Annotated in this window: 55 protein-coding genes and 1 pseudogene (1 of these 56 running past the window's edge); 28 read left to right on the top strand and 28 right to left on the bottom strand. The window is 72.5% G+C overall.

The features are described from left to right. From IH25_RS0113040 to IH25_RS0113015, 6 genes and pseudogenes are all read left to right on the top strand, one after another. Positions 1–62, top strand: the 3' end of a protein-coding gene (locus IH25_RS0113040) for an O-antigen ligase family protein (RefSeq protein ID WP_030607928.1). It extends 1,327 nt beyond the left edge of the window; 62 of the gene's 1,389 nt are visible here — the last part of the coding sequence; the start codon falls outside the window, past its left edge; the stop codon is at positions 60–62. Next, positions 59–1,849 (top strand): lipid II flippase MurJ, encoded by a 1,791-nt coding sequence (locus IH25_RS0113035; protein WP_037654882.1) that lies wholly within the window; start codon positions 59–61, stop codon positions 1,847–1,849. Before IH25_RS0113040 ends, IH25_RS0113035 begins: the two co-directional genes overlap by 4 nt. Beyond that, positions 1,830–2,576, top strand: coding sequence for a polysaccharide deacetylase family protein (locus IH25_RS0113030; protein WP_245172778.1), 747 nt, complete (start codon positions 1,830–1,832; stop codon positions 2,574–2,576). The genes IH25_RS0113035 and IH25_RS0113030 overlap by 20 nt, the downstream gene beginning before the upstream one ends. Next, positions 2,573–3,731 (top strand): annotated as a pseudogene (locus IH25_RS37510) (glycosyltransferase). Before IH25_RS0113030 ends, IH25_RS37510 begins: the two are co-directional and overlap by 4 nt. Further along, positions 3,728–4,384, top strand: coding sequence for a hypothetical protein (locus IH25_RS0113020; RefSeq protein WP_030607919.1), 657 nt, complete (start codon positions 3,728–3,730; stop codon positions 4,382–4,384). Before IH25_RS37510 ends, IH25_RS0113020 begins: the two are co-directional and overlap by 4 nt. After that, on the top strand, positions 4,381–5,505 hold the full coding sequence (locus IH25_RS0113015) for a GNAT family N-acetyltransferase (RefSeq protein WP_030607916.1): 1,125 nt from the start codon (positions 4,381–4,383) through the stop codon (positions 5,503–5,505). Before IH25_RS0113020 ends, IH25_RS0113015 begins: the two co-directional genes overlap by 4 nt. A 91-nt stretch (positions 5,506–5,596) precedes the next feature. On the opposite strand, the gene IH25_RS37505 is transcribed toward IH25_RS0113015, so the two are convergent. Continuing rightward, a complete protein-coding gene (locus IH25_RS37505) occupies positions 5,597–6,721 on the bottom strand; it encodes a glycoside hydrolase family 26 protein (protein WP_030607913.1) in 1,125 nt (374 codons plus the stop codon). Between the two features lie 144 nt (positions 6,722–6,865). On the opposite strand from IH25_RS37505, the gene IH25_RS0113005 reads away from it, so the two are divergent. Continuing rightward, complete coding sequence (locus IH25_RS0113005) at positions 6,866–8,083, top strand: NAD(P)-binding domain-containing protein (RefSeq protein WP_051753908.1); 1,218 nt, start codon at positions 6,866–6,868, stop codon at positions 8,081–8,083. A 57-nt stretch (positions 8,084–8,140) separates the two neighbouring features. Here the strand turns inward: IH25_RS0113005 and IH25_RS0113000 are convergent, their stop codons facing one another. From IH25_RS0113000 to IH25_RS0112990, 3 genes are all read right to left on the bottom strand, one after another. Next, positions 8,141–8,896: a chaplin gene (locus tag IH25_RS0113000; RefSeq protein ID WP_037654858.1), complete on the bottom strand. Its 756-nt coding sequence runs from the start codon at positions 8,894–8,896 to the stop codon at positions 8,141–8,143. Positions 8,897–9,010: 114 nt separating this feature from the next. Continuing rightward, complete coding sequence (locus tag IH25_RS0112995; RefSeq protein ID WP_030607904.1) at positions 9,011–9,238, bottom strand: chaplin; 228 nt, start codon at positions 9,236–9,238, stop codon at positions 9,011–9,013. A gap of 238 nt (positions 9,239–9,476) precedes the next feature. Continuing rightward, positions 9,477–9,869: a rodlin gene (locus tag IH25_RS0112990; RefSeq protein ID WP_030607901.1), complete on the bottom strand. Its 393-nt coding sequence runs from the start codon at positions 9,867–9,869 to the stop codon at positions 9,477–9,479. Between the two features lie 246 nt (positions 9,870–10,115). On the opposite strand from IH25_RS0112990, the gene IH25_RS0112985 reads away from it, so the two are divergent. Beyond that, entirely contained in the window at positions 10,116–10,505 is a 390-nt protein-coding gene (locus tag IH25_RS0112985) for a rodlin (protein WP_030607898.1), read from the top strand. An 80-nt stretch (positions 10,506–10,585) separates the two neighbouring features. On the opposite strand, the gene IH25_RS0112980 is transcribed toward IH25_RS0112985, so the two are convergent. The 8 genes from IH25_RS0112980 to iolC all read right to left on the bottom strand — a co-directional run bounded on the left by IH25_RS0112980 (position 10,586) and on the right by iolC (position 22,428). Continuing rightward, positions 10,586–11,440, bottom strand: a complete 855-nt coding sequence (locus IH25_RS0112980) for an ABC transporter permease (RefSeq protein WP_030607895.1) — start codon at positions 11,438–11,440, stop codon at positions 10,586–10,588. Continuing rightward, entirely contained in the window at positions 11,437–14,088 is a 2,652-nt protein-coding gene (locus IH25_RS0112975) for an alpha/beta fold hydrolase (protein WP_030607892.1), read from the bottom strand. Before IH25_RS0112975 ends, IH25_RS0112980 begins: the two co-directional genes overlap by 4 nt. A gap of 196 nt (positions 14,089–14,284) precedes the next feature. Beyond that, the gene (locus IH25_RS0112970; protein WP_245172777.1) at positions 14,285–15,760 is read right to left on the bottom strand and encodes an APC family permease; all 1,476 of its coding nucleotides are present in this window, start codon (positions 15,758–15,760) and stop codon (positions 14,285–14,287) included. 423 nt (positions 15,761–16,183) lie between these two features. Further along, entirely contained in the window at positions 16,184–17,686 is a 1,503-nt protein-coding gene (gene mmsA, locus IH25_RS0112965) for a CoA-acylating methylmalonate-semialdehyde dehydrogenase (protein WP_030607887.1), read from the bottom strand. Positions 17,687–17,704: 18 nt separating this feature from the next. Beyond that, entirely contained in the window at positions 17,705–19,585 is a 1,881-nt protein-coding gene (gene iolD, locus IH25_RS0112960; RefSeq protein WP_030607884.1) for a 3D-(3,5/4)-trihydroxycyclohexane-1,2-dione acylhydrolase (decyclizing), read from the bottom strand. Next, on the bottom strand, positions 19,582–20,400 hold the full coding sequence (gene iolB, locus IH25_RS0112955) for a 5-deoxy-glucuronate isomerase (protein WP_030607881.1): 819 nt from the start codon (positions 20,398–20,400) through the stop codon (positions 19,582–19,584). Before iolB ends, iolD begins: the two co-directional genes overlap by 4 nt. A 7-nt stretch (positions 20,401–20,407) precedes the next feature. Continuing rightward, positions 20,408–21,286, bottom strand: a complete 879-nt coding sequence (locus IH25_RS0112950) for a Cgl0159 family (beta/alpha)8-fold protein (protein WP_030607879.1) — start codon at positions 21,284–21,286, stop codon at positions 20,408–20,410. Positions 21,287–21,477: 191 nt separating this feature from the next. Beyond that, a complete protein-coding gene (gene iolC / locus IH25_RS0112945; protein ID WP_030607876.1) occupies positions 21,478–22,428 on the bottom strand; it encodes a 5-dehydro-2-deoxygluconokinase in 951 nt (316 codons plus the stop codon). A 280-nt stretch (positions 22,429–22,708) separates the two neighbouring features. Here iolC and IH25_RS0112940 point away from each other — a divergent pair, with 280 nt between their 5' ends. Continuing rightward, entirely contained in the window at positions 22,709–22,909 is a 201-nt protein-coding gene (locus IH25_RS0112940; protein ID WP_030607873.1) for a helix-turn-helix transcriptional regulator, read from the top strand. 82 nt (positions 22,910–22,991) lie between these two features. Here the strand turns inward: IH25_RS0112940 and IH25_RS0112935 are convergent, their stop codons facing one another. After that, positions 22,992–24,041: a zinc-dependent alcohol dehydrogenase family protein gene (locus tag IH25_RS0112935; RefSeq protein WP_030607869.1), complete on the bottom strand. Its 1,050-nt coding sequence runs from the start codon at positions 24,039–24,041 to the stop codon at positions 22,992–22,994. A 146-nt stretch (positions 24,042–24,187) separates the two neighbouring features. Here IH25_RS0112935 and IH25_RS0112930 point away from each other — a divergent pair, with 146 nt between their 5' ends. Both IH25_RS0112930 and IH25_RS0112925 read left to right on the top strand, forming a co-directional pair. Beyond that, positions 24,188–24,406 (top strand): heavy-metal-associated domain-containing protein, encoded by a 219-nt coding sequence (locus IH25_RS0112930; protein WP_030607866.1) that lies wholly within the window; start codon positions 24,188–24,190, stop codon positions 24,404–24,406. An 85-nt stretch (positions 24,407–24,491) separates the two neighbouring features. After that, the gene (locus tag IH25_RS0112925) at positions 24,492–26,744 is read left to right on the top strand and encodes a heavy metal translocating P-type ATPase (protein ID WP_030607863.1); all 2,253 of its coding nucleotides are present in this window, start codon (positions 24,492–24,494) and stop codon (positions 26,742–26,744) included. 656 nt (positions 26,745–27,400) lie between these two features. On the opposite strand, the gene IH25_RS0112920 is transcribed toward IH25_RS0112925, so the two are convergent. From IH25_RS0112920 to IH25_RS0112910, 3 genes are all read right to left on the bottom strand, one after another. Further along, complete coding sequence (locus IH25_RS0112920; RefSeq protein ID WP_030607859.1) at positions 27,401–28,690, bottom strand: citrate synthase; 1,290 nt, start codon at positions 28,688–28,690, stop codon at positions 27,401–27,403. Between the two features lie 197 nt (positions 28,691–28,887). Continuing rightward, on the bottom strand, positions 28,888–31,143 hold the full coding sequence (recD2, locus tag IH25_RS0112915) for an SF1B family DNA helicase RecD2 (RefSeq protein ID WP_030607856.1): 2,256 nt from the start codon (positions 31,141–31,143) through the stop codon (positions 28,888–28,890). 55 nt (positions 31,144–31,198) lie between these two features. After that, on the bottom strand, positions 31,199–31,438 hold the full coding sequence (locus IH25_RS0112910) for a hypothetical protein (protein WP_157846968.1): 240 nt from the start codon (positions 31,436–31,438) through the stop codon (positions 31,199–31,201). A 345-nt stretch (positions 31,439–31,783) separates the two neighbouring features. Between IH25_RS0112910 and IH25_RS0112905 the strand changes: the two genes are divergently transcribed. The 3 genes from IH25_RS0112905 to IH25_RS43200 all read left to right on the top strand — a co-directional run bounded on the left by IH25_RS0112905 (position 31,784) and on the right by IH25_RS43200 (position 33,840). Beyond that, the gene (locus IH25_RS0112905; protein WP_107058375.1) at positions 31,784–32,530 is read left to right on the top strand and encodes a GAF domain-containing protein; all 747 of its coding nucleotides are present in this window, start codon (positions 31,784–31,786) and stop codon (positions 32,528–32,530) included. Positions 32,531–32,624: 94 nt separating this feature from the next. Next, positions 32,625–33,497, top strand: a complete 873-nt coding sequence (locus tag IH25_RS0112900) for an RpnC/YadD family protein (RefSeq protein ID WP_030607846.1) — start codon at positions 32,625–32,627, stop codon at positions 33,495–33,497. 190 nt (positions 33,498–33,687) lie between these two features. Next, positions 33,688–33,840, top strand: coding sequence for a hypothetical protein (locus IH25_RS43200; protein WP_394298429.1), 153 nt, complete (start codon positions 33,688–33,690; stop codon positions 33,838–33,840). Positions 33,841–34,358: 518 nt separating this feature from the next. On the opposite strand, the gene IH25_RS0112890 is transcribed toward IH25_RS43200, so the two are convergent. Together IH25_RS0112890 and IH25_RS41170 are read right to left on the bottom strand one after the other, a co-directional pair. Beyond that, complete coding sequence (locus IH25_RS0112890; RefSeq protein WP_030607839.1) at positions 34,359–35,090, bottom strand: hypothetical protein; 732 nt, start codon at positions 35,088–35,090, stop codon at positions 34,359–34,361. Positions 35,091–35,103: 13 nt separating this feature from the next. Then, positions 35,104–35,247, bottom strand: coding sequence for a hypothetical protein (locus IH25_RS41170; protein WP_157846967.1), 144 nt, complete (start codon positions 35,245–35,247; stop codon positions 35,104–35,106). 421 nt (positions 35,248–35,668) lie between these two features. On the opposite strand from IH25_RS41170, the gene IH25_RS0112880 reads away from it, so the two are divergent. The 5 genes from IH25_RS0112880 to rbsD all read left to right on the top strand — a co-directional run bounded on the left by IH25_RS0112880 (position 35,669) and on the right by rbsD (position 41,559). Beyond that, positions 35,669–36,694 (top strand): LacI family DNA-binding transcriptional regulator, encoded by a 1,026-nt coding sequence (locus tag IH25_RS0112880; protein ID WP_030607832.1) that lies wholly within the window; start codon positions 35,669–35,671, stop codon positions 36,692–36,694. Then, positions 36,691–38,229 carry a sugar ABC transporter ATP-binding protein gene (locus IH25_RS0112875; RefSeq protein WP_030607829.1) on the top strand — a complete coding sequence of 513 codons (1,539 nt, stop codon included), beginning with the start codon at positions 36,691–36,693 and terminating at the stop codon, positions 38,227–38,229. The genes IH25_RS0112880 and IH25_RS0112875 overlap by 4 nt, the downstream gene beginning before the upstream one ends. Continuing rightward, a complete protein-coding gene (locus IH25_RS0112870) occupies positions 38,219–40,168 on the top strand; it encodes an ABC transporter permease/substrate-binding protein (protein WP_030607826.1) in 1,950 nt (649 codons plus the stop codon). The genes IH25_RS0112875 and IH25_RS0112870 overlap by 11 nt, the downstream gene beginning before the upstream one ends. A gap of 87 nt (positions 40,169–40,255) precedes the next feature. Beyond that, a complete protein-coding gene (locus IH25_RS0112865; protein WP_030607823.1) occupies positions 40,256–41,173 on the top strand; it encodes a ribokinase in 918 nt (305 codons plus the stop codon). Next, entirely contained in the window at positions 41,170–41,559 is a 390-nt protein-coding gene (gene rbsD, locus IH25_RS0112860) for a D-ribose pyranase (protein WP_030607820.1), read from the top strand. Before IH25_RS0112865 ends, rbsD begins: the two co-directional genes overlap by 4 nt. 43 nt (positions 41,560–41,602) lie before the next feature. On the opposite strand, the gene IH25_RS0112855 is transcribed toward rbsD, so the two are convergent. Continuing rightward, positions 41,603–42,511, bottom strand: coding sequence for a LysR family transcriptional regulator (locus IH25_RS0112855; RefSeq protein WP_030607817.1), 909 nt, complete (start codon positions 42,509–42,511; stop codon positions 41,603–41,605). A 116-nt stretch (positions 42,512–42,627) separates the two neighbouring features. Here IH25_RS0112855 and IH25_RS0112850 point away from each other — a divergent pair, with 116 nt between their 5' ends. After that, entirely contained in the window at positions 42,628–42,978 is a 351-nt protein-coding gene (locus tag IH25_RS0112850; RefSeq protein WP_030607815.1) for a DoxX family protein, read from the top strand. 20 nt (positions 42,979–42,998) lie between these two features. On the opposite strand, the gene IH25_RS0112845 is transcribed toward IH25_RS0112850, so the two are convergent. Genes IH25_RS0112845 through IH25_RS42815 form a run of 3 tightly spaced genes read right to left on the bottom strand, consistent with a single transcriptional unit; the run spans position 42,999 to position 44,005 of the window. Beyond that, positions 42,999–43,538 (bottom strand): GNAT family N-acetyltransferase, encoded by a 540-nt coding sequence (locus tag IH25_RS0112845; RefSeq protein WP_030607812.1) that lies wholly within the window; start codon positions 43,536–43,538, stop codon positions 42,999–43,001. Positions 43,539–43,577: 39 nt separating this feature from the next. After that, complete coding sequence (locus IH25_RS0112840; protein ID WP_051753907.1) at positions 43,578–43,883, bottom strand: hypothetical protein; 306 nt, start codon at positions 43,881–43,883, stop codon at positions 43,578–43,580. Beyond that, on the bottom strand, positions 43,880–44,005 hold the full coding sequence (locus IH25_RS42815) for a hypothetical protein (protein ID WP_280842479.1): 126 nt from the start codon (positions 44,003–44,005) through the stop codon (positions 43,880–43,882). The genes IH25_RS0112840 and IH25_RS42815 overlap by 4 nt, the downstream gene beginning before the upstream one ends. 206 nt (positions 44,006–44,211) lie before the next feature. On the opposite strand from IH25_RS42815, the gene IH25_RS0112830 reads away from it, so the two are divergent. The 3 genes from IH25_RS0112830 to IH25_RS0112820 are packed head-to-tail and all read left to right on the top strand — an operon-like array spanning position 44,212 to position 46,179. Next, positions 44,212–45,039, top strand: a complete 828-nt coding sequence (locus tag IH25_RS0112830; RefSeq protein ID WP_030607803.1) for a helix-turn-helix domain-containing protein — start codon at positions 44,212–44,214, stop codon at positions 45,037–45,039. Further along, positions 45,026–45,256 (top strand): DUF397 domain-containing protein, encoded by a 231-nt coding sequence (locus tag IH25_RS0112825; RefSeq protein WP_030607799.1) that lies wholly within the window; start codon positions 45,026–45,028, stop codon positions 45,254–45,256. The genes IH25_RS0112830 and IH25_RS0112825 overlap by 14 nt, the downstream gene beginning before the upstream one ends. Further along, entirely contained in the window at positions 45,256–46,179 is a 924-nt protein-coding gene (locus IH25_RS0112820) for a fructosamine kinase family protein (RefSeq protein WP_030607796.1), read from the top strand. Before IH25_RS0112825 ends, IH25_RS0112820 begins: the two co-directional genes overlap by 1 nt. Here IH25_RS0112820 and IH25_RS0112815 read toward each other — a convergent pair. Further along, a complete protein-coding gene (locus IH25_RS0112815; RefSeq protein ID WP_030607793.1) occupies positions 46,176–46,610 on the bottom strand; it encodes an Rrf2 family transcriptional regulator in 435 nt (144 codons plus the stop codon). The two genes, IH25_RS0112820 and IH25_RS0112815, sit on opposite strands and share 4 nt — an antisense overlap. 130 nt (positions 46,611–46,740) lie before the next feature. Between IH25_RS0112815 and IH25_RS0112810 the strand changes: the two genes are divergently transcribed. Continuing rightward, positions 46,741–47,496, top strand: a complete 756-nt coding sequence (locus IH25_RS0112810) for an SDR family NAD(P)-dependent oxidoreductase (RefSeq protein WP_030607790.1) — start codon at positions 46,741–46,743, stop codon at positions 47,494–47,496. Between the two features lie 3 nt (positions 47,497–47,499). On the opposite strand, the gene IH25_RS0112805 is transcribed toward IH25_RS0112810, so the two are convergent. Next, positions 47,500–47,928 carry an ArsI/CadI family heavy metal resistance metalloenzyme gene (locus tag IH25_RS0112805; protein WP_037654854.1) on the bottom strand — a complete coding sequence of 143 codons (429 nt, stop codon included), beginning with the start codon at positions 47,926–47,928 and terminating at the stop codon, positions 47,500–47,502. A gap of 79 nt (positions 47,929–48,007) precedes the next feature. Here IH25_RS0112805 and IH25_RS0112800 point away from each other — a divergent pair, with 79 nt between their 5' ends. Genes IH25_RS0112800 through IH25_RS0112790 form a run of 3 tightly spaced genes read left to right on the top strand, consistent with a single transcriptional unit; the run spans position 48,008 to position 49,924 of the window. Then, a complete protein-coding gene (locus IH25_RS0112800; protein WP_030607783.1) occupies positions 48,008–48,415 on the top strand; it encodes an ArsR/SmtB family transcription factor in 408 nt (135 codons plus the stop codon). After that, complete coding sequence (gene arsB, locus IH25_RS0112795; protein WP_030607781.1) at positions 48,412–49,509, top strand: ACR3 family arsenite efflux transporter; 1,098 nt, start codon at positions 48,412–48,414, stop codon at positions 49,507–49,509. The genes IH25_RS0112800 and arsB overlap by 4 nt, the downstream gene beginning before the upstream one ends. Next, positions 49,502–49,924 (top strand): arsenate reductase ArsC, encoded by a 423-nt coding sequence (locus IH25_RS0112790; RefSeq protein ID WP_030607778.1) that lies wholly within the window; start codon positions 49,502–49,504, stop codon positions 49,922–49,924. Before arsB ends, IH25_RS0112790 begins: the two co-directional genes overlap by 8 nt. Positions 49,925–49,948: 24 nt before the next feature. On the opposite strand, the gene IH25_RS0112785 is transcribed toward IH25_RS0112790, so the two are convergent. The 4 genes from IH25_RS0112785 to IH25_RS0112770 are packed head-to-tail and all read right to left on the bottom strand — an operon-like array spanning position 49,949 to position 53,605. Continuing rightward, positions 49,949–50,467, bottom strand: a complete 519-nt coding sequence (locus IH25_RS0112785) for a hypothetical protein (protein ID WP_245172776.1) — start codon at positions 50,465–50,467, stop codon at positions 49,949–49,951. Between the two features lie 8 nt (positions 50,468–50,475). Next, complete coding sequence (locus IH25_RS0112780; RefSeq protein WP_030607772.1) at positions 50,476–51,309, bottom strand: sugar phosphate isomerase/epimerase family protein; 834 nt, start codon at positions 51,307–51,309, stop codon at positions 50,476–50,478. Beyond that, on the bottom strand, positions 51,306–52,457 hold the full coding sequence (locus IH25_RS0112775; protein WP_030607769.1) for a dihydrodipicolinate synthase family protein: 1,152 nt from the start codon (positions 52,455–52,457) through the stop codon (positions 51,306–51,308). The genes IH25_RS0112780 and IH25_RS0112775 overlap by 4 nt, the downstream gene beginning before the upstream one ends. Continuing rightward, the gene (locus tag IH25_RS0112770) at positions 52,454–53,605 is read right to left on the bottom strand and encodes a Gfo/Idh/MocA family protein (RefSeq protein ID WP_030607765.1); all 1,152 of its coding nucleotides are present in this window, start codon (positions 53,603–53,605) and stop codon (positions 52,454–52,456) included. Before IH25_RS0112770 ends, IH25_RS0112775 begins: the two co-directional genes overlap by 4 nt. Positions 53,606–53,819: 214 nt before the next feature. On the opposite strand from IH25_RS0112770, the gene IH25_RS0112765 reads away from it, so the two are divergent. After that, the gene (locus tag IH25_RS0112765) at positions 53,820–54,869 is read left to right on the top strand and encodes a LacI family DNA-binding transcriptional regulator (protein ID WP_030607762.1); all 1,050 of its coding nucleotides are present in this window, start codon (positions 53,820–53,822) and stop codon (positions 54,867–54,869) included. Positions 54,870–54,911 lie beyond the last annotated feature (42 nt).

Below are 54,911 nucleotides of genomic sequence, written 5' to 3'. Positions count from 1 at the left end.
CGGACCCCCGCGCCGCCCCGCCCCCGCGTACGGCGGTACGGGGAGAGGCGGCGGCGCGATGACCCGCACGACCGACGGCCCCCCGGGACCGGAATCCGCCACCGGCCCGTCCGCCGTGGCCGCCGTGGCCGGGGCACCGGCACCACAGGCCGGCCCAGGCGCAGCCGTCGTACCCCAGGCCCCGGGCCCGGACGCCGGCGCCGGCCCGTCCGCCGTAGCAGCCGTACCCCCCGCTCCCGGTGCGCTCCTCGGTCCCGAGGGCCGTCCGTCGGAGTCCCCTGCCCCCACCTCCCGTCTCCTGGCGCGGGCCGCGCTTCTCACCGCCGGTCTGTCCGTCGCGGCGGCGCTGCTCGGGCTGGTGCGGGACCAGTCGCTGGCGCGGTTGTTCGGGGCCGGGCGGGACACGGACGCCTTTCTGGTCGCCTGGACCGTGCCGGAGTTCGCGGCCACGCTGCTCATCGAGGACGGGCTGGCCTTCGCGCTGATCCCGGCGTTCAGCGCGGCCCTGGCCCGCCGGGCGCGGGGCGCCGCCGGGGATCCGGTGCGCTCGCTGGTGGCCGGCACCCTGCCCCGGCTGGCGTCGGCGTTCGCGGCGGCCGGGGTGCTGCTCGCGCTGGCCGCGCCCTGGCTCGTCGCGGTGCTCGCGCCGGGTCTGCCGGACCCGGCCCTGGCCGTGGACTGCACCCGGCTGACGGCGAGTTGCGTGCTGAGCTTCGGCCTCGCCGGGTACTGCAGCGCGGCGCTGCGGGCGCACCGCCGCTTCCTGGCGCCGGCCGCCATCTACATCGTCCACAACGTCGCGATCATCACGGCGATGTACGCGTGCGGCGGCCGGTGGGGCGTACGGTCGGCCGCGTTCGGGGTCGCGGCGGGCGGCTGTCTGATGGTGGCGGCACAACTTCCGTCCCTCGTACGCGAGTTGCGGCGCGGCAGAAGTGGCCGTACGGACCTGCGGCCCGCCGCCCCGGCGCCCCCGCTGGACATACCGCTGCTGGCCGCCGTGCTGCTGTTCGCGCTGTGCCGGCAGTCGCAGGTGCTCATCGAGCGGTTCCTGGCCTCGGGGCTGCCCGCCGGGGCCATCTCCCACCTGAACTACGCGCAGAAGGTCGCCCAGATCCCGATGACGCTGTCCATGATGCTGTCCACGGTCACCTTCCCGGTGGTGGCGCGGGCGCTGGCCGACGGCGACACCGAGCGGGCCCGGGGCCGGGTCGAGGGGGACGTGGCGGTGGCCGCCCGCCTGGTGCTGCTCGGTACGGCCGCCGTCGTGGCCTTGGCCCCGCAGCTGATCGGGCTGCTGTTCCAGCGGGGCGCGTTCACGGCCCAGGACACCGCGGCGACCGCCGGTGTCATGCGCGTCTACGCGCTCGGGCTGCTCGCCCAGACCCTGACCGGGGTCCTGGTCCGCTCGTACTTCTCGGCGGGCCGCGCCACCTGGTACCCGGTGGCCGCGATGGCCGCGGGGATCGCCGCGACCTGGGGGATCGGCGCGTGCACGGCCGGTTCCCGGGGCGCCGTCGGGATCGCCGCCGCCAACGCGGCCGGCATCACTCTGACCGCCGCGCTGCTGCTCGCGGGCACCGGCCGCCGCGGGGTGCCGCTGCGGGCCGGGGCCGTGCTGCGCGGGCTGGGCCGTCCCCTGGGGGCGGCCGGCGGGGCCACCGTGGCGGGCGGGCTGGTGGCGGCGGTGCCGTCGGCCGCCCCGGCCGGGCTCGCCGCCGGCGCGGCCACGGTGGCCGCCGTCTTCCTCCTGCTCGGCGGCGCCCCGGGCGTCCGCGCCCTGGCCCCCGCCCTCCGTCCCGTCCGCTCCCTCCCGCAAAGGCTCGCCCATGCCCTCACCACCCGCTGAGTCCCCGGCGCCCGGCCCGGCGCCGTGGATCGCCATGTACCACTCGGTCGGCGACTGCTTTGACGACCCGTACCGCGTCACCGTCTCCCCCGCCCGGCTGGAGCGGCAGCTGCGCTGGCTGGTGCGGCGGGGGCTGCGCGGGGTGTCGGTGGCCGAGCTGCTGGCCGCCCGGGACCGGGGCGAGGGGCGGGACCTGGTGGGTCTCACCTTCGACGACGGGTACGCCGACTTCCTCGGCAACGCCCTGCCGCTGCTGGCCCGCTGGCAGTGCACGGCCACCCTGTTCGTGCTGCCCGGCCGGCTCGGCGGCGACAACGCCTGGGATCCGCTGGGCCCGCGCAGGCCGCTGCTGACCGCCGACGGCATCCGGCGGGCCGCGGAAGAGGGAGTGGAGATCGGCTCGCACGGCCTCACCCACGTCGATCTCACCCGGGCCGCCGACACCCGGCTGAAGGCGGAGACGGTCGAGAGCCGGGCCGCGCTGGAGGAGTTGACGGGCGCCCCGGTGGCCGGCTTCTGCTACCCGTACGGCACGGTCGACCGGCGCGCGGTGGCGGCCGTGCGGGAGGCCGGGTACGGCTACGCGTGCGCCATCGACCCCGGGGAGCTGACCGGCCGGCACGCCCTGCCGCGGGTGCACGTCGGGCAGGGCGACACCGCCGTGCGCCTGTTTTTGAAACGCCGGCTGCACCGGTGGCGCCGACGGCCGGTGGAGGGACTGCGGTGAGGGTCCTGCACATCATCACCGGACTCAACGTGGGCGGCGCCGAGCAGCAACTGCGGCTGCTGCTGCGGCACCTGCCCGTCGAGTGCGAGGTGGTGACGCTGACCGATCCGGGGCCGGTGGCCGACGGGCTCGCGGCCGACGGGGTGCGGGTGATCCACCTCGGCATGACCGGCAACCGCGACCTGAGCGCGCTGCCGCGGCTGACCGGGCTCATCCGGCGCGGCCGGTACGACGTGGTGCACACCCACCTGTACCGGGCCTGCCTGTACGGCCGGATCGCCGCCCGGCTGGCCGGGGTGCGCGCCGTCGTCGCCACCGAGCACTCGCTCGGGGACACCCAGACGGAGGGCCGGCCGCTCACGGCGGGGGTCCGCGCGCTGTATCTGCTGGGCGAGCGGCTGGGCCGGACCACCGTCGCGGTCTCCCCGGCGGTCGCCGCCCGGCTGGCCCGCTGGGGCGTGCCCGAGCCGCGCATCACGGTCGTGCCCAACGGCGTCGACCTCGCCCGGTTCGCGTTCGACCCGGCGGCCCGCCACCGCGCCCGGGCGGAACTGGGCCTGGAGGAGGACGCGTTCGTGATCGGCGGCATCGGCCGACTGGTCCCCGGCAAACGCTTCGACGTGCTGGTGCACGCCCTGGCCGGGCTGCCCGCCGACTGCCGGCTGCTGCTGGTGGGCGGCGGCCCGCAGGAAGGCGCGCTGCGGCGGGCCGCGCACCGGGCCGGCGTCGCGGACCGGGTGGTGTTCGCCGGGGAACGGCCGTATCTGCCCGACGGCTCGCCCGGGCCCGGACTGCCCGCGCTGGCCTCGGCGATGGACGTGCTGGCCGCGCCCTGTCCCGAGGAGGCTTTCGGGCTGGCGGTGGTGGAGGCGCTCGCGGCCGGGCTGCCGGTGCGCTACACCTCCTGCCCGGCCCTGGAGGACCTGCCGCCCGAGGCCGCCCCGGACGCGGTACGCATCCCGTGCGAGCCGGGCGCGTACGCCCGCGCGCTCGCCGGGGTGCGCGCCGCCGGGCGGCGGTCCGCGCGCCGCCGCCGGGGCGGCCCGCCACTACTGCGTCACCCGCACCGCCGCCCGGCTCCTGAACGTCTACGCGGCGGCGCTCGCCCACCCGGCCCCGACCCCCGGACCCCCGCAGAAAGCCGTCCTGTCATGACCGAGAACCACACCCGGCGCCACCGCGGCCCCCGCCTCACCCCGCCCCGCGCCCTCCCGCCCTGGTCGCTGGTGGCGGCCGGGGTCCTCGCGGGCGGGCTGCTGGGCGGCGGCTACGGCGTGCTGCGGCCCGCCGAGTACACGGCCACCAGCTATCTGGTCGCCGTGCCCGGTGAGCGCTCCGACGCCGCCGGCGCGCTGGGCTTCGCGCAGGCCTACGGCCGTATCGCCACCCAGCCCGCGGTGCTCGCCGACGCCCAGGGGGCCGCCGGGGTGCCGGTGGCCGCGCTGCGCGCCGGGGTGCGCACCGCGACCTCGCCGGACGCGCCGATGGTCGCCGTCTCCGCCACCTCGCCCCGCCCGGCCGAGGCCGCCGCCATGGCCAACGCGGTCGCCGGAGCGCTGACCCGGCGCGCCGACGCCGCCCGGGCCGGCACCCGGGTGACCCTGGTCCCGTTCACCCGCGCGGTACGGCCCACCGAGCCGTCCTCCGCGTCCGCCGGGGTGACCGGGCTGGTCGGGGCGGCCGGGGGCGGGCTGCTCGGCGCCCTCGCGCTGCTGGTACGGCCGCGCCGCGGACCCGAGGCGGAAGGCCCGCGCCCGGCCCCGGTGCCCGGACCGGCCGTCGCCGACGGCGCGCGCGGCCGGCGATGACCGCCACCGTCACGGCGCGCGCCCGGGCCGTCCGCCTCACCGCCGAACTCGTCACCGACCCGGACGTCTTCGCTTCGCTGGCCCCGGCCTGGGGGCGGCTGGCCGGGCGGTGCGCCGCCGCGACCCCGTTCCAGAGCCACGCCTGGCTGCACTCGTGGTGGCTGTCGTACGGCCGGCCCGGACGGCTGCGGCTGCTGCTGGTCCGGGCCGGCCGCGACCTGGTGGCCGCCGCACCGCTGACACTGGTGTGCCGGCCGCTGCCCGCGCTGCTGCCGCTCGGCACCGGGATCTCCGACTACGCGGACGTACTGCTGGACGACGCCGACGACGGGCGGGTGGCGGACGCGCTCACCGCGCTGCTCGCGGACGCGGCCCGCACCGCGCTGGTCGACTTCCGCGAGGTGCGCCCGGGCGGGGCGGTCGAACGGGTCTACGACCGCTGGCGCGGGCCGCGCCGCACGGTCCCCGACTCACCGTGCCTGGAGCTGCCCGCGCTGCCCATGGACGGGCTGATCGCCCGCCTGCCGTCGGGCAAGTCCGGCCAGCGGGTGCGGGCCAAGCTGCGCCGGCTGGACGCGCTGGGCGTGCGACGGCGGACGGTGGGCCCGCAGGAGGTGGAGACGGCGCTGGTCCGGCTGCTGGCGCTGCACCGGTTGCAGTGGCAGGGCCGGGGGGTGACGAGCGAGCATCTGCGGCCCCGGTTCCGGGCGCACCTGCTGCGCGCGGTGGGCCCGATGGTGCGTTCGGGCAACGCGGTGGTCACCGAGTTCCGGATCGGCGAGGAGGTGGTGGCCGTGGACCTGACGCTGCTCTCGGGCGGCATGGCCGGCGGCTACCTCTACGGCGCCCATCCGGGCCTGCGGGAACGCCGGGCGGACGTGGCGGTGATGCTGCTGGACGCCTGCGCCGGACTGGCGGGCGGCGGGCACGGCACGCTGAGCCTGCTGCGCGGCGACGAGCCGTACAAGCACCACTGGCGGCCCGAACGCGTCGTCAACCAGCGGCTGCTGATGGCCCGCCGGCACACCGCCCCGCTGTTGACGGCCGCGCTGTGCGGGGCGGGCGCCCGGCAGCGGGGCAGGGAGGTGCGGCACCGGTGGCGGGCACGCGGCCAGGACTGAACGCCCGCCTAGGCCCTGTCGTCAAACTCCCGCCTGCCTGACGCCGCCAGGCCCGCCCTCCGGGCGAACGACGGGAGTTTGACGACAGGGCCTAGCGGCCGGCGGGCCACCGGTCGAAGGGGAAGCACGGCCGGCGGCCGAACCAGTACGCGGCCCAGTCGCCGAGGACCGTCGGGGTGCAGGCGGGCGGGAGCGGGGCGGGCTGCCCGGTGCCGCCGTACAGGGCGGCCTGGTAGACCCGTGCCGAGCGCGGGTTGGCCGGGCACTGCCACACGCCGTGCGGGCAGTAGTCGGTCAGCGTGTGGTACACCGGCCGGTGTGCGCCGATCCAGTCGAGCATGCGCCGCATGTACTCGGCGTTGTCGCCGTTGCGGAACAGGCCCCATTCCGGGTACGACACGGGCTTGCCGTGGGCCTGGGCGAAGTCCACGTGCCACTGGAGGCCGTAGGGCTCGCTCACCTGCTCGTCGAAGGTCACCCCGGCCGGCTGGTCGTAGGAGTCCATGCCGAGGATGTCGACCGTGTCGTCCCCGGGGTAGCACGCGGTCCAGGGCACGGCGTCCCGGCCGCGGCTCGGCGCGAAGTCGAACCGGAACCGCTGGCCCGGCACCGCGCGCATGGCGGTGACGATCCGGTTCCAGTACGCCTTCCAGGCCGCGGGGTCGGGTGCGCAGCGATGGGTGTAGGTGGTGCCGTTCATCTCCCAGCCCAGGACGATCACCGTGTCCGGCACCCCCAGCGTCACCAGCCGCTCGGCCAGGGTCCGGAAGTGCCCGTCGAACGCGCCGTCCGCGCCCTGCCGCAGCAGTGCGCGCACCTCCTCGTCCGGGACGTCCTCCTCGTTGCGTTCCTGCATCGGCACGTTGAGGACGAGGGTCCGGCCGGCCCGTTCGCGCCGCCAGCCGGCCCAGGGCTCCAGGAAGCCGGGCGGGCCCTCGATGTCCTCCCACAGGCCGCCGGGCAGATAGGTGTGGGCGACCGTCAGCTCCGCCCCGCCGAGCCAGTGGCTCAGCCCGGTCATCCGGGCGACCCCGTCCGGACCGGAGTCGAGGAACGCCCCGAAGGGCGCGGCGGCCCGCGCGGGCGCGGCCGGGGCCGGGCCGTCCACGGCGAGCCCGGGACCGGCCGCCGCCAGGACCGAGGCGACGAGCGCGGCGAACAAGGCGATGACCGAGGCCGCGCGCACGGCCGGCCTCCCACGCCGGTGTGAGGCCATCGGCCCCTCCTCTCCGTATGTCACCACGCGTCATACATCTCTGACACTCAGTCATACCTGTACGAAAAACGCCAGTGCGGTCGCCGCGTCCGGCCCCGGATCCCCCCGCACGGGCCAACGCGACCGAAAGCGAGCACATCGCCGATGTACGACCTGCTGGTGGTGGGTGCCGGACCGTACGGCCTGTCCATCGCGGCGCATGCCGTGGCGGCCGGGCTGCGCGTCCGCGTCTTCGGGCGGCCCATGGCGTTCTGGCGCGACCACATGCCCCGCGGCATGCTCCTGGCGTCACCGCCGTGGGCGTCCGACCTGTCCGACCCGCAGGGCCGCTGGCGGCTCGATGTCTTCCGCGCCTTCCGCGGCCTGCCCGGCGGGGACGCCGAGCCGGTCCCGCTGGAGGTGTTCACCGGGTACGGCCTGTGGTTCGCCCGCAACGCCGTACCCGGGACCGACGAGCGGACCGTGACCCGGGTGGCGCCGCGCACCGGCGGCTTCGAGGCCGTCACCGAGGACGGGGAGACGTACACCGCGAGGACGGTCGCGCTGGCCGTGGGCCTGCTGCCGTTCGCCGAGCTGCCGGCCGCCCTGCGCGGACTGCCCCCGGCCCTGGTCTCGCACAGCAGCCGGCACGCCCGGCTCGACCGGTTCCGCGACCGGGACGTCACCGTGCTCGGCGGCGGCCAGGGCGCCCTGGAGACGGCCGCGCTCCTCGCCGAACAGGGCACCCGGGTGCGGCTGCTGGTCCGCGCCGACCGGCTGCGCTGGGAGCGTCCCCGGCGGCGCCCGCCCTGGCCCCCCGGCCGGCGCGGCCGGTGGTACGCCGAGCGGCCCGGGCTGTACCGGCGGCTGCCGGAGCGGGCCCGGTCCCGGATCGCGGCGCGGGCACTCGGCCCGGCCGGCTCCTGGTGGGTGCGCGAGCGGGTGGAGCACCGGGTGGAGGTGCTGTACGGGCGGGAGGTGGCGGGCGCCCGGGAGGTGCCGGGCGGGCTGCGCCTGGAGACGGCGGTGCGGCGGGGCGGGTCCGCGGTGCTGGAGACGGGGCACGTCATCGCGGCGACCGGCTTCCGGCCCGCTCTCGGCCGGCTGCGGCCACTCTCCCCGGAGCTGCGCGCGCTGCTGGCGACGGGGGCCGGCGGGGCGCCGGAGGTGGGGCCGGAGTTCGAGTCGTCGTACCCGGGCCTGTTCCTGGCCGGTCCGGTCACGGCCGCGTGCTTCGGCCCGGCGGCGCGGTTCCTGCACGGCGTGCCCTTCACGGCGGACACGCTGGTGCGCGGCGTACGGCGGCGCCTGCGCACGGGCCCGGCGGGCTGGCCCCTCCCGCCCGCCCACGACGACGGGGCACCGGAGGCACTCCCCCGCTGAGGGAGCCTCGCGGCCGGCGGCGCGGGGTGCCGGGCGCTCGGTCCGGCACCCGGTGCGCTAGCGACGGCAGGCGGACCGGCCGCGCCGGTAGAGGATCGTCCCGGCCCCGATCAGCACGGCACCGGCACCCGAGGCCGCGATCATGGTCCGGGTGTTCCCACCGGTCTGCGCGAGCACGGGCGGCTGCCCGGGCCGCTCCTGGTCCCCGGGAGGCGTGGTGCGCCCGGTGTCCGGAGGCGTGCTGTGCTCGTCACGCGGCGGAGTCGTCTCCTCGCCGCCATAGGGGGGTGGCGTGGTCTCCTCGCCGCCATAGGGAGGCGGAGTCGTCTCCTCACCGCCGTACGGAGGTGGAGTCGTCTCCTCACCGCCATAGGGAGGCGGGGTCGTCTCCTCGCCACCGTACGGGGGTGGCGTGGTCTCTCCTCCGCCGTAGGGAGGCGACGTCGGCTTGTCGTTGCCGTACGGCGGTGTGGTGTGGGTGTCGGGGCTCGGCCGGGTGCCGTGGCCGGAGTCGTCGGAGTCGCCGTACCCGTCGGGGTGCCGGGTGCTCTCCTGTGGCCGCGGGGTGTGACCCACGTTGGCGCAGGAGTTGCCGAAGGCCGGGTTCAACGCGGCGGCCGCGTCGACGGAGTTGCCGCAGACGTTGACCGGGATGTTCACCGGGACCTGGACGTTGTTCCCGGACAGCACCCCGGGAGAGCCCTGCGTGGTGCCGTGCGCGCTGCTGTCGGCGAGCGCCGTGCCGCCGTACCAGGACAGCACGCCGGTCGCGGCGGCGGCCACGGCCATGCCCTTGCTGAATGTCTGTCGCAATCTCGTGGTCTTCCTGCTCGGAGAAGTGGGAAGGCCGGCCCCGGAACGGAGAATCGTCGGTCCGGGGCCGGCCAGTACACAGCCGGGGAAGCTGGTGAATCGCGCGGGCGAACGTCAGTGGTTGACGCAGGCGTTGCCGAACGCCGGGTTCAGCAGCGCGATGATGTCGATGGTGTTGCCGCAGACGTTGATCGGCACGTGGACCGGCACCTGGATGACGTTGCCGGAGATGACGCCCGGGCTGCCCACGGCGGCTCCGTGGGCTCCGGAGTCCGCGAAAGCGGGCCCGGCCATACCCAGGGCCAGCACCGCGCCCGTGACGGCGACGACGGTCTTCTTCATGAATGTTCCCTTCTCTGGGGCCACGCCCCGATGACGGCCAGAACCGTGCGAGCCCGACGTGAACGGTCGCGGCACGGAACGAGGAATTGACACAACACGAATCCGTGGAACACGGATGGCGCGATAATCACTCGATCGCACCGCTTCCTCGTGCGTTCTTCCCTCACCTGAGGTAGGCGGAAAAGGCCCGGGCAGCCCGCAGACGACGCCGCGGACGACCCGGGCCCTGCCGGTCCGGTCAGCCCTCGCCGTTGGCCGAGAGGACCGAGAGGTCCTCCAGGATGTGCGAGAGCGCACCGTCGCGCTTGATGTTCGACGACTGGTCGCTGCACTGCTGGTCCAGGTCGTCCGACAGGATCGGAACATCGTTGATCGGAACGATGTTGATGATCGGGATCTGGATGTCCTCCAGGGCGAGGCACGGCTTGTTCAGCGAGCCCTGGACCAGCGACAGCTGCGGGCTCATGGCGCCCTCGGTGGACGAGTTACCCCAGTCCGCACGGGCGCCATTGCCGTTCGCGACGGTCGGGCCGTCGTCGTTGCCGATGGCAAGCGCCTGCGGCGCGGCCGCCACCGCCATTCCCACGACCGAAGCGGCGGTCGCGGCGGCGACCATTGCCTTCTTGAGCACTTCGCGTTCCTTTCCTCGTAGCGACGCATGCCCTACGGCCTCATCAACCCGGCGCGACGGGAATGGTTCCGCCTATTCACTCGGTTGGCTCCCGGCCGTTTGGAAGGTGACGGCAGCCGCCAATCGGAAAAACGCACCAGCAGCCCGGGGTATCGGCCGACGGGGTGAACGGCAGAAACCATGCGGGGAAGAGGGAGTTGACCAATGCGCTCCGGTGGACGGGGTTTTCTCAGAAAGGACTGGCCAGTGATCAAGAAGATTGTTGCCACCGCGGCCGTCGCCGCCTCGGCCGTGGGCGCCTCGGCTGCCGTGGCACCGCAGGCGCTGGCGATCGGCAACGACAGCGGCCCGACCGCCGCCAACGGCAACGGCGCCTGGCAGAGCTACGGCAACTCGGCCACGTACGGGAACATGAGCCCGCAGATCGCCCTGATCCAGGGCTCCTTCAACAAGCCGTGCATCGGTCTGAGCGACATCAGCGTCCCGGTTCTCAACATCGTGCCGATCAACGACCTGCCGATCCTGTCGGACGACATGACGCAGCAGTGCACCGAGAACTCCTCGAACGTCAAGCGTGACGGCGCGCTGGCGCACCTGCTGGAGGACGTATCGATCCTGTCCCTGAACGGGGAGTGAGGCAGCCGGTCCCGCGCTGGGGCCAGGAGCGGGCCACCGGGGATTCCCGGCGGCCCGCTCCGGCGTGTCCGGGGCGGGCGCTAGGAGACGACGTCCTTGCGGGAGAAGGTCCGGAACGCCAGGGCGAACAGCACCAGGGCGTACGTCACGGACAGCGCGGCGCCCTGGATCATGCCGGACCACTCGGGGGTCGGCTGGACGGCGTCCGCCCAGGCGAACTGCCAGTGCGCGGGCAGGAAGTCGCGCCAGTGGCCGAGGGCGGTGACCGCGTCCAGGACGTTGCCGACGATGGTCAGGCCGACCGCGCCGCCGACCGCGCCCAGCGGGGCGTCCGTCACCGTGGACAGCCAGAACGCCAGTGCCGCGGTGACCAGCTGGGACACGAAGATGTAGGCCACGGCCACCAGGAGCCGCTGGGCCGCCGTCCCGGTGTCCAGCGCGCCGCCGGTGGGGATCCGCAGCGGGCCCCAGCCGTAGGCGGCCGTGCCGGCGGCGAGCGCCACGAGCGGCAGCAGCACCATCGCGGCGAGGGACAGCCCGAGCGCCACGACGAGCTTGGACCACAGCAGCCGGGCGCGGGGCACGGGCGCGGCGAGCAGATAGCGCAGCGAGGACCAGCTCGCCTCCGAGGCGACCGTGTCCCCGCAGAACAGGGCGACCGGGATGACCAGCAGGAAGCCGGCCGACACGAAGAGGCTGACGGCGGCGAAGTTGGCGCCGGAGGCGGTGGCCGTGTCCATCAGGGTGACCCGGTCGCCGCGGCCGCCCGGGTCGCCGCCGACCGCGAAGGCGATCAGCAGCACGAACGGCAGCACGGCCAGGACCGCGCCCATGACCAGGGTGCGGCGCCGCTTGAGCTGACGGACCAGCTCGACCCGCAGCGGCAGGGTGCGCCCCGCCTGATAGCCGGAGGCGACCTCGGTGAGGGTGCTCATGCGGAACCTCCGATCAGGGTGAGGAAGGCGTCTTCGAGGCGGCGGTGCGGGCCGACGGAGGCGACCGGCAGCTCCAGCCGCACCAGCTCGGCGACCAGCCGTTCGGCGGTGCCGCCGGGGGCGAGCCGGACCAGCAGCCCGTCGTCGGTGCGCACGGCGGAGGCGACGCCGGGCAGCGCGGCCACCTTCTCCACCACCGGCTCCTCCACGGGCCGGGCGGTGCCGACCAGCAGGGTGTCGCCGGAGCCGACGATGTCCCGTACCTCGCCGGCCCGTACCAGCCGGCCGCGGTCCATCACGACCAGGTGGGTGCAGGTCTGCTCGACCTCGGCGAGCAGATGGCTGGAGACGATCACCGTGCGGCCGCCGGCCGCGTAGCGGATCATCACCTCGCGCATCTCGCGGATCTGGGGCGGGTCCAGGCCGTTGGTGGGCTCGTCCAGGATGAGCAGGTCGGGCAGGCCGAGCATGGCCTGGGCGATGGCCAGGCGCTGGCGCATGCCCTGGGAGTAGGTGCGCACCGCGCGGGCCAGGGCGTCGCCGAGCCCGGCGATCTCCAGGGCCTCGTCGAGGTGGGCGTCCTCGGGCGGGCGGCCGGTGGCCCGCCAGTACAGCTCCAGGTTCTCCCGGCCGGACAGGTGGGGCAGGAAACCGGCGCCCTCCACGAAGGCGCCGACCCGGGAGAGCACCGACGCGCCGGGCCGGATGGCGTGCCCGAAGACCCGGATCCCGCCGTCGTCGGGGCGGATCAGGCCCATCAGCATGCGCAGGGTGGTGGTCTTGCCCGCGCCGTTGGGCCCGAGCAGTCCGAGGATCTGGCCCTTCTCCACCCGGAAGGACAGGTCCCGGACGGCGTACCGGTCGGTGGATTTGGCGTAGCGCTTGCTCAGGCCCTCGATGACGAGGGGGACCTCGGCCAGGTCCGGGTCGGGGGCGGGGGCGGCCGTGCGGCGGCGGGCGGTGAGCAGCAGGGCGAGGGCGGCGGCGGCACCGGCCGCGGGCAGCCACCACACCCAGGCGGGCAGGGGCGCGGCGGCGGTGGTGACCTCGGGCGCCGTCGGCACGCTCAGGTCCGACTTCAGGGAGACGGTGTAGGTGGCCGGGGCGGCCGGTGAGGCGTAGCCGAGGTCGGTGGAGGCGAGAACCAGGCGGAGCCGGTGGCCCTTGCGCACCTCGTGGTCGATCGCCGGGAGGGTGACGGTGACGTCCTTGCCCGTCTTCGCGCCGGTCACCCGGAACGGGGTGACGAGCTGGGCGGGCAGGACCGGGCCGCCGCCGTCGGGGCCGATGTCGTAGACCTTGCCGAACAGGACGGCGTCGTCGCGGGTGGAGGTGAGGTGCACGGTGGCCGTCGGGGTGCCGGTGATCCGCAGGTCGCGGGTGAGCGGTGCCGAGTCGAAGCGCGCGTACTGGCCGGGGAAGTCCACGGAGAGGCCGACGCCGAGCGCGGACAGCCGGGCCAGGCCGGCGGAGGCGCCGAGGCCGGGCAGCGCGGAGACGCCGGGCGGGGTGGCGCCGGCCGGGTTGGCGACACGCTGGGCGGGGCCGGTGAGGGCGAGGGCGCGCGGGTGGTCGCGCAGGCCGGGGTAGTCGTCGGCGCTCGCACCGCGCAGCCGGGCCGTGCCGTCGGTGGAGTCGACGCCTCCGGTGCGGCTGATCCGGAAGGCCGGTCCGGTGTCGGCGTCCTTGTCGCCCTTCAGGTAGCGGTCGAACCAGGCACGCGTGCGTGCCTCGATCCGGGCGCTCTCCATGTCGCCGCCGTCGTGTCCGCCGGCGATCCAGTCGACGGCGACGGGGGCGCCGTTCGCGCGGATGGCCCGGGCGGCGGCGTCGGCCTGGTCGAGGGGGAACAGGGAGTCCGTCTGCCCCTGGACGAGCAGGGTGGGCACCTTGACGCGGTCGCCGACGGCGGACGGCGAGCGCTGTGCCAGCAGGGCGCGGGCGGCCGGGTCGGGGGTGCCGGAGGCGGCGACCCGCTCGTACATCCGGCACAGTTCGGGCTGGAACCTGGCGCAGCCGCCGCCGGTGTTGACGAAGACGCCGGCCCACAGCTTCTTGAACACGCCGTTGGGGAGCAGGGCGTCGGCGAGGTTCCAGTAGGTGATGGCCGGGGCGATGGCGTCGATCCGGCGGTCGTGTCCGGCGGCGAGCAGGGCGACCGCGCCGCCGTAGGAGCCGCCGGCCACGCCCACGCGCGGGTCGCCGGGCCGGTCGAGCCGTACCTCGGGCCGCTTCGCCAGCCAGTCGAGGAGCCGGGAGACGTCGGCGACCTCGGCCTTGGGGTCGTTCAGGCCGATCTTCCCGGTGGAGCGGCCGAAGCCGCGCGCGGACCAGGTCAGGACCGCGTACCCGGAGCGGGCCAGGTCCTCGGCCTGCCGGCGCATGTCGTCCTTGCTGCCGCCGAAGCCGTGCGCGAGCAGTACGGCGGGGTGGCGGCCGGTGTCGGCCGGGGTGACGTAGGAGGTGTCCAGGCGTGCTCCGTCGACCGCGAGGACCTGGTCGCTGCGGCGCACGGCACGGGTGTCGTCGGAGGCGACGGCCGCCGTCCACGTCCCGGCACCGGCGAGCACCAGGGCGGCGGCCACGGCGGCGACGAGCCGGCGCGGCCGCCGCCGGGGCGTCCGGGGCGCGCGAGGTCGAAGATCCATGCGTCAACGGTACGGGGCGGCACCGACAAGCGCCGCTGCCGCCGGGGGGAGGGGTGCACCCTCCCTGCGGCGTACGGAGGCGTGTGCGCGTACCGCGCCCGCGGTACGGGCGCGGTACGGGTGGCGGGCCGGCGCGGTACGGGTGGGGGTCCTCGTGGCCCGGTGCGCGGTTTCCCGCGCGCCTACGGGGCGCTGCTCAGGCCCGCGCCTCTCCCGGGACCGGGGCCGGCTCGGCCGGGCCGGCCTGGGCCGGGATGGTGGCCAGGGTGTCCGCCGGGTCCGTGATCCGCGCGTCCTCGGGGATGGACACCAGCCAGCGGGTGTCGCGGCGGGGCCGCAGGTACAGGGCCCAGTACAGGGTGGCGACGGCGGTGATGCCGCCGGTCCACAGCAGGTAGCTCGCCTCCTGCTGGGTCAGGATGTAGGCCAGGACGGCGATGAGCAGGACCGGCACCGCGGGCCACAACGGCATCCGCCAGGCGGGCGTGTGCCGGTGGGAGCCGCGGCGGGCGAGCAGCGCGGCGACCGCGACCAGCAGGTACATGCCGGTCACCGAGACGCCGGTGACGCCGTAGAGGGTGTCGAGGTTGACGAAGCAGAGCACCGCGCCGGGGACGCCGACGGCGAGGGTGGCCACCCAGGGGGAGCCGAAGCGGCCGAGCCGGGAGAAGACGGTGTTGACCGGGCCGGGCCAGGCCTTGTCGCGGGCGGAGGCGAACAGCACGCGGGAGTTCTGGATCACCATGACGATGCCCGCGTTGATGATGGCGAGGGCCACGCAGAGGCTGACGAAGGTGCCGACCGCGGAGTTGGACCAGGCGGTGACCATGGAGCTGATGTCGCCGCCGGTCAGCTCGGAGAGGTCGGAGGCGCCGAGGGTGATGGCGGCGACCGGCACCAGGATGACCACGGTGGAGATGGCGAGGGTGGCGAGGACCGTGCGGGCGACGTTGCGGCGCGGGTTCTCCAGTTCCTCGGAGAGGTAGACGGCGGTGGAGAAGCCCTGGGTGATGAACAGGGCGATGGCGAGACCGGAGACCACCAGCATGGCCGTCACGGTGTCCGTGTGGCCGTGTTCGCCGGCCACCTGCATCGAGACCAGGCTGCCCATCCCGCGGTGGCCGTGCGAGAAGCCGAGCACGGCGACGACACCGGCGGCGATGACCTCCAGGACCAGGAAGATGCCGGTGATCCAGGCGTTGGCGCGCAGGTCGAGCAGGCCGGCGAGGGTGGCGAGCAGCATCACGCCGGCGCCGGTCATGGACGGGTCGAGGTGGACGATCGGGGCGAGGTAGTCCGCCGTGCCCATCGCGATCACCGGCGGCACGATCATGACGACCAGCAGGGAGAGCACGAAGACCAGCCAGCCCGCGAGCCGTCCGGCCATCGTGGACACCATGGCGTACTCGCCGCCCGCGCTCGGGATGAGCGTGCCCAGTTCCGAGTAGCAGAACGCCACGGCGATGCACAGCAGGGAGCCGATGGCGATGGTCAGGGCGGTGGCGGTGCCGAGGGAGCCGAACAGGTCGGGAACCACGACGAAGAGCGTGGAGGCGGGCGTGACGCAGGACAGTGTCAGCAGGGTGCCGCCCACGACACCGATGGAGCGCTTCAGCCCGGGGGCGGGGGCTGTCGCGGCGTCGGCCACGGTCTTGTGGTGGGTGTCGGTCATGTGGCGGTTCCGATCGACTGGTGCGAGTGCGGGTGGGCTCGGGAGCGCTATCGCCTCCGGCGGATCGTCGAATGTTCGGTCTCGTCCGCTCCCGGCGCTGCATAGAACCCCGACGAAAACCCCCACGTCAATGGCCGTTTACCTTCGGAATCCGCACGTCCGCTTTTCCGTGGGCGGCATCGCTTTCCCAGGCCGTTACGCCCTACAGGTGCATCCATCAAGCCCGAACCCGATGTGACCTTGCTTTCAAAGGCGCTATCGCGGCAACCCCTTCGTCGCCCGTTTCGTCCGCACTGCACGGGAACCGCAGCGAACGTTTCAAAAAAATGTCAGGCGTCCGCTATCCGGACGGGCTCGCCGGAGGGCCCCGGACACACCGGTGCCCCGCCCGCCGCCATGCGGAGGACGGGGCACCGGGCCGGCTCAGTGGTTGCGCGGGAAGCCCAGGTCCACGCCCGCCGGGGCGTCGGCCGGGTCCGGCCAGCGGGTGGTGACGACCTTGCCGCGGGTGTAGAAGTGCGTGCCGTCGTTGCCGTAGATGTGGTGGTCGCCGAAGAGCGAGTCCTTCCAGCCGCCGAAGGAGTGGTAGCCCACCGGCACCGGGATCGGCACGTTCACGCCGACCATGCCCGCCTCGACCTCCAGCTGGAAGCGCCGGGCCGCGCCGCCGTCCCGGGTGAAGATCGCGGTGCCGTTGCCGAACGGCGAGGCGTTGATCAGCGCCAGGCCCTCCTCGTAGGTGCCGGCGCGCAGCACGCACAGCACCGGGCCGAAGATCTCGTCCTGGTACGCCTTGGCGGTGGTCGGCACCCGGTCCAGCAGCGAGATGCCGATCCAGTGGCCGTCCTCGAAGCCCTCCACCGTGTACCCGGTGCCGTCGAGCACGACCTCGCAGCCCTCGGCGGCGGCACCGGCGACGTAGGAGGCCACCTTGTCCCGGTGCGCCTTGGTGATCAGCGGGCCCATCTCGGACGCCGGGTCGTTGCCGGGGCCGATCTTGATCTTCTCGGCGCGCTCGCGGATCTTCTCCACCAGCGTGTCGCCGATGGAGCCGACCGCCACGACCGCCGAGATGGCCATGCAGCGCTCGCCGGCCGAGCCGTAGGCCGCGCTCACCGCCGCGTCGGCCGCCGCGTCCAGGTCGGCGTCCGGCAGCACCAGCATGTGGTTCTTGGCGCCGCCGAGGGCCTGCACCCGCTTGCCGTGCGCGGAGGCGGTGGCGTGGATGTGCCGGGCGATCGGGGTGGAGCCGACGAAGGAGACGGCCTTCACGTCCGGGTGCTCCAGGAGCCGGTCGACGGCCACCTTGTCCCCGTGGACGACGTTGAAGACACCGTCGGGCAGACCGGCCTCGGACAGCAGCTCGGCGATCCGCACGGACGCGGACGGGTCCTTCTCGCTGGGCTTGAGCACGAAGGTGTTGCCGCAGGCGATGGCGATCGGGAACATCCACATCGGGACCATCGCCGGGAAGTTGAACGGCGTGATGCCCGCGACGACGCCGAGCGGCTGGCGGATCGCGGCCACGTCGACCCGGCTGGCGACCTGCGTGGACAGCTCGCCCTTGAGCTGGACGTTGATCCCGCAGGCCAGGTCCACGATCTCCAGGCCGCGCGCGACCTCGCCGAGCGCGTCGGAGTGCACCTTGCCGTGCTCGGCGGTGATCAGCTCGGCGATCTCGTCGCGGTGGGCGTCCAGCAGCGCCCGGAACCGGAACAGGATGGTGGTGCGCTGGGCCAGCGAGGACTGGCCCCAGGCGGCGAAGGCGTCCTTGGCCGACGCGACCGCCGCGTCCACCTCCTCGGCCGACGCGAACGCGACCTTCGTCGTCACCGCGCCGGTCGCCGGGTCGGTGACCGGCCCGTACGCACCCGACGCGCCCTCGACGGACTTGCCGCCGATCCAGTGGTTGACGATCTTCGTCATGTCCGGGGACTCCTTACTTCACAGATGGCGGCGTCGGGTGGAGACGTGCCGTTCGTACAGCTCGCGTGCCTTGACCGCGGACGGGCGGGTCGCGGTCGCGGCCACGGGAACATCCCACCAGGCCTGGGCGGGCGGCGCGCCCGACACAGTGTCGGACGTTTCGGTCTCCACGTAGACACATGTGGGGACGTCCGCGGCGCGCGCCTCGCCGAGCGCCGCCCGCAGCTCCCCCACGGTTCCCGCGCGCAGCACCCGCATGCCCAGGCTGGCCGCGTTGGCGGCGAGGTCCACGGGCAGCGGGGCGCCGGTGTAGGTGCCGTCCCCGGCCGGATAGCGGTAGGCGGTGCCGAACCGCTCGGCGCCCACCGCCTGGGACAGCCCGCCGATGGAGGCGTAGCCGTGGTTCTGCAGCAGGACGAGCTTGATCGCCACCCCTTCCTGCACGGCCGTCACGATCTCCGTCGGCAGCATCAGATACGTGCCGTCGCCGACCAGCGCCCACACGTTCCGCTCCGGCGCGGCGAGCTTCACCCCGAGCGCGGCCGGGATCTCGTAGCCCATGCAGGAGTAGCCGTACTCCAGGTGGTACTGGTCCGCCGACCGGGCCCGCCACAGCTTGTGCAGGTCGCCGGGGAGCGAGCCGGCCGCGTTGACGATGATGTCCGACTCGTCCACCAGCGCGTCCAGCGCGCCGAGGACCTGCGGCTGGGTCGGGCGGGCGGCGGGGTCGGGGGCCGCGAAGCAGGCGTCGACGGTCCGCTCCCAGCGGTCCTTGGCCTCGGTGTACTCCGCGACGTACTCCCCCGCCACCCGGTGGCCGTGCATCCGCACCCGCTCGGTCAGTTCCTCCAGGCCGCTCCGCGCGTCCGCGACCAGCGGGAGCCCGGCGAGCTTGTGGCCGTCGAAGGGGGCGATGTTGAGGTTGAGGAAGCGGACGTCCGGGTTCTCGAAGAGGGTGCCGGAGGCGGTGGTGAAGTCGGTGTAGCGGGTGCCGACGCCGATCACCAGGTCCGCGGTGCGGGCCAGGCCGTCGGCGGTCGCGGTGCCGGTGTGCCCGATCCCGCCGACGTCCTGCGGGTGGTCGTACCGCAGCGATCCCTTGCCGGCCTGGGTGGAGGCGACCGGGATGCCGGTGGCCCCGGCGAACTCGGCGAGGGCTCTCTCGGCGCGGCTGTGGTGCACCCCGCCGCCGGCGACGATCAGCGGCCGGCGTGCCGCGCGGACCGCCTGGACCGCCTCGGTCAGCTCGGCCGCGTCCGCGCCGGGCCGCCGTACGGTCCACACCCGCTCGGCGAAGAACCGCTCCGGCCAGTCGTAGGCTTCCGCCTGCACGTCCTGCGGCAGGGCGAGGGTGACCGCGCCGGTGTCCACCGGGTCGGTGAGCACCCGCACCGCCTGGAGGGCGGACGGGATCAGGGCCTCGGGGCGGGTGATCCGGTCGAAGTACTTCGACACCGGGCGCAGGGTGTCGTTGACCGACACATCGCCCGCGTACGGCACCTCCAGCTGTTGCAGGACCGGGTCGGCGGGGCGGGCGGCGAAGACGTCGCCGGGCAGCAGCAGCACCGGAAGGTGGTTGATGGTGGCGAGGGCGGCGCCGGTGACCAGGTTGGTCGCGCCGGGGCCGATGGAGGTGGTCACCGCGTGGGCGGACAGCCGGCCCGACTGGCGGGCGTAGCCGACGGCCGCGTGCACCATCGCCTGCTCGTTGCGGCCCTGGTGGTACGGCATGAGCTCCGGGTACTCGACCAGCGCCTGGCCGATCCCGGCGACGTTGCCGTGCCCGAAGATGCCCCACATGGCGCCGATCAGCCGCCGCCGGGTGCCGTCCCGCTCGGTGTACTGGGCGGCCAGGAAGCGGACCAGCGCCTGGGCGACGGTGAGCCGGATCGTCGTCATCGGTACCCCCCGGTGGTGTGGTCGGGGTGGAAGCGGATGAGCCACTCCCGGCCGTCCCCCGGACCCGCCATGACGTTCAGGTAGTACATGTCGTGCCCGGGCTGGGCGATGGACGGGCCGTGCCAGCCGTCGGGGACGAGGACGGCGTCGCCGGAGCGGACCTCGGCGAGCACGTCCGCGCCGCCCTCGCGGGAGGGGGACACCCGTTGGTAGCCCAGGCCGCCGGGGCCGTCGATCTCGAAGTAGTAGATCTCCTCCAGCTCCGACTCCTCGCCCGGCCGGTGCTCGTCGTGCTTGTGCGGCGGGTACGAGGACCAGTTGCCGCCGGGGGTGATCACCTCCACGGCGATCAGCCGGTCGCACGCGAAGGCGTCGGCGGCGGCGAAGTTGCGCACCCGGCGGGCGCAGGTGCCGCTGCCGCGCTCCTCGACGGGGACCTCCGGCGCGGGGCCGTAGCGGGCGGGGAGTCGTCGCTCGCACTTCGCTCCTGCCAGGGCGAAGCGGCCTCCCGCGCCGGAGGCGATCTGGACCCGGGCATCCCGGGGGGCGTACGCGAAGTCGGTGACGTCCGCGAACACGCCCTTCCGGCCCAGGAGTTGGAACTCTTCCTGCTCCGTTTGTACGGTACATCCGCCTTCCAGCGGAAGCACGATCCACTCACTGTCGCCGGTGGCGAAGGCATGGCTGCCGCCGGGCGGCAGCTCCACGACCCGCAGACTGCTGTACGTCCAGCCGGCCGCCTCGGGGCCGATGTCGACGGCGTACCGGGCGTTCGCGGCCGTGCCGCTGGGCAGATGCAGACCGGTGCTTCTCATGCGCCCCTCACAGCAGTCCCGCGGCGGTGTCCACGGCGGCGGCCACGTCGCCGTCCGCCGGGTACAGCAGCGAGCGGCCCGCCACCAGGCCGCGCACGGTGGGCAGGCGCAGCGCGCCGCGCCACCTGTCGTAGGCGGCGGCCCTCTCCGCCGGGGAGTCGCCGATGTCCCCGCCGAGCAGCACGGCGGGCAGCGTGGAGGTCCGCATCACCCGGGCCATGGCGTCGGGGTCCTCGGTGACCGGCACCTTCAGCCAGGTGTAGGCGGAGGTGCCGCCGAGGCCGGAGGCGATGGCGATGGCCCGGGTGACCGCCTCGGCGGAGAGGTCGTTCACCAGCGCGCCGCCGGGGCCGCGCCGGCTGATGAACGGCTCCACGAACACCGGCAGCCGGCGGGCCGCCATGGCGTCGATGACCCGGGCGGCGGTCTCCAGGGTGGCCAGGGAGCCCGGGTCGGTGTAGTCGACGCGCAGCAGCAGCTTGCCCGCGTCGAAGCCGAGCCGCTCGATGTCCTCGGGGCGGTGGCCGGTGAACCGGTCGTCCAGCTCGAAGCTGGCCCCGTGCAACCCGCCGCGGTTCATGGAGCCCAGGACGACCTTGTGCTCCAGGGCGCCGAGCAGCAGCAGGTCGTCCAGGATGTCGGCGGTGGCCAGCACCCCGTCGACACCGGGCCGGGACAGCGCGAGGCACAGGCGGCCCAGCAGGTCGGCCCGGTCGGCCATGGCCAGCCGCCGGCCGCCGACGTCGAGGGAGCCGCGGGCCGGGTGGTCGGCGGCGACGATCATCAGCCGCCCGCCGTCGTCCAGCAGGGGGCGGCGGGCCCGCCGCGCGGCGGCCTCGGCGACGGCCTCGGGGTGCCGGGCCCGGATCCGGGCCAGCTCGGCCACGTCGACCCGGGACCCCGGAGGGCCTGCGTCCGCGACGGCCGGGGCACGAGCCGCGCGCCGGCCGAGGGTGCTTGCGCGGGGAGCGGTCTCACCGGGGCCGGCCTGGCGCTCGGGCGTCTCCTCGGGCGCCGTGGCCCCGGGCCCCGTGCCCGCGCCGCCCTCGGCGTGGGTGCCCGTGACCCGGCCGGCCCTCACCGGACCGCTCCGGCGTCGAGCGCGGCGGCCACCTCGGCGGGGGTCGGCATCGCGGAGGAGCACTCCAGGCGGGAGGCGACGATGGCACCGGCCGCGTTGGCGTGCCGCATCACCGTCTCCAGGTCGTGCCCGGCCAGCAGGCCGTGGCAGAGCGAGCCGCCGAAGGCGTCGCCGGCGCCGAGCCCGTTCAGGACGGTGACGGGCAGCGGCGGGACCTCGGCCGTCTCGCCCGCGCGGCTGACGGCGAGGACGCCCTTGGGTCCCTGTTTGACGACGGCCAGCTCCACCCCGGCGTCCAGCAGGGCGCGGGCGGCGGCGTGCGGTTCGCGCGTCCCGGTGGCGATCTCCACCTCGTCCAGGTTGCCGACGGCGACGGTGGCGTGGCGCAGGACCTCGGCGTAGTGGGGGCGGGCGGTGCCGGGGTCCGCCCAGAACACGGGGCGCCAGTCCAGGTCGAAGACGGTGATGCCGGTCCTGGCCCGGTGGGCGAGGGCCGCGAGGGTCGCCGTACGGCTCGGCTCCTCGCTCAGCCCGGTGCCGGTGACCCAGAAGATCCGGGCCGCCGCGATGGCGTCCAGGTCCAGTTCGTGGGGGTGGATCTCCAGGTCGGGGGCCTTGGGCCGGCGGTAGAAGTACAGCGGGAAGTCGTCCGGCGGGAAGATCTCGCAAAAGGTGACGGGGGTGGGCAGGCCGGGGACGGGGGTGACCCAGCGGTCGTCGACGCCGAAGCCGCGCAGGGCCTCGTGGAGATAGGTGCCGAACGGGTCGTCGCCGGTGCGGGTGATCACGGCGGTGCGGCGGCCGAGCCGGGCCGCGGCGACCGCGACGTTGGCCGCGGATCCGCCGAGGAACTTGCCGAAGGTCGTGACCTGGGCGAGCGGGACGCCGGCCTGGAGCGGGTAGAGGTCCACCCCGATCCGCCCCATGGTGATCAGGTCGTAGGCCATCGGCTTCCCTTCGTCATGGCTCTCCCGGCTTTCTAGCCCGCACACGGAACCCTGTCAACGTTTTGTCCGGACATACGGACGACCCCGCTCCGGTACGCGACCGCCCGCCTTCGCATGGATGCCCTGTGTGGCGGGTTCGTCACAAACACCGCCCTCCTGTCACAGATGTCACGCCTGTATGGGTTCTCGGTCACAACCCGTCGACAGTCGCCCCCGGTCGTCACTCACCGTCGCCCCCGCGCCCAGGCTGGGTGACCACATCACAGGGAGGTAACGGCTCATGACCGACCGGAGACTCTGGTCCTACAAGGAGATCGCGGCGCACATCCGGGTGCGGCCGGACACCGTGCGGTCCTACCGCAAGCACGGGCACCTGCCCCCGCCCGACCACGTCGAGGGCGGCAGGCCCTACTGGTACGCCGACACCGTCCGCGCCTGGGTCGCCGCGCGCCCCGGCAACCGCCGGCGCGGAGCCGGCTGACCACCCGGGCGCGCCGGCCGCGGGCCCGGCCGGCACCGGGTACGTGAGCCGCGGCTCCGGGGCCCGTCCGGCACCGGGCACCTCAGCCGCGGCTCCAGGGCTCGACCACCGTCACGCCCGCCCCCGTCGCCGTACCCATCGCCGCGAGCGCCGCCGGGGCCGCGTGAAGCGGGATGGTCCGGGTCACCAGGAGGTCGGGGCGCAGGACGCCGGTGCGGACCAGGTGGAGCATGCCGGGGTAGGCGTGGGCGGCCATGCCGTGGCTGCCCAGCAGTTCGAGTTCCAGGGCGATCGCGCGGGCCAGCGGGACCGGGGTGGTGCCGTCGGCCGAGGGCAGCAGGCCGACCTGGACGTGCCGGCCGCGGCGGCGCAGTCCGTTCACGGAGGCGGCGCAGGTGGCGGGCGAGCCGAGGGCGTCGAGCGAGAGGTGCGCGCCGCCGCCGGTCAGCTCCCGGACGGCGGCGGCCGGGTCGGGCACGCCGGTCGCGTCCAGGCACGCGGCGGCGCCGAAGGCGCGGGCCAGTTCCAGGGCCCCGGGCGAGATGTCGACCGCCACCACCCGGGCGCCCGAGGCCGCCGCGATCATCACCGCCGACAGGCCGACCCCGCCGCAGCCGTGCACCGCGACCCACTCCCCGGCCGCCACCCGGCCCTGCTGGACCACGGCCCGGAAGGCGGTGGCGAAGCGGCAGCCGAGGGCGGCCGCGGTGGTGTACGCCATGTCGTCCGGGAGGGCGACGAGGTTGACGTCGGCGTGGTCGAGGGCGACGTACTCGGCGAAGGAGCCCCAGTGGCTGAAGCCGGGCTGGGTCTGCCGTTCGCACACCTGCTGGTCGCCCGCCGCGCAGGGCCCGCAGGTGCCGCAGGCGCAGACGAACGGCACGGTGACCCGGTCGCCGGGCCGCCACCGGGTCACCCGGGCGCCCACCGCCTCGACCACCCCGGCGAGTTCGTGCCCCGGCACGTGCGGCAGCGTGATGTCCGGGTCGTGCCCCGCCCAGCCGTGCCAGTCGCTGCGGCACAGGCCGGTGGCCTCCACCCGGACGACCACGCCGTGCGCCGCCGGCTCCGGGTCGGGCACCTCCCGTATCCCGGCCGGCTTTCCGTACTCCTCGAAGACCACGGCTCGCATACCCGCTCCTTTCGGGAACCCGAAGGAAGGCTAGACGCTCCGGGGAGTCGCTTGGCTTCATACCCCCTAGGGGTATACAGTACGGGTATCGGGGTTCCTCCGGGCACCCCACAGGCCCCACCCGCGCCTCGACGAGGAGTAACGACATGACCACCGTCACCACCGTCTACAAGGTCACCGGCATGAGCTGTGGCCACTGCGAGGGCTCCGTCTCCGAGGAGATCTCCCGCATCGCGGGCGTCAGCTCGGTGAAGGCGGTCGCGTCGAGCGGCGAGGTGACCGTCGTGTCCGCCGCCCCGCTCGACGAGGAGGCCGTGCGCGCCGCCGTCGACGAGGCCGGCTTCGAGCTGGCCGGCCAGGCCTGAGCACCACCCCCCGATCCCCGACCGGGCCGTGCCGACCAGCTGATACTGGATCCGTACGGCCCGGTCCGATGTCTGGAGTCCGGACATGACCAGCACCACCGCCAAGCCGCCGGCCACGGAACCCGGCACCGAACAGGTCGAGCTGCTCATCGGCGGCATGACCTGCGCGTCCTGTGCCGCCCGGGTGGAGAAGAAGCTCAACCGGATGGACGGCGTGAGCGCCACCGTCAACTTCGCCACCGAGAAGGCCAAGGTCACCTTCGCCGACGGCATCGAGGTCGCCGACCTGATCGCCACCGTCGAGAAGACCGGCTACACCGCCGAGGAACCCCGGCCGCCGGAGCCCGAGCCCGAGACCACGTCGACGGACTCCGGGCGGGACGCCGAACTCGGCGAGCTCGGGCACCGCCTGCTCGTCTCCGCGCTGCTCGCCGCGCCCGTGGTCCTGCTCGCGATGATCCCCGCGCTCCAGTTCGACAACTGGCAGTGGCTCTCGCTCACCCTGGCCGCGCCGGTCGTCGTCTGGGGCGGCGCCCCCTTCCACCGGGCCGCCTGGACCAACCTCCGGCACGGCGCCGCCACCATGGACACCCTCGTCTCGGTCGGCACGCTGGCCGCGTTCGGCTGGTCGCTGTGGGCGCTGTTCTTCGGCGACGCGGGCACGCACGGCATGCACGACGAGTTCCGGCTCACCGTCTCCCGGATGGACGGCTCCTCCACCATCTACCTGGAGGTCGCCTCCGGGGTCGTCGCGCTGATCCTGCTCGGCCGCTATCTGGAGGCCCGCTCCAAGCGCCGCGCCGGAGCCGCCCTGAAGGCCCTGATGGAGCTGGGCGCCAAGGACGTGGCGGTGCTGCGGGACGGGCGCGAGGTGCGGGTGCCGGTGTCCGGCCTGGCCGTGGGCGACCGGTTCGTCGTACGGCCCGGCGAGAAGATCGCCACCGACGGCACGGTGGTCGAGGGCATCTCCGCGGTGGACGCGTCCATGCTGACCGGCGAGTCGGTGCCGGTGGACGTCGGCCCCGGCGACCGGGTCACCGGCGCCACGGTCAACGCCGGCGGCCGGCTGGTCGTGGAGGCGACCCGGGTCGGCGCGGACACCCAGCTCGCCCGGATGGCCCGGCTGGTGGAGGACGCGCAGAACGGCAAGGCCGAGGTGCAGCGGCTCGCCGACCGGATCTCCGCCGTCTTCGTCCCGGTGGTCATCCTGATCGCGCTCGGCACCTTCGGCGTCTGGCTGGCGGTCACCGGGGACACGGTCGCCGCGTTCACGGCCGCCGTCGCCGTCCTGATCATCGCCTGCCCCTGCGCGCTGGGCCTGGCCACGCCGACCGCGCTGATGGTGGGCACCGGGCGCGGCGCCCAGCTGGGCATCCTGATCAAGGGCCCCGAGGTGCTGGAGTCCACGCGCCGGGTGGACACGGTCGTCCTGGACAAGACCGGCACGGTCACCACGGGCCGGATGAGCCTGCAGGACGTGTACGTCGCCGAGGGCGAGGACGAGAAGGAGCTGCTGCGCCTCGCGGGCGCCCTGGAGCACGCCTCCGAGCACCCGGTGGCCCGCGCCATCGCGTCCGGAGCCGAGGAACGCGCCGGGGCCCTGCCGCCGGTCGGGCACTTCGAGAACGTGCCCGGGCGGGGCGTGCGCGGGCGCGTGGACGGCCGCGAGGTGGCCGTGGGGCGGCTCTACGACGAGCTGCCGCCGGAGTTGGCGCGCGCGGCCCGGGAGGCCGAGCAGCAGGGCCGTACGGCCGTCGTGGCCGGCTGGGACGGACGGGCCCGCGGGGTCCTCGCCGTCGCCGACGCGGTCAAGGAGACCAGCGCCGAGGCCATCCGCGAGCTGCGCGGGCTGGGCCTGACGCCGGTACTGCTCACCGGGGACAACCGCACGGTCGCCGAGGCGGTCGCCGGAGCCGTCGGCATCGACCCGGGGAACGTGTACGCCGAGGTGCTGCCCGAGGACAAGGTGGACGTCGTACGGCGGCTCCAGCGCGAGGGCCGGGCCGTGGCCATGGTCGGCGACGGCGTGAACGACGCCGCCGCGCTGGCCACCGCGGACCTGGGCCTGGCCATGGGCACGGGGACGGACGCGGCGATCGAGGCCGGCGATCTGACGCTGGTGCGCGGGGACCTGCGGGTGGCCGCGGACGCCATCCGGCTGTCCCGCCGGACGCTGGCCACCATCAAGGGCAATCTGGTGTGGGCCTTCGGCTACAACGTGGCCGCGCTGCCGCTGGCCGCCGCCGGGCTGCTCAACCCGATGATCGCCGGGGCCGCGATGGCCTTCTCCTCGGTCTTCGTGGTGACCAACAGCCTGAGGCTGCGCGCCTTCCGGTGAACGGAAGCCGAATTTCGGAATCGATCCTCCGATCCCCCTGGAGTCCTGCGCGAGCCTCACATAAGCTCTTCACAAGCCTCGCGCATCTTCCTTACGCTTGGGCCTCGATTGCCATATCGGGGCTCTTGTGTACGTAAGGGACATATGCAAGAGACGCACATCACAGTGATGCGAACGTAACCATCGAAGGGGTTCGAAGGTCTAAGTTGGCGATTGTCAGGCCGACGTCTTGGGGGGCGTCGACTGGCGTCTGGGGATGTCTTGGGGGACTTTCCCAGAAGGGGGTACCTCCCGGCTCGCACGATGTTGAGAGCTTGGGGGAGCGTTGCCGGGGCACGTACACCGGGAAGCTTTGAGCGGCCCTCCCAGCGTGCGCTGTCCCGGCAGACCGCACCGCATCACTGGAGTACGGCGGGTTCGCCCGCGCGTGCTCAGACAGCGAATTCAGGCGCTGTCCTCTCCGAGCGCCCGGCCGGATCCCGTGGGGGGAATCCGCACCGGGACATGGGAAGGCGCCCTGGTCGTCGGCCCGTGGGGGGACCGGCGACTCGGGGCGCCTTCCACCTTTTCTGACGCTTCTTCGCCTCGCGCGGGCGATCACTTCCGAGCGCCGGACCGGGACCCGTCCGCCTGGACGGGCCCCGCGCCCGATGCGCTCAGCGCTCCTCGACCGGGACGAAGTCGCGCTCGACCACGCCGGTGTAGATCTGGCGCGGACGGCCGATGCGGGAGCCCGGCTCCTTGATCATCTCGGTCCACTGGGCGATCCAGCCCGGCAGCCGGCCGAGGGCGAACAGGACCGTGAACATCTCGGTCGGGAAGCCCATGGCCCGGTAGATCAGACCGGTGTAGAAGTCCACGTTCGGGTAGAGCTTGCGCTCGGTGAAGTAGTCGTCGGAGAGCGCGTGCTCCTCCAGCTTCAGGGCGATGTCGAGGAGCTCGTCCTCCTTGCCCAGCGCGGAGAGGACATCGTGCGCGGCGGCCTTGATGATCTTGGCGCGCGGGTCGAAGTTCTTGTAGACCCGGTGGCCGAAGCCCATCAGGCGGACGCCGTCCTCCTTGTTCTTCACCTTGCGGATGAAGGTGTCGACGTCGCCGCCGGAGTCGCGGATGCCCTCCAGCATCTCCAGCACCGACTGGTTGGCGCCGCCGTGCAGCGGGCCCCACAGCGCGTTGATGCCGGCCGAGATCGACGCGAACATGTTGGCCTGCGAGGAACCGACCAGGCGGACCGTGGAGGTCGAACAGTTCTGCTCGTGGTCGGCGTGCAGGATCAGCAGCTTGTCCAGCGCCGAGACCACGACCGGGTCCAGGTCGTACTCCTGCGCCGGGACCGAGAAGGTCATGCGCAGGAAGTTCTCGACGTAGCCGAGGTCGTTGCGCGGGTAGACGAACGGGTGGCCGATCGACTTCTTGTACGCGTACGCGGCGATGGTCGGGAGCTTGGCGAGCAGCCGGATCGTGGAGAGGTCGCGCTGCTTCTCGTCGAACGGGTTGTGACTGTCCTGGTAGAAGGTGGACAGCGCCGAGACGACCGAGGACAGCATCGCCATCGGGTGGGCGTCGCGCGGGAAGCCCCGGTAGAAGTTCTTGACGTCCTCGTGCAGCAGCGTGTGCCGCGTGATGTCGTTCTTGAACGCCGTCAGCTGGTCGACGGTGGGGAGCTCGCCGTTGATGAGCAGGTACGCCACCTCGAGGAAGGTGGAGCGCTCGGCCAGCTGCTCGATGGGGTAGCCGCGGTAGCGGAGGATGCCCGCCTCGCCGTCGAGGTAGGTGATCGCGGATTTATAGGCGGCCGTGTTGCCGTACCCGCTGTCCAGGGTCACCAGACCGGTCTGGGCGCGCAGCTTCCCGATGTCGAAGCCCTTGTCGCCGACGGTGCTGTCGACCACCGGGTAGGTGTACTCGCCGTCGCCGTACCGCAGTACTACATAGTTGTCGCTCACGTCTTCCCTCACCGACGTAGTGCCTCATCTTCGAGGTGCCCTGACTGTCTCTACCATCCCCCATTTGGCTCAGGAGAGTGCACTCGGGGTCGACCATTGGGCCTATTGACGGCACTCAGTGCCGCCAGCCTGCCCATCCTGCCCCCTTCGCGGGGGTTGCGGAAGTGCTCTGTGACCTTCACGACTCGTTTGATCGATCATTTTGTGCCGAGCCGGAAGTCCAGGGCCGTACAGCGCCGTCCGGCCGACACCGTGCGCACCGCCTGGCCGATCGCCTTGCGCGATCCGACGAGCACGACCAGCCGCCGGGCCCGGGTGACCGCCGTGTACAGCAGGTTGCGCTGGAGCATCATCCATGCCCCCGTCGTGACGGGAATCACCACGGCGGGATACTCGCTGCCCTGCGAACGGTGGATGGTCACCGCGTACGCGTGGGCCAGTTCGTCCAGTTCGTCGAATTCGTACGGCACCTCCTCGTCCTCGTCGGTCAGTACCGTCAGACGCTGGTCGACCGGGTCGAGCGAGGTCACGACGCCCACGGTGCCGTTGAAGACACCGTTCTTCCCTTTTTCATAATTGTTGCGGATCTGGGTGACCTTGTCGCCGACGCGGAAGACCCGGCCGCCGAACCGCTTCTCCGGCAGATCCGGGCGGCCGGGCGTGATGGCCTGCTGGAGCAGGCCGTTGAGCGCGCCGGCGCCGGCCGGGCCACGGTGCATCGGCGCGAGCACCTGCACGTCCCGGCGCGGGTCCAGCCCGAATTTGGCGGGAATTCGCCGGGCGGCGACGTCCACGGTGAGCCGTCCGGCGGCCTCGGTGTCGTCCTCCACGAACAGGAAGAAGTCCTTCATCCCGTCGGTGAGCGGGTGCTGCCCGGCGTTGATGCGGTGCGCGTTGGTGACCACCCCGGACTGCTGGGCCTGCCGGAAGACCCGGGTGAGCCGGACGGCGGGGACGGGGCCGCCGTCGGCGAGCAGGTCCCGCAGCACCTCTCCGGCGCCGACGCTGGGCAGCTGGTCCACGTCCCCGACGAACAGCAGATGGGCGCCCGGGGGGACGGCCTTGACCAGCTTGTTGGCGAGCAGCAGGTCCAGCATGGAGGCCTCGTCCACCACCACCAGGTCGGCGTCCAGCGGGCGGTCGCGGTCATAGGCCGCGTCGCCGCCGGGCTTCAGCTCCAGCAGGCGGTGCACGGTGGACGCCTCGGCGCCGGTCAGCTCCGCCAGCCGCTTGGCCGCGCGCCCGGTCGGGGCGGCCAGCAGCACCTTGGCGCGCCGGGCCCGGGCCAGCTCCACGATCGAGCGGACGGTGAACGACTTGCCGCAGCCCGGCCCGCCGGTGAGGACGGCGACCTTCTCCGTCAGCGCCAGCTTGACCGCCGCCTCCTGCTCGGACGCGAGGTCGGCGCCGGTACGGGACTTCAGCCAGCCGAGCGCCTTCGCCCAGTCGACGTCCCGGAAGCCCGGCATCCGGTCCTCGTCGGTGCGCAGCAGCCGCAGCAACTGGCCGGACAGGGAGAGTTCGGCGCGGTGAAAGGGCACCAGGTAGACGGCGCTGACCGGCTCGTCGTCGCCGTCGGGGCCGGGCACCTTCTCCCGTACGACGCCGGGGTCGGCGCCGTCCTCGGGCGGCTCGGCCAGCTCGGCCAGGCACTCGATGACCAGTCCCGTGTCGACCTGGAGCAGCTTGACGGCGTCGGCGATCAGCCGCTCCTCCGGCAGGAAGCAGTGCCCCTGGTCGGCGGACTGCGACAGCGCGTACTGCAGGCCGGCCTTCACGCGCGCGGGGCTGTCGTGCGGGATGCCGACCGACTGGGCGATCTTGTCGGCGGTGAGGAAGCCGATGCCCCAGACATCGGCGGCGAGCCGGTACGGCTGCTCCTTGACGACGGAGATGGACTCGTCCCCGTACTTCTTGTAGATCCGCACGGCGATGGAGGTGGACACTTCGACGGTCTGGAGGAAGAGCATGACCTCCTTGATCGCCTTCTGTTCCTCCCAGGCGTCGGCGATCTTCTTCGTGCGCTTCGGGCCGAGTCCGGGCACCTCGATCAGGCGCTTCGGCTCCTCCTCGATGATCCGCAGGGTGTCGAGGCCGAAGTGCTGGGTGATGCGGTCGGCGAAGACCGGGCCGATGCCCTTGACCAGCCCGGATCCCAGATAGCGGCGGATGCCCTGGACGGTGGCCGGCAGGACGGTCGTGTAGTTCTCCACGTGGAACTGCTTGCCGTACTGGGGGTGCGAGCCCCAGCGGCCCTCCATGCGCAGGGACTCCCCCACCTGGGCACCGAGCAGCGCGCCGACCACCGTGAGAAGGTCGCCGGCGCCCCTGCCCGTGTCGACCCGGGCGACGGTGTAGCCGTTCTCCTCATTGGCGTATGTGATGCGCTCCAGCACGCCTTCGAGGACGGCGAGACGCCGTTCACCGCTGGAGTTCCCCGCCTGTCGGTCCATGATCCGACGGTACCGGCGGGGTCTGACAGGCCGCCTCCGAGGCTGGGCCCGTGCTTCAGCCGGCCTTCTTCTCGTCTCTGTCGCCGGGTGACAGAAGCGTCTTCAGACGCATGAAGAGCGAGGTGCGCGGCTCACTGGATCCGCTCAGGCTCGCTCGTACGCTCTCGAAGTCCATGGAGCGCAGCGCCGTGGCTTTCCGCTTCATGTACTCGGCCGGGTCTCTCTCGAACTCGCGGACCGCGGGGTCCGTGTCTAAGACGACCCCGCTCCATACCTCACTGTGCGCAGTGCTCATGCTCGCGCTCCCCCCCGGGTTCGACTCGGAGGACGGGTGGCTCCCGCCGTTCTGGGTCGGCATGCGCCCTCCAAGCGTTGACGGTACAGTCTCGGCTGATGGCTTGTCAGCGTCAATCCGACGGTATGGCTTACGAATTGACAATCGGCCCGGTTCAAGAGGCCGACATCGTCCCTGAACGAACCGTCCGCCTCCTGGTCACGGCCCGGACACCTTCCGTCACCGTATTGATACCCAGAGACACGCCCACCGAAACGACAGAACCACCCACTTGGCCTAACTCTGCGTGTAGGCTCCGTCGCTATGTCCTTGAGTGGATTACGGGTGGGCTGGGGTACCACGACGATGGGGACGCTGAGCGTCGTCACCTACGTGGCACCGATCGTCCTCGGTCTTGGCCTGAAACTGCCGATATGGCTCGCCATGACCATCATGGGTGTCGGCGTCGTCGCCACGGTGGCCACGGTCATCGTGTCCCGGCGGGAGGCGGTCGCCGCCCGGCGCGACCTGGTCACCGCCGAACAGGCCGCGAAGGTCGCCGCGGAGCGGGCCCGCGGAGCCATGGAAGACGTGCTCACGGTGCTGGTCCACCACATCGGGGAGATCGTCAGCGCGAACAGCAAGAGCACGCGCAGCCAGCTGCAGCAGCAGATGAAGCAGGCCATCGTCTCCCTCACCGCCCAGCTCATCGGACCGCAGAACGCGCGCGCCTGCGTCCTGGAGGTCGACCCGGCGTCCCTGCCAACCGGCGTCCGGGAGATGAAGTGCCTGAACGGCCTGTGGATGGGGCGGGCGGAGGCACCGCGGACGGTGTTCCGCGAGGACCAGGCGCGCGGGGCGTCCCTTTTGAAGCTGATGGACGACCGCAAGAGCACGTTCGTCGAGAACGTCGACGCGCTCGATCCGGCGCTCCGGCCCGAGACGGACTCGTACAAGACCTACATCACCGCCACCATCACGGCCGCCGGCAAGGACGCGTTCGGCGTCCTGTGCGTGGACGCCCCATGCCCCGGAAACCTCCGCAAGGAGGACATCCGCCTGGTGGAGGTCTTGGCCCGCCTGCTGGGCGCGGCGCTGGCGGTACGCCGCTGAAGGCCGCCCGCGCCTCGTGACGGCCCCGCTTCGTGACGGTGCGCGACCTCTCGGACGCCTGGCTCGTTGAGCAGGTCGTACGAAAGGAGAGCTGATGGTCGGCTCGTCACATGAGGCGCTGCACCGGATCTTCCAGAAGGATCCGGAGCTGCTGACGCGGGCGTTGCAGCGGGTGTTGCACGTGCCGTTTCCCCGGCCTACGGAGATCGCGGCGCTGAACGTGGACCTGACGGAGATCGAGCCGGTCGAGCGCCGGGTGGACACGTTGCTGCGGGCGGAGACGGACGAGGGTACGTACCTGCTGGTCGTGGAGTCGCAGGGGAAGGCGGACGAGCGGAAGCGGGGCAGCTGGCCGTACTACTTGTCGTACCTGTACGAGAAGTACCGCTGCGAGCCGGTGCTGATCGTCATCACGCAGAGCAGTTCCACGGCGAAGTGGGCCTCGCGTCCGATCCGGCTGGGTTTCCCGGGCTGGCACTCGCTGTCGGTGCGGCCGTTGGTGCTGGGGCCGGACAACGTGCCGGTGATCGCGGACGAGAAGCAGGCGGAGGCGGATCCCACTCTCGCGGTGCTGTCGGCGATGACACACGGGCGTGGGCCGGGGGCGATGGCCATACTGGAATCCCTGGCATCCGCCCTGCGGACCATCGACTCCGACAGTGCCGCGGTCTTCGCGCAGTTCGTCGACTCATGCCTGGTCGATCCCCAGGCGAAGCAGATGTGGAGGGATCTGATGACGGCCGTCCAGTACTTCTGGCGACACCCGTTGGCTGAACAGGTGCGGGAGGAAGGTCGTATTCAGGACCGGCAGGAGATGACGCTCCGCGTCCTGGAGTGGCGCGGCATCCCGGTGCCCGACGCCGTCCGTGAGCGCGTACTTGCCTGCGCGGACCTCGGCCGACTGGAGGTCTTGGCCCAGCGAGCCGTTCATGCCACGGACGCGGCGGAGTTGTTCGCCGACGAGTGAGCACGTGGGCGTTGGCCACTGTCTCGCCCGGTTCGGACTTGTGGTTCGGCGAATCACGGCTGACCGGCCTTCAAGCGATGCAGAGGGGAAAGACCTGACGGTGGCGATCCGGTACTTCTGGCGACACCCGTTGGCTGAACAGGTGCGGGAGGAAGGTAGGGAGCAGGGGCGCATCCAAAAACAGCAGGAAATGACCCTACGCGTCCTGGAGTGGCGCGGTATCCCGGTGCCCGACGCCGTCCGTGAGCGGGTTATGGCCTGCGAGGATCTCGATCAGCTGGAGCTCTGGGCGCAGCGAGCCGTTCATGCCACGGACGCGGCGGAGTTGTTCGCCGACGAGTGAGCACGTGGCCGTGGGGCCGCTCGCTTCTGGTCAGTGTCGGGCTTCCGCGAGGTGAGTCAAGGGCGCGTTCCGCGTCGGCTTCGCCGATGGGCCTCCGGCCCACCCTTGACACACCTCGCTCCAGCCCGGGGTAGAAGCGAGCGAGCGGCCCGGAGATGCGGTGGGCCCGGCCGGTACCGGGCCCTCGGGTGGGCTACGTGGTGCTGTCGGTGGGGTGGCGCGGTCGCGTCTCGCCTGCACGCCGGGGGCGTTTGGCGGCTACCGGGGCGGTGGATGGTGCGCGGTCGCGTCTCGCCTGCACGCCGGGTTTGCCAAGCGGCTTTCGGGTGGTGGGTGGGGCGCGGTCGCGTGTTGTCGGCGTGCCGGGGTGTTTGGCGGCTTGCGGTGGTGGGGGCTGGTGACCGGCTTGGCCTCTCGTGCGGGTTCCGGTCCCTGCTTTTGGAATGGGTGGTCCAGAAGGCGGGGGTGGGGAGGGCAACCTGGACTGGACGGGGTGTGGCCGGTGGAACGGTTCCGCGTTATCTGCCGTGGCGGGGTTTTTCCTGGCTCTGGGGCAGCGTCAGGGTGATCTGGCGGATCAGTTGCTGGAAACAGGCCAGGGACGCGAACGCGGGAAGCGCGGCGCCGGCGATGCCGGTGACGGTTCGGTCCGCCTGGGCCACGCACAGGATCATCGCGACCGAGGAGAACAGCACGACGATGCACCACGAGTGCACGGCCCTGCGCTGGTGCAGGGCATTGCGCAGGATGGAGAGAGACGCCGCCATCCACGGGCCGTACACGAGAAGGGGCCACCAGGCGATCATTCCGCCGTTCACGCCCGGGGTCGCGTTCCGCAGCGGGCCGTAGGCCGCCATTCCGCCGAATACGCTGACCATCGCCACGAGGACGGACACGAACGCGGCGATCACAAAGCTGCCGGCCCGCATCCACTTGATGTGATTTCTCTGGACGCGCCTCTTCCGGTGTGCCGCTCCGGCAGGGGAATTCCGGCCCGGGGAGAACTGCCCGGCGATCCGCGCCAGTTTCTCCTTCGGGTCCGCGAAGTGGGCGCCGGGTGCGGTCTCGGCGCGGGGCGGCGGGACCGTGACCGTCTGCTCGGTGGGAGCAGCGCCCAAAAGGCTGGCCAGTTCTGCCGCCGGGTCCCAGTAGGCGTCCGGCGGTACCAGCACGTCGTCCGTCGGGTACGGGGCCGCGTCCGCGTACCATTCGCGGCGCACGAAAGAGGAACCCGCGTATTCGTGATTCATAGGAAACCCCCCGTCAGACGCGGTCCAAGTGGCAGTCCGTTTTCTCCTGAGCGCTCCATCTCTCGTCGAGTTCCCTCTGGACCGCCTCCAGCAGCACGAGGAATTCGCCGAGCAGTGCCTCGACCTCCTGCGGGACGGCTCCGCCGGATGGGTGCAATGTTGGACTGAATGTCAGCAAACCGCCCGTCGACCGGCTATCCTTGCCCGTGTCCCGGTGAAGCAGGCCGTGGAACCTCGTCGTCGTCATATTCGGGCTAACGGCACCCCCTCTCCTCCAGATGCGCGGCAAATGAGTGAACGCGGCTCCTGGAAAACGTTACGTAGAGCGTTTTTTCATTTCTGTCATTTCGTCCGTGTGTGCGTCCACCCCTCCGCCCGCGTGCGCGTCCACTCCCCCTGCGTGCCCGCCGGCGGTCCCCGGCGGGGCCCGCCGGTGCCGGTCGGCCCCCGCCGCGCCGGCCTCCACGGTCACGATTGGGTTTCGGCCACCCTCGGCCTCTTGCTCCCGCCCCATGTAATCGATTCCAATCCTCCTACCGCAGGGATGTAATCGATTCCACGAGGAGGTGGAGCCGGCGATGGCGAGCATCAAGGATGTGGCCGCTTCGGCGGGGGTCTCCGTGGCCACCGTGTCACGCGTGCTGAACGGCCATCCGTCCGTCAGCGCCGACGCCCGGGAACGGGTGCTGGCCGCCGTGGCCGCCCTCGGGTACCGGCCGAACGCCGTCGCGCGGTCCTTGCGGACCGACCAGACCCACACGCTCGGGCTCGTCATCAGTGACGTGCTGAATCCTTACTTCACCGAGCTGGCGCGGTCCGTCGAGGAAGAGGCCCGGGCGCTCGGGTACAGCGTCATCATCGGGAACGCCGACGAGCGGCCCGAACTTCAGGACCATCACGTGCGGAACCTGCTGGACCGGCGGATCGACGGGCTGCTCGTCTCCCCCACCGACGGCGGGTCGCCGCTCATGCTGGACGCCATTCGGGCCGGGACCCCGATGGTGTTCGTCGACCGGTGGATCCCCGGCGTGGACGTCCCCGTCGTACGGGCCGACGGGCGGGCCGCCGTGCGGGATCTCGTGGCGCATCTGTACGGGCTCGGGCACCGGCGGCTCGCCATCATCGCCGGGCCCGCCGCCACCACCACCGGCAGTGAGCGCGTCGAGGCCTTCCGGGCCGCCCTCGCCGAGTACGGGCTGCCGCTGCCCGACGCCTATATAGGCCAGGGCGACTTCCAGGCCGAGAGCGGGCGGCGGGTCACCGAGGGGTTCCTCGATCTGCCGGAGCCGCCCGACGTCGTCTTCGCCGCCGACAACCTGATGGCGCTCGGCGCGCTGGACGCCGTACGCGCCCGTGGGCTGCGGGTGCCCGACGATCTGGCGCTGGCCGCGTTCGACGACATCCCGTGGTTCGTGCACACCGATCCGCCGGTCACCGCGATCGCCCAGCCCACCGGTGAGCTGGGGCGGGCCGCCGTACGCGCGCTGGTCGACCGGATCGAGGGGCGCACCCCGCGCTCCGTCACGCTGCCCGCCCGGCTCGTCGTACGCCGCTCGTGCGGTGAGCCCCCCACCCCCTCCCCAGTGCAAAGGAGCACGACGTGAGCAACCCGGACGAGTTGCTGCGCATCGAGGGCATACGGAAGACCTTCCCCGGCGTGGTCGCGCTCGACGGCGTCGACTTCGATCTGCGCCGGGGCGAGGTCCATGTGCTGCTCGGTGAGAACGGGGCCGGCAAGAGCACGCTGATCAAGATGCTCTCCGGCGCCTACACCCCCGACGCCGGCCGGATTCTCGTGGGCGGTGAGGAGGTGCGCGTCCACGGGGCGCAGGACGCCGAACGGCTCGGGATCGCCACCATCTACCAGGAGTTCAACCTGGTGCCCGATCTGACCGTCGCCGAGAACATCTTCCTGGGGCGGCAGCCGCGCCGCTTCGGTCTGATCGACCGGAAGCGGATGGACGACGACGCCGCAACCCTGCTGAAGCGGGTCGGGGTCGATGTCTCGCCCCGGGCGCGGGTGCGGGAACTGGGGATCGCCCGGCTCCAGATGGTCGAGATCGCCAAGGCGCTCAGCCTGAACGCGCGGGTGCTCATCATGGACGAGCCGACCGCCGTGCTCACCTCGGAGGAGGTGGAGAAGCTCTTCGCCATCGTGCGGGGGCTGCGCGCCGACGGGGTGGGCATCGTGTTCATCACCCACCACCTGGAGGAGATCGGCGCCCTGGGCGACCGGGTCACCGTCATCCGGGACGGCAGGAGCGTCGGGCAGGTGCCCGCCTCCACCCCCGAGGACGAGCTCGTCCGGCTGATGGTGGGGCGGTCCATCGAGCAGCAGTACCCGCGGGAGCGGGCCGGGAAGGGCGCCCCGCTGCTGTCCGTGGAGGGGCTGGGCCGGGACGGCGTCTTCCACGACGTGAGCTTCGAGGTGCACGCCGGTGAGGTCGTCGGCATCGCGGGGCTGGTGGGTGCCGGGCGGACCGAGGTCGTGCGGGCCGTGTTCGGCGCCGATCCCTATGACCGCGGGGTCGTCCGGGTCTCGGGCACCGAGCTGCGGCGGCACGACGTGAACGCCGCCATGGACGCCGGGATCGGGCTCGTGCCGGAGGACCGCAAGGGGCAGGGGCTGGTGCTGGACGCCTCCGTCGAGGAGAACCTGGGGCTGGTGACGCTGCGCGCGGCCACCCGGGCGGGGCTCGTGGACCGCAAGGGCCAGCATGCCGCCGCCGAGCGGATCGCCGGGCAGCTCGGGGTGCGCATGGCGGGCCTCGGGCAGTCGGTGCGGACGCTGTCCGGCGGCAACCAGCAGAAGGTCGTCATCGGCAAGTGGCTGCTGGCCGACACCAAGGTGCTGATCCTCGACGAGCCGACGCGCGGGATCGACGTCGGCGCCAAGGTCGAGATCTACCAGCTGATCAACGAACTGACGGCCGCCGGTGCCGCCGTGCTGATGATCTCCAGCGATTTGCCGGAGGTGCTCGGCATGAGCGACCGGGTGCTGGTGATGGCCCAGGGCCGGATCGCCGGCGAGCTGACCGCCGAGCAGGCCACGCAGGACGCGGTGATGTCCCTCGCCGTCTCCACCCCCGTCACCGAGAAGACCGAGAAGACCCAGAAGGAGGCCACCCGTGGCCACTGACACGCTCAAGAGCCGGCCGGGCGCGAGTGGCGCCCCGGGCGGCCTGCGCCGGCTGCTGCTCGACAACGGCGCGCTCACCGCGCTGATCGTCCTCGTCATCGCCCTGTCGGCGCTGTCGGGGGACTTCCTGACCACGGACAACCTGCTGAACATCGGCGTGCAGGCGGCCGTGACGGCCGTCCTCGCCTTCGGTGTGACGTTCGTGATCGTCTCCGCGGGCATCGACCTGTCCGTGGGGTCGGTGGCCGCGCTGTCGGCGACCATGCTGGGCTGGAGCGCCACCTCGCACGGGGTGCCGGTCGCGCTCGCGGTGGTCCTGGCTGTCGCCACGGGTGTCGTCGCCGGTCTGGTGAACGGTTTCCTCATCGCCTACGGCAAGCTGCCGCCGTTCATCGCGACGCTGGCCATGCTGTCGGTGGGCCGCGGTCTGGCGCTGGTGATCTCGCAGGGCTCGCCCATCGCGTTCCCCGGCTCGGTCTCCCACCTCGGGGACACCCTCGGCGGCTGGCTGCCGGTGCCGGTGCTGGTCATGGTGGTGATGGGGGTCGTCGCCGCCGTCGTGCTCGGGCGGACGTACATCGGCCGGTCCATGTACGCGATCGGCGGCAACGAGGAGGCCGCGCGGCTGTCGGGCCTCCGGGTCAAGCGGCAGAAGCTCGCGATCTACGCCCTGTCCGGGCTGTTCGCCGCCGTCGCGGGCGTGGTGCTGGCCGCCCGGCTGTCCTCGGCGCAGCCGCAGGCCGCCGACGGCTACGAGCTGGACGCCATCGCCGCCGTCGTCATCGGCGGTGCCTCGCTGGCGGGCGGCACCGGCAAGGCGTCCGGCACGCTGATCGGCGCGCTGATCCTGGCGGTGCTCAGGAACGGGCTGAACCTGCTGTCCGTCTCCGCGTTCTGGCAGCAGGTCGTCATCGGTGTGGTGATCGCGCTGGCGGTGCTGCTGGACACCGTGCGCCGCAAGGCCGGTGCCGTCCCGGTGGCCGCCGGTGCGGGCGGGCCGAAGGGCAAGCAGGCGGTGACGTACGGGCTGGCGGCGGTGGTCACCGTGGCCGTGGTCGGCGCGACCTCGCTGCTGCACGGCGGTTCGTCGTCGTCGGCGAACCCGCGGCTGGGCTTGTCCCTGTCCACCCTGAACAACCCGTTCTTCGTGCAGATCCGGTCCGGCGCGCAGGCCGAGGCGAAGAAGCTGGGCGTGGACCTGACCGTCACCGACGCCCAGAACGACGCCTCCCAGCAGGCCAACCAGCTGCAGAACTTCACCAGCACCAGCCTGGACGGGATCATCGTCAACCCGGTGGACTCGGACGCGGCGGGCAACTCGGTGAAGGCCGCCGGCAAGGCGGACATCCCCGTCGTCGCCGTGGACCGGGGCGTCAACCACGCCTCGGTGGCCACCCTGGTGGCCTCCGACAACGTCGCCGGCGGTGAGCTGGCCGCGAAGACCGTCGCCGAGAAGCTGGGCGGCACCGGGAAGATCGTCATCCTCCAGGGGCAGGCGGGCACCTCGGCGGCGCGTGAGCGGGCGGCCGGGTTCGCCAAGGGCCTGAAGGCCTACCCGGGCATCCGGGTGCTGGCCCAGCAGCCCGCCGACTTCGACCGCACCAAGGGGCTGGACGTGATGTCGAACCTGCTCCAGGCCCACCCGGACGTGCAGGGCGTCATCGCCGCCAACGACGAGATGGCGCTCGGCGCGATCAAGGCGCTCGGCTCCAAGGCGGGCAAGTCGGTGCAGGTCGTCGGCTTCGACGGCACCCCGGACGGACTGACGGCGGTCAAGGGCGGCACGCTGTACGCGTCGGTCGCCCAGCAGCCCTCGCAGCTGGGCCGGATCGCCGTGGACAACGCCCTGAAGGCGGTCCGGGGCGAGAAGGTGGCGCCGACGGTGAAGGTGCCGGTGAAGGTGGTCACGAAGGACAACGTGGCCGGTTTCACCGGCTGACGGACCACAGCGGGCGGGCCGCCCCGGGGAGTTGCTCCGGGGCGGCCCGCCGGGGTCATCTCTCAGGGGAGTCAGGGGAGTCAACTGATGTACGACTACGACCTGCTGGTCGTGGGTTCGGCCAACGCGGACCTGGTGATCGGCGTCGAGCGGCGGCCGGCCGCGGGCGAGACGGTGCTCGGCGGCGATCTGGCCGTGCACCCGGGCGGCAAGGGCGCCAACCAGGCCGTCGCGGCGGCCCGCCTGGAAGCCCGTACGGCCCTGCTGGCGCGGGTGGGCGACGACGGCCACGGCCGGCTGCTGCTCGACTCCCTGCGCGCGGCCGGGGTGGACACGGTGGGGGTGCTGGTCGGCGGCGCCCCGACGGGCGTGGCGCTGATCACCGTGGACCCGTCCGGGGACAACAGCATCGTGGTGTCGCCGGGCGCCAACGGGCGGCTGCGGCCGGAGGACGTCCGGACGGCCACGAGCCTGTTCCACGCCTCCCGGGTGGTGTCGGCGCAGCTGGAGATCCCGCTGGAGACGGTCGTGGAGGTGGTGCGGAACCTGGCGCCGGGCAGCCGCTTCGTGCTGAACCCGTCCCCGCCGCGCGAGCTGCCCACGGAGGTGCTGGCGGCCTGTGACCCGCTGATCGTCAACGAGCACGAGGCCCGGGTGATCCTCGGGGACGCCCGGGTGGGCGACGACCCGGCGGACTGGGCCCGGCTGCTGCTGGCCAAGGGGCCGCGCTCGGTGGTGGTGACGCTGGGCGCGCGCGGGGCGCTGGTGTGCGACGGCTCGGGGACGGCCCTGGTGCCGTCGGTGAAGGTGGACGCGGTGGACACGACGGGCGCGGGCGACGCGTTCACCGCCGCGCTGGCCTGGCGGCTGGGTGCGGGCGCGGGCCTGGCGGAGGCGGCGGCGTACGCGGCCCGGGTGGGCGCGGCGGCCGTCACGCGGCGGGGCGCGCAGGAGTCGTACCCGACGGCGGCGGAGGTCGAGGCGCTGGGGGGTGACGCGCGGTGAAGAAGGCGGGGATCCTGAACCGGCACCTGTCCGGGGCGCTGGCCGGACTCGGGCACGGGCACGGGGTGCTGGTGTGCGACGCGGGCATGCCGATACCCGACGGGCCCCGGGTGGTGGACCTGGCGTTCCGCGCCGGGGTGCCGTCCTTCGCCGAGGTCCTGGACGGACTGCTGGCGGAGCTGGTGGTGGAGGGCGCCACGGCGGCGGAGGAGGTCCGCACGGCCAACCCGGCGGCGACGGCCCTGCTGGAGAGCCGCCTCCCTGATCTGGCCTACGTGCCGCACGAGCGCCTGAAGGACCTCTCGTGCGGCGCCCGGCTGATCGTGCGGACCGGGGAGGCACGCCCGTACGCGAACGTGCTGCTGCGGTGCGGGGTGTTCTTCTGAGCTGCGGGGGTGTTCTTCTGAGGTGACGGCGCCGGCCGGGTGATCAGCCGGCGCCGTCCTCCGTCCACGGTCCGTCCAGGCAGCAGCGGACGAAGTCCTGGACGACGGGATCGGCGTCGTGGGCGGCGGCCCAGGCGACCGCGACCCGGCTGGGGCTGACGCCGGTGACGGGGCGGTAGGTGATGCCGGGGCGGGCGTAGAAGCGGGCGGCGGACGCGGGGGCGAGGGCGATGCCGTAGCCGTTGGCGATGGCGCTGAGCCAGTCGTCCGGCTGGTCGGTGACGGCGCCGATCCGGACCGGGTGGCCCTCGCGCTCGTCGGCGGCGAGCCAGTGGTCCCGCCACCGGCCGGTCTCGGGCGGGGCGGCCACGAACGGCTCGTCCCACAGGTCCCGGAAGGGGATCGTGTCGCGCGCGGCGAGAGGGTGCCCCTCGGGGAGGGCGACCCAGCGGGGCTCGGTGAACAGGACCGCTGTCCGCAGCGCGTCCTGGCCGGTGAGGGGCAGCCGCAGCAGGGCCGCGTCCACCTCCCCGTCGGCGAGCCCGGCGCTCGGGTTCGACCAGGTGGCCTGCCGCATCTCCACCCGCCAGCCCGGCCGGCGCCGGGTGAACTCCGTGATGATGCGCGGGGTCGCCTCGTTGGCGGCGCTGGCCAGGAAGCCGACCCGCAGCGAGCGGGCGGCCCGGCGGGCGGCGCTCCTGGTCTCCCGCAGCGCCTGGTCCCAGCCGGCCAGCAGGGCGGGCGCTCGCTCCGCCAGGGTGCGGCCCGGTTCCGTGAGGGCCATGCCGGTGCGGGACCGCGTGAACAGCCGTACTCCGAGCCGGGTCTCCAGTTGCCTGATCTGCTTGGTGAGCGCCGGCTGGGACACGAACAGCCGTTCCGCGGCGCGGGTGAGGGTGCCCTCCTCCGCCACGGCGACGAAGCAGCGCAGCAGCCGCAGGTCCACATCCATGCCTCCAGGTTATGGAGACAGGTATTGGACACCGCTCAGGGGCTCGCAGAGGCTGGTCGTGGGGGGCTTACCGGGCTCGCCGGACTCACGATGCGCTCGACCGAAAGACGTGGCCCATGTACACCGCCTACGCGATCACCACCGCGATCACCCTCCTGGCCAACGCCGGAATCGCCGTCGCGGACTTCCTCGGAGCCGGGTTCGTCCTCGCCAACTCGGCCGAGGTCGGCGTCCCGCGCACCTGGCTCCCGTGGCTCGCCACGCTCAAGGCCGCCGGAGCCGCCGGTCTCCTCCTCGGGCTGGCGGGTGTCCCGTTCATCGGCGTCGCCGCCGCGACGGGGCTCGTCCTGTTCTTCGTCGGCGCCGTCGCCGCGCACATCCGTGCCCGCGTGTACGACGACATCGCCTTTCCCGGGGCCTACCTGGCCCTGGCCGCCGCGTCCCTCGTCCTGGCCGTCGTGCGGTAGGCGTCGCCCCGGCGAGCGGCTCACCGGGTGCGGGCGTACCGCTCCGACGACAGCTCGAAGACCCTGACCCGCCGGCCGCCGGCGGGGGTCACGGTCTCCCGCTCCAGGCGCATCCCCAGTTTCGCCGTGATCCGTTCGGATGCCTCGTTGCCCACCTGGACGATGCTGAGGATCCGCTCCAGTCCCAGTTCTCCGAAGCCGAACCGCACGGCGGCCGCGCCGGCCTCGGTGGCCAGGCCCTGCCCCCAGTGGGCACGTCCCAGCCGCCAGCCGACCTCGACCGCCGGCAGTACCTCCGGCAGGAAGTCGGGCACCGAAAAACCGGTGAACCCGGCCAGTTCGCCGGTGGCCCGGACCTCCACGGCGAACAGGCCGAAGCCCCGTGTCTCCCATCCCTCGTCCCAGGCGCGGACCTTGTCGCGCGTCTGCTGTTCATCGAGGACGCTGCCGTCACGGATCCACCGCATGACCTCGGGGTCGGCGTTGACGGCGGCCATGGGCTCGACGTCCTCCTCGCGCCAGCGGCGCAGGACCAAACGGGGAGTCTCCAGCGTGACCATCAGGTCATTCTGGATCAGGGACAGGCGGCCCCGCCATCCTCAACCGCCGCTCGACAACCGCGCTCCCCTGCTCACCGCGACCCGCGTGACCTCCCGCAGGGATTCGGCCAACCGCCGCGCCAGGTAGTGCAGTTCCAGGTCCGTCAGCCGGTGCTCCGCGAGCAGCTCGGCCGCGTGGTCGATCAGCTCGCCGGCCATCCCGAGCTGCACGCTCTCGATCTCGTCCGCGAGCCGGGACACGTAGCCCGTGCCGTCGCCCAGCACGTAGCAGGGCTTGCCCCCGTCACCGGTCCAGGGCAGCAGGCGCCCGTCCGCCGGCGGGTCGTCGTACGTCCGGTCGTTCATGCGTAGGTCTCCACCAGGTCGAGATACGGGCGGACCAGCGGGCTGTCCTCCCCGCGCAGGGGAGCCTCGCCCCTGCGGTACGTGGTGGGGGCGCCGACGTACGGGCACGAGTACGGGGACACGTCCGTGTACGGCGGAGCTGTGACCGGCCTACGGCGCCGACGCGACGGCCTGACCAGCCGGGCCAGGAGACGAACCATGCCGACCTGCTTTCTCACCTGCGGTGACTGCGGTGTGTGCTGATTTCCTCACAGAGTGGGGTCGGTTGTGGCTACGCTGCCAGGGGCGGGGGGTTGACATTGCGCCTGTCACCAAGGGAGTTGGCCGGATGAGCGTTGTCCGCAGGCCGAAGACGCCGCGCGAGAAGTACGGGGAGGAGCTGAGGCTGCGGCGCATCGCGGCCGGGCTCACGCAGGAGCAACTGAGCGAGATCGTGGTCTGCTCACCGACGTTGATCAGTCACTGGGAGGCGGGGAGACGGCTTCCCAAGCCGGATGACGCCCGTCGGATCGACCAGGCGTTGGGGACGGATGGGTTCTTCGAGAGGTGGCTGGAGGATTTGGAGAGCCAGTACTTCGCCCCTCGCTTCGCTGCCGCCCGCGAGCTGGAGCAACACGCTTCGCTGATCCAGTTGTTCGCCCTGACGCTCGTTCCCGGGTTGCTTCAGACACCGGGTTACGCACGGGCCGTGTTCACGGCCTACCACCCCAACTACACAGACGAGGAGCTTGACAGGGAGGTTGTCATTCGAACGAGTCGCGCCGAAATCCTGGAAGGACCATCAGCTCCTGTCATTTGGACGTTGCTCGACGAGGCCGTGCTTCGCCGCCCGGTAGGTGGCCCTCACACCATGGGGGAACAGCTGCACAAAATCGCCGACATGGCCGAGGCACGGCGGATTCGGCTTCATGTCCTTCCCTACCGGGTCGGCGCGCATCCGCTCATGACGAGCCTGCTCACTTTGATGAGCTTCGATGATTCCGCTCCAGTGGCGTACGTCGACGCGTTCGAAACCGGGCGACTGATCGATGATCCGTCGGTGGTGAGTTCCTGCCAGACGTCCTACGCTCTGGCGCTGAGCGACGCCTTGTCGCAGCAGGAGTCACTGGCCCTCGTCAGAGCCGCCGCGAAGGAACACGCACATGATCAGCAGTGAGCGCACCATCCCCAACTCGTCCACACTCACTGGCTGGTACAAGTCCAGCCACAGCGACGGCAGCCAATCGGAATGCCTTGAGGTCGCCCGCGGCCACACTCACGTACCCGTCCGTGACAGCAAGGCCGTCACCGGGCCCGCCGTGCTCTTCTCCCTGGACGGCTGGATGGAGTTCGTAACGGCCGTCAAGAAGGGCCGGCTCCCACACACCCAGTAATGAACACACCGTCCCAAAACCCGCCCGGCACGCCGGAGATACTTGTCGAGCGGCTCCGTGACGCAGGTTATGCGGCGGAAGCCGTGGAAGAGGCCGCCGGAGGAGTGGTCGCCGTCGCGGGGCTGGTCACCCTCCAGGACGGCACTCAGGCATTCGCGAAGACCATACTGGGGCCGGATTCCGACGTATTCGCAGTCGAGTCCGCCGGCTTGGCCGAGCTCCGCAGCCGTGGAGGGGTGAACACGCCGGACGTGCTGTACGTCTCTCCCCGGCTGCTCGTACTCGAAAGAATGCGGCCGCGCCGGGACCACGAACACTTCTGGGAACGGCTCGCTCACATGGTCGCCGCCCTGCACATGTCCACCGTCACGGAGCGGTTCGGCTGGCACCGCGACGGCCGGCTGGGCCGCATGCGTCAGGACAACACCTGGGAGACGGACGGCCACACGTTTTTCGCGGAACGGCGCATCCTGCGCTGGCTGCCGGAGCCACTGGTCGAGGCCGCGTTCGACCGTGAAGAGCGCCGGGCCCTGGAACGGCTGTGTGGGTCCCTGCCCGAACTGATCCCGCCCCAGCCCCCCTGTCTGACCCATGGCGACCTGTGGCGGGAGAACATCGTCGCCACCGGTGACGACGCCCCGGTGCTCATCGACCCCGCGGTGTCCTATACCTGGCCGGAGGTCGACCTCAGCATGCTGTGGTGCTCGCCGCGCCCGGTCGCCGCGGACCGCTTCTTCGCCGCGTACCGGGAGATCGCCGGACTCCAGGACGGCTGGGAGGCACGCATGCCGGTCCTGCACCTTCGGGAACTCCTGAGCACGATCGCGCACGGTGACGACGACTGGGGCGCGGCTGAAGCAGTCCGAGAGATCGTGAGGCCGTTCCGAACGCAACCCGGCGCACCTGCGCGGCCAGAGCGCTAGCGAGGTGCCGCGAGTACGTCCTGGAGTACGTCCGCGAGCGTGACGCGGGCCAGTTCCTGCCTCAGGGTCTGCTCGATGCCCTCGTAGACGCTCCGCATCGCCGGCTGGATGCCGCGGCCCACCACGCATTCCTGGTCCGGTGTGGTGCGGTGCATGGCGAACAGCGGGCCGGGTTCCACCGCCTCGTACACGTCGAGCAGGGTCATCGACTCCAGTTCGCGCGCCAGTGACCAGCCCGCGCCCACGCCCCGCCGGGACTCCACGAGCCCGGCCCTGCGCAGTTCGCCGAGCAGTCGCCTGATGACCACCGGGTTGGTGTTCGCGCTGGTCGCGATCTGCTCGGAGGTGGCGACCTCATGGCCCTGGCGCTGGTAGAGGCCGATCCAGGCCAGCGCGTGGGCGGCGATGGTCAGCCTGCTGTTGGCGCTCATGGGTCCCTCACCTCTCGGCCGCAACGCTTCATGTTACGACGGGGCAGTCGTAACAGCTATAGTTGCATCAGTCGGTCGTAACAATTAGCGTTGCGACTGTCGGCAAGAGTCGATCAACGAGGTGAGAAGAATGAGCAAGCCACTCGCGGGCAAGGTCGCCCTGGTCACCGGAGGGTCGCGCGGACTGGGAGCCGCGACCGTACGGCTGCTGGCCGAGCAGGGCGCCGACGTCGCCTTCACCTACGTCAGCTCCGAGAAGCAGGCGCAGGCTGTCGTGGACGAGGTACTAGGCAAGGGAGTCAAGGCCGTCGCCTTCCAGGCCGACCAGGCGGACACGAGCCGGGCGCCGGCGCTCATCGATGACGTGGTCGCGCACTTGGGCGGGCTGGACATCCTCGTCAACAACGCGGCGATCTCGGTGGAGCAGGGCCGCAGGGTGGACGACCCGGACGCCGACACCGCCGCGCTGGACCGGATGCACGCCACCAACTACCTCGGCGTGATCGCCGTCATCCGGGCCGCCTCCCGGGTGCTGCGCACGGGCGGCCGCATCATCACGGTGAGTTCCGGCCTCGGCTCCCGGGTCGGCGCCCCCGGCCTCGCCGACTACGCGGCGACCAAGGCCGGGATCGAGAGGTACACCATGGGCGTCGCACGCGACCTCGGGCCCCGGAACATCACGGCCAACGTCGTGGAGGCCGGGCTGATGGAGGGCGGCATGCAGCCGCCGGACCCCGAGACCCTCAACGCCCTGCTCGGCTCGCTGTCGCTGCAACGCATGGGGCACCCCGACGAGATCGCCGCGGCCATCGCCTTCCTGGCGAGCCCCGCCGCGTCGTACGTCACCGGCGCGGTGCTGGACGCCCACGGCGGCTACAACGCCTGAACCTCAGCGGACCGGGCAGCAGCCGTCGCCGCTCGCCCCGGCCCGGGCACTCTTGCCGAGGGTGTCGGCGTCGGCCTTGACCACGTAGACCTCCCAGGGTTCCCGGCCGGGGCCGTGGACCCAGACCTTGTCCTGGAGGGCATAGCAGCAGGAGGTGTCGTTCTCCTCGGACGTGGCCAGGCCGGCGTCCTTGAGGCGACCGGCCGCCGCGGCGACCTGGCCGGCGGACTCGACCTCGATGCCGAGATGGTCCAGGCGGGTCTCCTGGCCGGGCTCGCCCTCGATGAGGACGAGCTTGAGCGGGGGTTCGGCGAGGGCGAAGTTGGCGTACCCCTCGCGCCGCTTGGCCGGTTCGGTGCCGAACAGCTTCGCGTAGAAGGTGATCGACGCCTCCAGGTCGCTGACACGCAGGGCGAGCTGAGCGCGAGGCATGGCGGTGCTCCCATCCGGTTGTATTGATGTCCGTCGATGCAACATTGCGCGCTGGATCGAAGACTGTCAACATAGACGCATGTCAAAGCAAGAGCTTGTGGTGGTGGAGGCGACCGGCGGGGGCGACACGTGCTGCCCGGGGCTGCTGACCGCCCCGCTGGACGAGGAACAGGCCGTCGATCTGGCGAGGGTCTTCAAGGCGCTCGGCGATCCGGTCCGTCTGCGACTGCTGTCGATGATCGCCTCGAAGGCGGGCGGCGAGGTCTGCGTGTGTGACCTGACCCCGGCCTTCGACCTGTCGCAGCCGACCATCTCGCACCACCTCAAGCTGCTGCGGCAGGCCGGTCTGATCGACTGCGAGCGGCGGGGGACGTGGGTGTACTACCGGCTGCTGCCGGAGACGACCGACCGCCTCGCGGGCCTCCTGACCCGCCCCGCCGGCACCCCGCTGCCCGACCGCCGCGTCAGGGCAGGTGCCGTCTCGTGAACACCGCCGTACCCGAACAGAGCGTGGCCGGACGGCTGTCGTTCCTGGACCGCTACCTGGCCGTGTGGATCCTCGCCGCCATGGCCGTGGGCCTCGGCCTGGGCCGCCTGGTCCCGGGGCTCGGCGACGCGCTGGCCGCCGTGACGGTCAGCGGGGTGTCCCTGCCGATCGCGCTGGGCCTGCTCGTGATGATGTACCCGGTGCTGGCCAAGGTCCGCTACGACCGGCTCGGCACCGTGACACGGGACCGGCGCCTGCTGCTGCCCTCGCTGCTGCTGAACTGGATCGTCGGCCCGGCCCTCATGTTCGCGCTGGCCTGGCTGTTCCTGGCGGACCTGCCCGAGTACCGCACCGGGCTGATCATCGTCGGTCTCGCCCGCTGCATCGCCATGGTCGTCATCTGGAACGACCTGGCCCGCGGGCACCGGGAAGCGGCGGCCGTCCTGGTCGCGCTCAACTCCGTGTTCCAGGTGATCGCGTTCTCCGCGCTCGGCTGGTTCTACCTCCAGGTCCTGCCCGGCCTGCTCGGCCTGGAGCAGAGCGGACTCGACGTGTCCGTGTGGGAGATCGCCCGCAGCGTGCTGGTCTTCCTCGGCGTCCCGCTCGCGGCCGGCTACCTGACCCGCCGCCTCGGCGAGAAGCTCAAGGGCCGTGCCTGGTACGAGGCGGAGCTGATCCCGCGCATCGGTCCGTACGCCCTGTACGGGCTGCTGTTCACGATCGTCGTCCTCTTCGCCCTCCAGGGCGACGCCATCACCGGCCGGCCGTTCGACGTGGCCCGCATCGCGCTGCCGCTGCTGGTCTACTTCGCGCTCATGTGGGCCGGGTCCATGCTGCTGGGCAGGGCCGTCGGCCTCGATCACCCGCGGGCCACCACGCTCGCCTTCACCGCCGCGGGCAACAACTTCGAGCTGGCCATCGCCGTCGCCATCGCCACCTTCGGCGCCGCCTCGGGACAGGCCCTGGCCGGCGTCGTCGGACCGCTCATCGAAGTCCCCGCACTGATCGGACTCGTCCACGTGGCCCTGTACGCGCGCCGCTACTTCACCGGCCCGACCGCCCCCGCACCACAGGAAGAGCCCACCCATGCCTGACACCCCGCCGCGACCGTCGGTGCTGTTCGTCTGCGTCCACAACGCCGGACGCTCGCAGATGGCCGCCGCCTTCCTCACCCACCTCGCCGGTGACCGCGTCCAGGTGCGCTCCGCGGGTTCCGCCCCGGCCGGCATGGTCAATCCGGCCGTGGTCGAAGCGCTCGCCGAGGTCGGCATCGACATCTCCGCCGAGGTGCCCAAGGTACTGACCGTGGAAGCCGTACAGGCTTCCGACGTCGTCATCACCATGGGCTGCGGCGACACCTGCCCCGTCTTCCCCGGCAAGCGCTACCTCGACTGGCGCCTCCCCGACCCGGCCGGCCAGGGCGTCGACGCCGTCCGCCCCATCCGCGACGAGATCGAACAACGCGTCCGCGCCCTGCTCGACGAGATCGCACCGACGGCCCGCGCCTGAACGGCACGTTGGACGCCACGTGTCTCACCCTCCGGGCGGGCCGAACGCTTCCGTCACCGCCCGGCTGTACGCCTTGAACGTCCGGGGTCGCAGCGGAGCCAGGTACGCGACCACGCGGGCCAGTTCGTCCGGGTCCGCCAGGCGAGGCAACCGCTTCTCCCGTACGGCATGAGACAGCAGTTCCTCCAGCAGCACCACCTCGGTCGGGCTGTAGAGGCCGGAGTGCAGGGCGAAGCGGAGGGTGGAGTCCTCGTACGGGTGGCGCAGGGTCATGTGCAGGTAGCCGTGGCCATGGCCCTTCCAGGGGCCCGGGAGGGCGTTGGACAGGCCGAATCCATTGCCCCGGTGCGGGTACTTCACGCCCAGGGTGACGCGCATGCCCAGCATGATCCTGGACCAGGGGACCAGCAATCCCTCGGTGTCCCGCTCGTGCTGGTGGAGCCCTTCCGCACGGAACTCCACCCACGGTCCGTCCGGCCGCCGGGCGTCCCCCAGGACCCAGCGGCCGTCGATCCGCTCCAGCGGACCCAGCATGTCGGTCATGTCTCTTATCAGATCACATGTGCGAGGAACCGTTCGGCCGTCTCCGCCAGTACCTCCCGTCCGTCCCGTGCCCACAACCCCTCGTTGAAGAGCTCCACTTCGATGGGTCCGGTGTAGCCGGCCGCCTCGACGTAGCCCTTCCACTCCCGCATGTCGATCGCGCCGTCGCCGATCTGGCCGCGGCCGTTGAGGACGCCCTCGGGGAGGGGAGTGGTCCAGTCGGCGAGCTGGAAGGTGTGGATGCGGCCCGCCGCGCCGGCGCGGGCGATCTGGGCGGGGGCCTGGTCGTCCCACCAGATGTGGTACGTGTCCACGGCCACCCCGACCTGGTCCGCCGGGAAGCGTTCGGCGAGGTCCAGGGCCTGGGTGAGGGTGGAGACCACGCAGCGGTCGGCCGCGTACATGGGGTGCAGGGGCTCGATGGCGAGGCGTACGCCGCGGTCGGCCGCGTACGGCGCCAGGACGGCCAGGGCGTCGGCGATGCGTTCACGGGCGCCGTGCAGGTCCTTGCTGAACAGCGGGAGGCCGCCGGAGACCAGGACCAGGGTGTCCGTGCCGAGCGCGGCGGCCTCCTCGATGGCCGCGTGGTTGTCGCCCAGCGCCTCCATCCGCTCGACCGGTTCGGTCGCCGTGAGGAAGCCGCCCCGGCACAGCGTCGTCACCGTCAGGCCCGCGTCCCGGACCAGCTTGGCCGCCGCCTCCACGCCGTACGCCTGGACCGGCTCCCGCCACAGGCCCACGTTGCTGACACCCAACCGGACGCAGGCGTCGACCAGTTCGGGCAGGGAGAGCTGCTTCACCGTCATCTGGTTGACGGAGAAGCGGGCGAGGTCGGGGTTCATCGGGTCACTCCGTACAGCGACAGCAGGGTCCTCATGCGTTCCTCGGCCAGTTTGGGGTCGGGGAACAGGCCCAGGGTGTCGGCCAGTTCGTAAGCGCGGGCCAGGTGTGGGAGGGAGCGGGCCGACTGCAGGCCGCCGACCATCGCGAAGTGGTCCTGGTGGCCCGCGAGCCAGGCGAGGAGGACCACGCCCGTCTTGTAGAAGCGGGTCGGGGGCTGGAACAGGTGGCGGGACAGCTCCACCGTGGGGTCCAGCAGGGCGCGGAAGCCCGGCACGTCGCCGGTGTCCAGGACCCGTACCGCCTGCGCCGCCAGCGGGCCCAGCGGGTCGAAGATGCCGAGCAGGGCGTGGCTGAAGCCCTGGTCGTCGCCCGCGATCAGCTCCGGGTAGTGGAAGTCGTCGCCGGTGTAGCAGCGCACGCCGTGCGGGAGGCGGCGCCTGAGGTCGACCTCGCGCCGGGCGTCCAGGAGCGAGATCTTGACGCCGTCGACCTTGTCCGGGTGGGCGGCGATCACCTCCAGGAAGGTGCCGGTGGCCGCGTCCAGGTCGGACGAGCCCCAGTAACCCTCCAGGGCCGGGTCGAACATCGGGCCCAGCCAGTGCAGGATCACCGGCTCGGCGGCCTGGCGCAGCAGATGGCCGTAGATCTCCAGGTAGTCCTCGGGGCCGCGGGCGGCGGCGGCCAGGGCGCGGGAGGCCATGACGATGGCCTGGGCGCCCGCCTCCTCGACCACGGCCAGCTGCTCCTCGTAGGCCGCGCGGATCTCGGCGAGGGTACCGGCGGGCAGTTGGTCGGTGCCGACGCCGCAGGCGATCCGGCCGCCCACGGTACGGGCCTCGGCCGCGCTGCGCCGGATCAGTTCGGCCGCGCCCGCCCAGTCCAGGCCCATGCCGCGCTGGGCGGTGTCCATCGCCTCCGCGACGCCGAGCCCGTGGGACCACAGGTGGCGGCGGAAGGCGAGGGTGGCGTCCCAGTCGACGGCGGCGGGCGAGTCGGGCGTGACGTCCGCGAAGGGGTCGGCGACGACGTGCGCCGCCGAGAAGACCGTACGGGAGGTGAAGGGGGTGCCGGGCGTGAAGGCGAGCGGCTCGGTGCGGGGTTCGTAGGCGCGCAGGGTGCCGTCGGCGGCGGGGAGGTGGAGGGTCACAGCGCGATCTCCGGGACGTCGATGCGGCGGCCCTCGGCGGAGGACCGCAGGCCCAGTTCGGCGAGCTGGACGCCGCGGGCGCCGGCCAGCAGGTCCCAGTGGTAGGGGGCGTCGGCGTAGACGTGCTTGAGGAACAGCTCCCACTGGGCCTTGAAGCCGTTGTCGAACTCGGCGTTGTCGGGCACCTCCTGCCACTGGTCGCGGAAGACCTCGGTGGCGGGGATGTCCGGGTTCCACACCGGCTTCGGGGTGGCGCTGCGGTGCTGGACGCGGCAGCTGCGCAGGCCGGCCACGGCCGAGCCTTCCGTGCCGTCGACCTGGAACTCCACCAGTTCGTCGCGGTGGACGCGCACGGCCCAGGAGGAGTTGATCTGGGCGATGGCGCCGCCCTCCAGCTCGAAGATGCCGTAGGCGGCGTCGTCCGCGGTGGCGTCGTAGGGCTTGCCCTGTTCGTCCCAACGCTGCGGGATGTGGGTGGTGGCCAGCGCCTGGACGGACGTGACCCGGCCGAACAGTTCGTGCAGCACGTACTCCCAGTGCGGGAACATGTCGACGACGATGCCGCCGCCGTCCTGGGCGCGGTAGTTCCAGGAGGGGCGCTGGGCGGGCTGCCAGTCGCCCTCGAAGACCCAGTAGCCGAACTCGCCGCGCACGGAGAGGATCCGGCCGAAGAAGCCGCCGTCGATGAGGCGCTTCAGCTTCAGCAGGCCCGGCAGGAAGATCTTGTCCTGGACGACGCCGTGCTTGACGCCCTTGTCGTGGGCGAGGCGGGCCAGCCCGAGCGCGCCGTCCAGGCCGGTGGCGGTGGGCTTCTCGGTGTAGACGTGCTTGCCGGCCGCGATCGCCTTGGCGAGGGCCTCCTCGCGGGCGGAGGTGACCTGGGAGTCGAAGTAGAGGTCGACGGACGGGTCCGCGAGGACGGCGTCCAGGTCGGTGGAGACGTGCTCCAGGCCGTGCCGGCCGGCGATCTCCCGCAGGGCGTGCTCGCGGCGGCCGAGCAGGATCGGTTCGGGCCACAGCACGGTGCCGTCGCCGAGGTCGAGTCCGCCCTGCTCGCGCAGGGCGAGGATGGACCGGACGAGGTGCTGGCGGTAGCCCATGCGCCCGGTCACGCCGTTCATGGCGATTCGCACCGTCTTGCGTGTCACGTGAGTCCCTTTCGCGGTCCGGTGTAGCAAGCGCTTTCTACAAGGTGAGAAGCTAGCCTCTGGACGTGGTCTGTACAAGACCGCCGCCCGGGCCGAGTTGTTCGAGGGGGCGAACAAGCGGGGGGCGTTGGCCGTAAGGTCTGCTCGGAACCAGGACACAGCCCTGGCTGTCTACGAGGGCGTACGACACGACGCGTGACCGGAGGACGACGAGATGACCGTGACCCTGGCGGACGTGGCGGCCCGCGCCCAGGTCTCCCCCGCGACGGTGTCGCGCGTACTGAACGGCAACTACCCGGTCGCCGCCGCCACCCGGGAACGGGTGCTGCGGGCGGTGGACGAACTGGACTACGTCCTCAACGGCCCGGCCAGCGCGCTCGCCGCGGCCACCTCCGACCTGGTCGGCATCCTCGTCAACGACATCGCCGACCCCTTCTTCGGGATCATGGCCGGTGCGATCCAGGGCGAGATCGGCGGGCCCGGCGGGCGCGCGGGCGGGGAGCGGCTGGCGGTCGTCTGCAACACCGGCGGGTCGCCCGAGCGGGAGCTGACCTATCTGACGCTGCTCCAGCGGCAGCGGGCCGCGGCCGTGGTGCTGACCGGCGGGGCCGTGGAGGACGCGCCGCACGCGGCGGCGGTGGCGGCGAAGCTGCGGAAGCTCGCGGACGCCGGGACCCGGGTGGTGCTGTGCGGGCGCCCGCCGGCGCCGGACACCGACGCCGTCGCGCTCACCTTCGACAACCGGGGCGGCGCCCGCGCGCTGACCGCCCATCTGCTCGGCCTCGGCCACCGCCGGCTGGGCTACATCGCCGGGCCCGTGGAACGCACGACCACCCGGCACCGCCTGGAGGGCCACCGGGCCGCGCTCGCGGCGGCGGGCGTCGAGGAGGACCCGCGCTGGACGGTGTACGGCCGCTACGACCGCCAATCCGGCTACGAGGCCACCCTGGAGCTGCTGCGCCGGGATCCGTCGCTGACGGCGATCGTGGCCGCGAACGACTCCGTCGCCCTCGGCGCGTGCGCCGCGCTGCGCGAGTCCGGGCGGCGCATCCCCGAGGACGTGTCGGTGGCCGGCTTCGACGACCTTCCCTTCAGCATCGACGCGGTCCCGTCCCTGACGACGGTCCGCCTGCCCCTCGCGGAGGCGGGCGCCCGCGCGGGCCGCATCGCGATGGGCCGCGAGGAGCCCCCGCCGGGCGGGATCGCCTCGGTGCGCGGGGAGTTGATGGTGCGGGGGTCCACGGGGGTGCCGCGGGCGTCCTGAGGCGGTGGGTGGTCTCCGGGGGTGCGGGTGGGTGGTCTCCGG

The sequence above is a fragment of the Streptomyces achromogenes subsp. achromogenes genome (assembly GCF_000720835.1).
Lineage (GTDB): Bacteria > Actinomycetota > Actinomycetes > Streptomycetales > Streptomycetaceae > Streptomyces > Streptomyces achromogenes.
This window is presented reverse-complemented; position numbering and strand designations above follow the sequence as displayed.

Excerpts from the sequence above, each read along its gene's own strand:
- IH25_RS0113035 (WP_037654882.1), top strand. The coding sequence starts at position 59 with ATGACCCGCACGACCGACGGCCCCCCGGGACCGGAATCCGCCACCGGC.
- IH25_RS0113030 (WP_245172778.1), top strand. The coding sequence starts at position 1,830 with ATGCCCTCACCACCCGCTGAGTCCCCGGCGCCCGGCCCGGCGCCGTGG.
- IH25_RS0113020 (WP_030607919.1), top strand. The coding sequence starts at position 3,728 with ATGACCGAGAACCACACCCGGCGCCACCGCGGCCCCCGCCTCACCCCG.
- IH25_RS0113015 (WP_030607916.1), top strand. The coding sequence starts at position 4,381 with ATGACCGCCACCGTCACGGCGCGCGCCCGGGCCGTCCGCCTCACCGCC.
- IH25_RS37505 (WP_030607913.1), bottom strand. The coding sequence starts at position 6,721 with ATGGCCTCACACCGGCGTGGGAGGCCGGCCGTGCGCGCGGCCTCGGTC.
- IH25_RS0113005 (WP_051753908.1), top strand. The coding sequence starts at position 6,866 with ATGTACGACCTGCTGGTGGTGGGTGCCGGACCGTACGGCCTGTCCATC.
- IH25_RS0112995 (WP_030607904.1), bottom strand. The coding sequence starts at position 9,238 with ATGAAGAAGACCGTCGTCGCCGTCACGGGCGCGGTGCTGGCCCTGGGT.
- IH25_RS0112980 (WP_030607895.1), bottom strand. The coding sequence starts at position 11,440 with ATGAGCACCCTCACCGAGGTCGCCTCCGGCTATCAGGCGGGGCGCACC.
- IH25_RS0112975 (WP_030607892.1), bottom strand. The coding sequence starts at position 14,088 with ATGGATCTTCGACCTCGCGCGCCCCGGACGCCCCGGCGGCGGCCGCGC.
- IH25_RS0112970 (WP_245172777.1), bottom strand. The coding sequence starts at position 15,760 with ATGACCGACACCCACCACAAGACCGTGGCCGACGCCGCGACAGCCCCC.
- mmsA (WP_030607887.1), bottom strand. The coding sequence starts at position 17,686 with ATGACGAAGATCGTCAACCACTGGATCGGCGGCAAGTCCGTCGAGGGC.
- iolD (WP_030607884.1), bottom strand. The coding sequence starts at position 19,585 with ATGACGACGATCCGGCTCACCGTCGCCCAGGCGCTGGTCCGCTTCCTG.
- iolB (WP_030607881.1), bottom strand. The coding sequence starts at position 20,400 with ATGAGAAGCACCGGTCTGCATCTGCCCAGCGGCACGGCCGCGAACGCC.
- iolC (WP_030607876.1), bottom strand. The coding sequence starts at position 22,428 with ATGGCCTACGACCTGATCACCATGGGGCGGATCGGGGTGGACCTCTAC.
- IH25_RS0112940 (WP_030607873.1), top strand. The coding sequence starts at position 22,709 with ATGACCGACCGGAGACTCTGGTCCTACAAGGAGATCGCGGCGCACATC.
- IH25_RS0112935 (WP_030607869.1), bottom strand. The coding sequence starts at position 24,041 with ATGCGAGCCGTGGTCTTCGAGGAGTACGGAAAGCCGGCCGGGATACGG.
- IH25_RS0112930 (WP_030607866.1), top strand. The coding sequence starts at position 24,188 with ATGACCACCGTCACCACCGTCTACAAGGTCACCGGCATGAGCTGTGGC.
- IH25_RS0112925 (WP_030607863.1), top strand. The coding sequence starts at position 24,492 with ATGACCAGCACCACCGCCAAGCCGCCGGCCACGGAACCCGGCACCGAA.
- recD2 (WP_030607856.1), bottom strand. The coding sequence starts at position 31,143 with ATGGACCGACAGGCGGGGAACTCCAGCGGTGAACGGCGTCTCGCCGTC.
- IH25_RS0112910 (WP_157846968.1), bottom strand. The coding sequence starts at position 31,438 with ATGAGCACTGCGCACAGTGAGGTATGGAGCGGGGTCGTCTTAGACACG.
- IH25_RS0112905 (WP_107058375.1), top strand. The coding sequence starts at position 31,784 with ATGGGGACGCTGAGCGTCGTCACCTACGTGGCACCGATCGTCCTCGGT.
- IH25_RS0112900 (WP_030607846.1), top strand. The coding sequence starts at position 32,625 with ATGGTCGGCTCGTCACATGAGGCGCTGCACCGGATCTTCCAGAAGGAT.
- IH25_RS43200 (WP_394298429.1), top strand. The coding sequence starts at position 33,688 with ATGACCCTACGCGTCCTGGAGTGGCGCGGTATCCCGGTGCCCGACGCC.
- IH25_RS0112890 (WP_030607839.1), bottom strand. The coding sequence starts at position 35,090 with ATGAATCACGAATACGCGGGTTCCTCTTTCGTGCGCCGCGAATGGTAC.
- IH25_RS0112880 (WP_030607832.1), top strand. The coding sequence starts at position 35,669 with ATGGCGAGCATCAAGGATGTGGCCGCTTCGGCGGGGGTCTCCGTGGCC.
- IH25_RS0112865 (WP_030607823.1), top strand. The coding sequence starts at position 40,256 with ATGTACGACTACGACCTGCTGGTCGTGGGTTCGGCCAACGCGGACCTG.
- IH25_RS0112855 (WP_030607817.1), bottom strand. The coding sequence starts at position 42,511 with ATGGATGTGGACCTGCGGCTGCTGCGCTGCTTCGTCGCCGTGGCGGAG.
- IH25_RS0112850 (WP_030607815.1), top strand. The coding sequence starts at position 42,628 with ATGTACACCGCCTACGCGATCACCACCGCGATCACCCTCCTGGCCAAC.
- IH25_RS0112845 (WP_030607812.1), bottom strand. The coding sequence starts at position 43,538 with ATGGTCACGCTGGAGACTCCCCGTTTGGTCCTGCGCCGCTGGCGCGAG.
- IH25_RS0112840 (WP_051753907.1), bottom strand. The coding sequence starts at position 43,883 with ATGAACGACCGGACGTACGACGACCCGCCGGCGGACGGGCGCCTGCTG.
- IH25_RS0112830 (WP_030607803.1), top strand. The coding sequence starts at position 44,212 with ATGAGCGTTGTCCGCAGGCCGAAGACGCCGCGCGAGAAGTACGGGGAG.
- IH25_RS0112825 (WP_030607799.1), top strand. The coding sequence starts at position 45,026 with ATGATCAGCAGTGAGCGCACCATCCCCAACTCGTCCACACTCACTGGC.
- IH25_RS0112820 (WP_030607796.1), top strand. The coding sequence starts at position 45,256 with ATGAACACACCGTCCCAAAACCCGCCCGGCACGCCGGAGATACTTGTC.
- IH25_RS0112815 (WP_030607793.1), bottom strand. The coding sequence starts at position 46,610 with ATGAGCGCCAACAGCAGGCTGACCATCGCCGCCCACGCGCTGGCCTGG.
- IH25_RS0112810 (WP_030607790.1), top strand. The coding sequence starts at position 46,741 with ATGAGCAAGCCACTCGCGGGCAAGGTCGCCCTGGTCACCGGAGGGTCG.
- IH25_RS0112805 (WP_037654854.1), bottom strand. The coding sequence starts at position 47,928 with ATGCCTCGCGCTCAGCTCGCCCTGCGTGTCAGCGACCTGGAGGCGTCG.
- IH25_RS0112800 (WP_030607783.1), top strand. The coding sequence starts at position 48,008 with ATGTCAAAGCAAGAGCTTGTGGTGGTGGAGGCGACCGGCGGGGGCGAC.
- IH25_RS0112790 (WP_030607778.1), top strand. The coding sequence starts at position 49,502 with ATGCCTGACACCCCGCCGCGACCGTCGGTGCTGTTCGTCTGCGTCCAC.
- IH25_RS0112785 (WP_245172776.1), bottom strand. The coding sequence starts at position 50,467 with ATGACCGACATGCTGGGTCCGCTGGAGCGGATCGACGGCCGCTGGGTC.
- IH25_RS0112780 (WP_030607772.1), bottom strand. The coding sequence starts at position 51,309 with ATGAACCCCGACCTCGCCCGCTTCTCCGTCAACCAGATGACGGTGAAG.
- IH25_RS0112765 (WP_030607762.1), top strand. The coding sequence starts at position 53,820 with ATGACCGTGACCCTGGCGGACGTGGCGGCCCGCGCCCAGGTCTCCCCC.